Source organism: Flavobacterium algoritolerans (assembly GCF_030010385.1).
In the GTDB taxonomy this organism is placed as follows: Bacteria; Bacteroidota; Bacteroidia; order Flavobacteriales; family Flavobacteriaceae; genus Flavobacterium; species Flavobacterium algoritolerans.
Map to the genome: position 1 here is coordinate 115,344 of NZ_JASCRZ010000004.1, position 57,671 is coordinate 173,014.

47 protein-coding genes and 1 tRNA gene (2 of these 48 cut by a window edge) are annotated in these 57,671 nt (G+C 35.4%); 21 read left to right on the forward strand and 27 right to left on the reverse strand.

Annotated features, from left to right (window positions below; translation table 11 throughout):
* The 5 genes in view from QLS65_RS10265 to QLS65_RS10285 are tightly spaced (at most 47 nt apart) and all read right to left on the reverse strand, a layout consistent with a single transcriptional unit that may run on beyond the window.
* A protein-coding gene (locus tag QLS65_RS10265) for a hemolysin family protein (protein WP_282713151.1) crosses the window boundary here: on the reverse strand, positions 1-116 show its 5' portion. It extends 1,144 nt beyond the left edge of the window; only the first 116 of its 1,260 coding nucleotides appear in the window; it begins with the start codon at positions 114-116; its stop codon lies off the left edge, out of view.
* Between the two features lie 3 nt (positions 117-119).
* Entirely contained in the window at positions 120-314 is a 195-nt protein-coding gene (locus tag QLS65_RS10270) for a hypothetical protein (RefSeq protein ID WP_099713633.1), read from the reverse strand.
* A gap of 11 nt (positions 315-325) precedes the next feature.
* Positions 326-880 carry an LPS export ABC transporter periplasmic protein LptC gene (gene lptC / locus QLS65_RS10275; protein ID WP_282713152.1) on the reverse strand — a complete coding sequence of 185 codons (555 nt, stop codon included), beginning with the start codon at positions 878-880 and terminating at the stop codon, positions 326-328.
* A gap of 47 nt (positions 881-927) precedes the next feature.
* Entirely contained in the window at positions 928-2,178 is a 1,251-nt protein-coding gene (bamG, locus tag QLS65_RS10280) for a BamG family beta-barrel-assembly machinery protein (RefSeq protein ID WP_282717351.1), read from the reverse strand.
* Entirely contained in the window at positions 2,171-2,905 is a 735-nt protein-coding gene (locus tag QLS65_RS10285; protein WP_282717357.1) for a type III pantothenate kinase, read from the reverse strand. Before QLS65_RS10285 ends, bamG begins: the two co-directional genes overlap by 8 nt.
* Before the next feature lie 98 nt (positions 2,906-3,003).
* Here QLS65_RS10285 and QLS65_RS10290 point away from each other — a divergent pair.
* The 8 genes from QLS65_RS10290 to QLS65_RS10325 all read left to right on the forward strand — a co-directional run bounded on the left by QLS65_RS10290 (position 3,004) and on the right by QLS65_RS10325 (position 12,259).
* Positions 3,004-3,076 (forward strand) — tRNA-Phe (locus QLS65_RS10290).
* Positions 3,077-3,377: 301 nt separating this feature from the next.
* A complete protein-coding gene (gene nirB, locus QLS65_RS10295) occupies positions 3,378-5,885 on the forward strand; it encodes a nitrite reductase large subunit NirB (RefSeq protein WP_282717360.1) in 2,508 nt (835 codons plus the stop codon).
* A gap of 118 nt (positions 5,886-6,003) precedes the next feature.
* On the forward strand, positions 6,004-6,381 hold the full coding sequence (gene nirD / locus QLS65_RS10300; protein WP_282717361.1) for a nitrite reductase small subunit NirD: 378 nt from the start codon (positions 6,004-6,006) through the stop codon (positions 6,379-6,381).
* A 29-nt stretch (positions 6,382-6,410) separates the two neighbouring features.
* Positions 6,411-6,998: a DUF4202 domain-containing protein gene (locus QLS65_RS10305; RefSeq protein WP_121340842.1), complete on the forward strand. Its 588-nt coding sequence runs from the start codon at positions 6,411-6,413 to the stop codon at positions 6,996-6,998.
* Positions 6,999-7,010: 12 nt separating this feature from the next.
* Entirely contained in the window at positions 7,011-8,819 is a 1,809-nt protein-coding gene (locus QLS65_RS10310) for a sensor histidine kinase (protein ID WP_282713156.1), read from the forward strand.
* 103 nt (positions 8,820-8,922) lie between these two features.
* Complete coding sequence (locus QLS65_RS10315; RefSeq protein ID WP_282713157.1) at positions 8,923-9,582, forward strand: response regulator; 660 nt, start codon at positions 8,923-8,925, stop codon at positions 9,580-9,582.
* 288 nt (positions 9,583-9,870) lie between these two features.
* Entirely contained in the window at positions 9,871-11,352 is a 1,482-nt protein-coding gene (locus tag QLS65_RS10320) for an MFS transporter (RefSeq protein ID WP_282717365.1), read from the forward strand.
* Positions 11,353-11,680: 328 nt separating this feature from the next.
* Entirely contained in the window at positions 11,681-12,259 is a 579-nt protein-coding gene (locus tag QLS65_RS10325; RefSeq protein ID WP_282717367.1) for a hypothetical protein, read from the forward strand.
* 152 nt (positions 12,260-12,411) lie between these two features.
* On the opposite strand, the gene QLS65_RS10330 is transcribed toward QLS65_RS10325, so the two are convergent.
* The 5 genes from QLS65_RS10330 to QLS65_RS10350 form a co-directional block, all read right to left on the reverse strand.
* Complete coding sequence (locus QLS65_RS10330) at positions 12,412-13,218, reverse strand: ABC transporter ATP-binding protein (RefSeq protein WP_282717369.1); 807 nt, start codon at positions 13,216-13,218, stop codon at positions 12,412-12,414.
* Positions 13,219-13,444: 226 nt separating this feature from the next.
* Positions 13,445-14,332 (reverse strand): nitrate ABC transporter permease, encoded by an 888-nt coding sequence (gene ntrB, locus QLS65_RS10335; RefSeq protein WP_282713161.1) that lies wholly within the window; start codon positions 14,330-14,332, stop codon positions 13,445-13,447.
* Positions 14,333-14,360: 28 nt separating this feature from the next.
* A complete protein-coding gene (locus QLS65_RS10340; protein ID WP_099713647.1) occupies positions 14,361-15,590 on the reverse strand; it encodes a CmpA/NrtA family ABC transporter substrate-binding protein in 1,230 nt (409 codons plus the stop codon).
* Positions 15,591-15,616: 26 nt separating this feature from the next.
* Positions 15,617-17,068: an alginate export family protein gene (locus QLS65_RS10345; RefSeq protein WP_282717372.1), complete on the reverse strand. Its 1,452-nt coding sequence runs from the start codon at positions 17,066-17,068 to the stop codon at positions 15,617-15,619.
* Positions 17,069-17,374: 306 nt separating this feature from the next.
* A complete protein-coding gene (locus QLS65_RS10350) occupies positions 17,375-18,079 on the reverse strand; it encodes a Crp/Fnr family transcriptional regulator (RefSeq protein ID WP_099713648.1) in 705 nt (234 codons plus the stop codon).
* A 180-nt stretch (positions 18,080-18,259) separates the two neighbouring features.
* Between QLS65_RS10350 and QLS65_RS10355 the strand changes: the two genes are divergently transcribed.
* The 3 genes from QLS65_RS10355 to QLS65_RS10365 all read left to right on the forward strand — a co-directional run bounded on the left by QLS65_RS10355 (position 18,260) and on the right by QLS65_RS10365 (position 23,868).
* The gene (locus QLS65_RS10355; RefSeq protein WP_282713164.1) at positions 18,260-21,772 is read left to right on the forward strand and encodes a nitrate reductase; all 3,513 of its coding nucleotides are present in this window, start codon (positions 18,260-18,262) and stop codon (positions 21,770-21,772) included.
* A 76-nt stretch (positions 21,773-21,848) separates the two neighbouring features.
* On the forward strand, positions 21,849-23,288 hold the full coding sequence (locus QLS65_RS10360; protein ID WP_282717375.1) for a rubredoxin: 1,440 nt from the start codon (positions 21,849-21,851) through the stop codon (positions 23,286-23,288).
* A 31-nt stretch (positions 23,289-23,319) separates the two neighbouring features.
* Positions 23,320-23,868 (forward strand): acyl-CoA thioesterase, encoded by a 549-nt coding sequence (locus tag QLS65_RS10365; RefSeq protein WP_282717377.1) that lies wholly within the window; start codon positions 23,320-23,322, stop codon positions 23,866-23,868.
* Positions 23,869-23,985: 117 nt separating this feature from the next.
* On the opposite strand, the gene QLS65_RS10370 is transcribed toward QLS65_RS10365, so the two are convergent.
* From QLS65_RS10370 to QLS65_RS10430, 13 genes are all read right to left on the reverse strand, one after another.
* A complete protein-coding gene (locus QLS65_RS10370) occupies positions 23,986-25,296 on the reverse strand; it encodes a M20/M25/M40 family metallo-hydrolase (RefSeq protein ID WP_282717382.1) in 1,311 nt (436 codons plus the stop codon).
* 352 nt (positions 25,297-25,648) lie between these two features.
* A complete protein-coding gene (locus QLS65_RS10375) occupies positions 25,649-26,215 on the reverse strand; it encodes an REP-associated tyrosine transposase (protein ID WP_282717394.1) in 567 nt (188 codons plus the stop codon).
* Positions 26,216-26,237: 22 nt separating this feature from the next.
* The gene (locus QLS65_RS10380) at positions 26,238-26,540 is read right to left on the reverse strand and encodes a transposase (protein WP_282717396.1); all 303 of its coding nucleotides are present in this window, start codon (positions 26,538-26,540) and stop codon (positions 26,238-26,240) included.
* A gap of 87 nt (positions 26,541-26,627) precedes the next feature.
* Positions 26,628-27,323, reverse strand: coding sequence for a HEPN domain-containing protein (locus QLS65_RS10385; protein WP_282713766.1), 696 nt, complete (start codon positions 27,321-27,323; stop codon positions 26,628-26,630).
* A 1-nt stretch (position 27,324) separates the two neighbouring features.
* Positions 27,325-28,419 carry a DUF262 domain-containing protein gene (locus tag QLS65_RS10390; RefSeq protein WP_282717398.1) on the reverse strand — a complete coding sequence of 365 codons (1,095 nt, stop codon included), beginning with the start codon at positions 28,417-28,419 and terminating at the stop codon, positions 27,325-27,327.
* Between the two features lie 294 nt (positions 28,420-28,713).
* Positions 28,714-29,721, reverse strand: coding sequence for a GTP 3',8-cyclase MoaA (gene moaA, locus QLS65_RS10395; RefSeq protein ID WP_282717400.1), 1,008 nt, complete (start codon positions 29,719-29,721; stop codon positions 28,714-28,716).
* Positions 29,708-30,622 carry a bifunctional molybdenum cofactor biosynthesis protein MoaC/MoaB gene (gene moaCB / locus QLS65_RS10400; RefSeq protein WP_282717405.1) on the reverse strand — a complete coding sequence of 305 codons (915 nt, stop codon included), beginning with the start codon at positions 30,620-30,622 and terminating at the stop codon, positions 29,708-29,710. The genes moaA and moaCB overlap by 14 nt, the downstream gene beginning before the upstream one ends.
* A gap of 195 nt (positions 30,623-30,817) precedes the next feature.
* Positions 30,818-31,255, reverse strand: coding sequence for a molybdenum cofactor biosynthesis protein MoaE (locus tag QLS65_RS10405; RefSeq protein WP_121340827.1), 438 nt, complete (start codon positions 31,253-31,255; stop codon positions 30,818-30,820).
* Between the two features lie 19 nt (positions 31,256-31,274).
* Positions 31,275-32,354 carry a HesA/MoeB/ThiF family protein gene (moeB, locus tag QLS65_RS10410; RefSeq protein WP_282717412.1) on the reverse strand — a complete coding sequence of 360 codons (1,080 nt, stop codon included), beginning with the start codon at positions 32,352-32,354 and terminating at the stop codon, positions 31,275-31,277.
* Between the two features lie 41 nt (positions 32,355-32,395).
* Positions 32,396-32,632, reverse strand: a complete 237-nt coding sequence (locus tag QLS65_RS10415; protein WP_099713660.1) for a MoaD/ThiS family protein — start codon at positions 32,630-32,632, stop codon at positions 32,396-32,398.
* Complete coding sequence (gene cobA, locus QLS65_RS10420) at positions 32,629-33,426, reverse strand: uroporphyrinogen-III C-methyltransferase (RefSeq protein ID WP_282717415.1); 798 nt, start codon at positions 33,424-33,426, stop codon at positions 32,629-32,631. Before cobA ends, QLS65_RS10415 begins: the two co-directional genes overlap by 4 nt.
* Positions 33,423-33,995 carry a molybdenum cofactor guanylyltransferase gene (locus QLS65_RS10425; protein WP_282717417.1) on the reverse strand — a complete coding sequence of 191 codons (573 nt, stop codon included), beginning with the start codon at positions 33,993-33,995 and terminating at the stop codon, positions 33,423-33,425. The genes cobA and QLS65_RS10425 overlap by 4 nt, the downstream gene beginning before the upstream one ends.
* Before the next feature lie 122 nt (positions 33,996-34,117).
* Positions 34,118-35,290 carry a molybdopterin molybdotransferase MoeA gene (locus QLS65_RS10430; protein ID WP_282717420.1) on the reverse strand — a complete coding sequence of 391 codons (1,173 nt, stop codon included), beginning with the start codon at positions 35,288-35,290 and terminating at the stop codon, positions 34,118-34,120.
* 328 nt (positions 35,291-35,618) lie between these two features.
* On the opposite strand from QLS65_RS10430, the gene QLS65_RS10435 reads away from it, so the two are divergent.
* From QLS65_RS10435 to acs, 8 genes are all read left to right on the forward strand, one after another.
* On the forward strand, positions 35,619-36,038 hold the full coding sequence (locus tag QLS65_RS10435) for an IS1/IS1595 family N-terminal zinc-binding domain-containing protein (protein WP_282713175.1): 420 nt from the start codon (positions 35,619-35,621) through the stop codon (positions 36,036-36,038).
* Between the two features lie 102 nt (positions 36,039-36,140).
* Entirely contained in the window at positions 36,141-37,520 is a 1,380-nt protein-coding gene (locus tag QLS65_RS10440; RefSeq protein ID WP_282717427.1) for a porin, read from the forward strand.
* 21 nt (positions 37,521-37,541) lie between these two features.
* On the forward strand, positions 37,542-39,077 hold the full coding sequence (locus tag QLS65_RS10445) for an MFS transporter (protein WP_282717440.1): 1,536 nt from the start codon (positions 37,542-37,544) through the stop codon (positions 39,075-39,077).
* Positions 39,078-39,087: 10 nt separating this feature from the next.
* Positions 39,088-39,312, forward strand: coding sequence for a DUF6814 family protein (locus QLS65_RS10450; protein ID WP_282713178.1), 225 nt, complete (start codon positions 39,088-39,090; stop codon positions 39,310-39,312).
* A 318-nt stretch (positions 39,313-39,630) separates the two neighbouring features.
* On the forward strand, positions 39,631-42,336 hold the full coding sequence (locus QLS65_RS10460) for a sensor histidine kinase (protein ID WP_282717443.1): 2,706 nt from the start codon (positions 39,631-39,633) through the stop codon (positions 42,334-42,336).
* A 3-nt stretch (positions 42,337-42,339) separates the two neighbouring features.
* The gene (locus QLS65_RS10465) at positions 42,340-42,702 is read left to right on the forward strand and encodes a response regulator transcription factor (protein ID WP_282713181.1); all 363 of its coding nucleotides are present in this window, start codon (positions 42,340-42,342) and stop codon (positions 42,700-42,702) included.
* 17 nt (positions 42,703-42,719) lie between these two features.
* Positions 42,720-44,618, forward strand: coding sequence for an acetate--CoA ligase (locus tag QLS65_RS10470; protein WP_282717445.1), 1,899 nt, complete (start codon positions 42,720-42,722; stop codon positions 44,616-44,618).
* 15 nt (positions 44,619-44,633) lie between these two features.
* Positions 44,634-46,541 (forward strand): acetate--CoA ligase, encoded by a 1,908-nt coding sequence (gene acs, locus QLS65_RS10475; RefSeq protein WP_282713183.1) that lies wholly within the window; start codon positions 44,634-44,636, stop codon positions 46,539-46,541.
* Between the two features lie 114 nt (positions 46,542-46,655).
* Here the strand turns inward: acs and QLS65_RS10480 are convergent, their stop codons facing one another.
* The 4 genes from QLS65_RS10480 to QLS65_RS10495 all read right to left on the reverse strand — a co-directional run bounded on the left by QLS65_RS10480 (position 46,656) and on the right by QLS65_RS10495 (position 55,311).
* Positions 46,656-49,544, reverse strand: coding sequence for an alpha-amylase family glycosyl hydrolase (locus QLS65_RS10480; RefSeq protein WP_282717447.1), 2,889 nt, complete (start codon positions 49,542-49,544; stop codon positions 46,656-46,658).
* A 75-nt stretch (positions 49,545-49,619) separates the two neighbouring features.
* Positions 49,620-50,732, reverse strand: coding sequence for a SusE domain-containing protein (locus tag QLS65_RS10485; RefSeq protein ID WP_282717449.1), 1,113 nt, complete (start codon positions 50,730-50,732; stop codon positions 49,620-49,622).
* 23 nt (positions 50,733-50,755) lie between these two features.
* Positions 50,756-52,354 (reverse strand): RagB/SusD family nutrient uptake outer membrane protein, encoded by a 1,599-nt coding sequence (locus tag QLS65_RS10490; protein WP_282717455.1) that lies wholly within the window; start codon positions 52,352-52,354, stop codon positions 50,756-50,758.
* A 17-nt stretch (positions 52,355-52,371) separates the two neighbouring features.
* Positions 52,372-55,311 carry a SusC/RagA family TonB-linked outer membrane protein gene (locus tag QLS65_RS10495; RefSeq protein ID WP_282717461.1) on the reverse strand — a complete coding sequence of 980 codons (2,940 nt, stop codon included), beginning with the start codon at positions 55,309-55,311 and terminating at the stop codon, positions 52,372-52,374.
* A gap of 235 nt (positions 55,312-55,546) precedes the next feature.
* On the opposite strand from QLS65_RS10495, the gene QLS65_RS10500 reads away from it, so the two are divergent.
* The gene (locus QLS65_RS10500) at positions 55,547-56,569 is read left to right on the forward strand and encodes a LacI family DNA-binding transcriptional regulator (protein WP_099713676.1); all 1,023 of its coding nucleotides are present in this window, start codon (positions 55,547-55,549) and stop codon (positions 56,567-56,569) included.
* A gap of 190 nt (positions 56,570-56,759) precedes the next feature.
* Positions 56,760-57,671: the 5' portion of an MFS transporter gene (locus tag QLS65_RS10505; protein ID WP_282717464.1), read on the forward strand. Its footprint extends 609 nt past the window's final position; only the first 912 of its 1,521 coding nucleotides appear in the window; the start codon lies at positions 56,760-56,762; the stop codon falls past the right edge of the window.

The following is a 57,671-nucleotide window of genomic DNA, read 5'->3' on the forward strand; positions in this document are numbered from 1 at the left end:
TTATCTTGTTTTTTTTCAATTTCAAGATAAATTTTATTTGAAGAGACAAAGGCTATCTCCATACCTGAAAAAAAAGCACTTAGTATTAGACACAATATGATAATACTAACTTCCATTAATTAGGATTTTTTGTTTCGGTCATCAAATTTTTTGGCAAATTTTCTCCTGAAGAAAAACATAAAAATAGCCAATCCTGCAATCATAAAACTCAACCAAAACGTTCCTTCGGGATCATTTAATTTAGTGACACCGTCATAAATAAAATAAGCGCCAAAAACTAGATAAACGTATTGTGTGTATTTTAGGTAATTCATAATGTATTGTATTAATCGGCAGATTCTATTTCGCCAGTTATTTTTTGAGAATTAATCACTTTGAAATCTTTGCTAAAATCGATTCCTTGTCCATTTGAAGTTCCTTTTGGATCCGATAATTTAAACTTTCTTTCCGTAAAGAACCATTCGTTTTTTTGATCAAAATACAATTGCTCGGTTTCTAAGGTCTGACCATCTTCGGTGAAAATTTTTACTTTTCCTTGCAAATCAATAATATTTGTGCCTTTATACGAAATAGCATAATTAGACTTGATAAAGGTTTTCTTCGCTTTTTTATCGAATAAAGTAACATCGATTCCTTTTGGAAATTCCGTAAAAGGAAAGTCAACACTGGAGTAATCCAACATTTTAGTACTTACAAGAATTGCCGTAATTCGCCCGGAATCAGTGTATTTCAAATTTACCATATCTGCGTCACTATTTGGGATAAATTCCGAAAAATTAATTTTCTGAATTTCCTTAAAATTACTTTCGCAACCAAAAAACAGTGTCACAGCAAAAACTGTTACAACTGATTTAATATACTTTTTTTTGACTAAAGTCATACGCTGAACTTGGCGAAGAAATTTGGCAATAGTACCAATTCTTGTTTTTAGTTGAATTTTCGTTTTTCAAACCATTTGTCATTAAGTGAAAAACTCACACTTAAGTTTGCATAGTTCTCCTGAACAAGATTTGCTTTTGTAGTTCCTTTTTTTCCTAATTCGAAACCAAAGTTCACATTTGAGAAACTACCCGTTATCGGAAGTCCCAAACCAAAAGTCACACCCATATCATTTATCGATTCAGAGTTGATCACCAATCCTGTTTTTTCATATTTAATACCAGCTCTGTATACAATTCTTTTTGTATAACTAGAAAACGAATTATAATTAGGAATGTAATATCCTCCTAAACTAACGCTTCCATATTTCCCATAACCTACATTAGCTTCATCATTATATTCATTTGCCTGACCTGAAGTTTTACCATAAGAAACATTACCTCCAACAAGCCATTTTCTTGCCTCTCCAATACCTCCGCTTAACGATATTTTACTTGGCATTGTTATACTTGCCTCTGTTTTAACATCATCAAGAGCATCAACAACAGCCAAATCAAAATTTGAATTATAGATTACTGTCGAAATGTTTCTAGTATTTTTAGACGTTAAAGAACTTTCCAAGGAATACGTTAAACTACTAAAAACAGATATTTTTTTATATATTTTGGTTTGATACATCATTCCAAGATTAAAATTCACTCCTGATAAATCTGCTGAATTTAATTCGCGTGTCCCAATAGGAACTCCAGTAATAAACTCAAGACTATTCGTTTCAATTTTTCCAAAATTATAATTCACATCGGCACCAATGTTAAAATTTGGAGCGATTTTATATCCTACACCCAAAAAAGCTTTATTCAAACCACCTGAGCCGTTAAAACGTTTGTTGTTTTCTGTTCCACTTTCTGAAATAGATTCAATTTTATACCCAACTGAAGAATATGGAATCAATCCAAAACCTAATCCAAACTTACCCAAAGGCAAACCAACTGCAAGATAATCCAAAGTAGTTCTTCTGGCATTAGCTGATTCAGTACTGTTTTTTAAAGTTGTAGTCCCGTAAGTCCCTCCTAAAGTAAAAGTTGTCAGTTTAAGATTTGCGTAACTGGCTGGGTTTTGTAAGTTTATGTGAATACTATCCTGTTCAACAGCTACACCTGCCATAGAACGGTTTTCAAGCGTTCCTTTGAACCTTACATCCCCAATTCCGTAAAAAGAATATGGAGAAGATGTTCCTTCTTGAGCAAAAGACACTAATGATAAAAGCAAACAGGCGCTTATTATAATTTTTTTAATCATTTTTGATTTTATATTGAAATGTTTGATTCAAACTTTCCAGAAGAAAATTTGAATTGGCAAATATGGTATTTTTTAATCGTTTAGCCAAAAAATCTGTGTCGCCACCCGTTAAAATTATTATAAAATTTGAATACCTTGCTTTATATTCATCGATAAAACCGTCAATCTCATAGACGAAACCGTTCACCACGCCAGAATGAATCGATTCAGAAGTGGAAGTTCCAATGAAATCTTTTGGACTTTCTAATGATAACAAAGGAAGTTTGGCCGTAAAATTATGTAACGCTTCGTAGCGTAATCGCAATCCTGGCGCAATGGCTCCGCCCAAATAATTATTCTCTTCATCAATAAAATCGTACGTAACACACGTTCCGGCATCAATAACCAACCGATTCTGATTTGGAAACTGAAGCGTTGCTCCTGCTGCAAGAATCATCCGGTCAATTCCCAAAGTTTTAGGAGTCGCATAGCAATTTTGGAACGGAAAAGGATCTTCATGAGACAGGAAATGCACATTGAGCACTACATTATAGACTAAAAAAGACTGTTTTTCGACATCTCCTACAGAGGAAACGACCAAATCAGTTATTTTTTCAAAATTTTTTAAAATATTTTCAATATTTTTTTGAAGTTCTATTTTAGAAAAAACAAAAATTTCAAAAAGGGTAGCACCCTCAAAGACAGCCGCTTTAATTCTGGTATTTCCAACATCGATAACTAAAATCATAATTTGGTTTTTGATGTTGCGAAGGTACGAATTGATTTTTTTTAAAAAATGTTTTGGATAAACTAAAAATCATTCTATATTTGCAGCCGCAATAGCGAGGTACCTTAGCTCAGATGGTAGAGCAATGGACTGAAAATCCATGTGTCCCTGGTTCGATCCCTGGAGGTACCACAAAACCCGAATAGAAATATTCGGGTTTTTTGTTTTTAAGCAATTCCCAACATGACATTTCTTTAAGCTGTCACTCATCTACTTCTCCAATTTATATTCTTTTCCAATAAAATCTAACGCTTTTAAAATTTCTACAAAAGCTGAAACTATACTTATATTCTATTTTTAAAGGAAAAAAATTGGACAAAAACCACCTCTATCCCCTTTTTTAAAATTACTTAGAATAAAAAATTTTAAATTAAGTATTTAAATATAAGTATTAATACTTATATTTGCGTAATAATACTTAATTAATTAGATTATGATTAAAGTAATAGTAGTCGGAAACGGCATGGTAGGTTACAAATTTTGCGAAAAATTCATTGCAAAATCAGGACGTGAAGAATACCAAATCACCGTATTTGGAGAAGAGCCAAGACGCGCATACGACAGAGTTCACCTAAGTGAATACTTTGCAGGAAAAAGCGCTGACGACTTATCATTATCAACATCAAATTGGTATGAAGAGCATAACATTACCCTAAACACCTCCGAATTAATTACTGATATTAACAGAGAGCAAAAAACAATACATACACATCTAGAGAAAACACATACTTACGACTACTTAGTTTTAGCAACGGGTTCAGCCGCTTTTGTGCCACCCATAGAAGGAGTGGACAAAGAGGGTGTTTTTGTGTACAGAACCATTGAAGATCTGGATGCAATTATGGCTTACGCCAAAAAAATAAAACGAAATGGCGCTACCGAAGCTGCCGTTTTGGGTGGTGGATTATTAGGACTTGAAGCCGCGAAAGCAGTATATGATTTAGGACTGAATCCTCATGTAGTCGAATTTGCTCCTCGATTGATGCCAAGACAATTGGACAAAAGCGCCAGTGACATGCTGCAATCAAAAATCGAGGAACTTAATATTAGCATTCACCTTAACAAATCAACACAATATATTGCTGGAGATCATGCTATTACAGGAATGATGTTTGAAGGAGATCATTTACTTAAAGTAGATATGTTAGTAATTTCCGCAGGAATAAAACCACGTGATGAACTGGGAAGAGTTTCAGGGCTGGAAGTGGGCGCACGAGGAGGAATTGTAGTAAACAACCAGATGCAATCTTCGGATCCTTTTATCTATGCGATAGGCGAAGTGGCACTTTACAACCATATGATTTATGGTCTTGTGGCTCCCGGATATGAAATGGCCGATGTTGCCGCTGAACAAATCCTGAAAGGAGCTAAAACAATGAGAGACACCATCGACATGTCGACACAATTAAAATTAATTGGCGTTGAAGTGGCGAGTTTTGGGGATCCATTTATAGAAAATGAAGAAGTTACCGCTATTGTTTACGAAAACAAATTAAGCGGAATTTATAAAAGAATCAACGTTACCAAAGATTCCAAAACCTTATTGGGCGGGATTTTAGTTGGTGATTCCAGTGATTACAATGCATTGTTCCAAATTTACAGCAATGCCATGCCGTTACCTAAAAACCCGGAAGATTTGATTCTTGGTTCGAGAGGTGGAGAAGCATCTTCTTTTGGAAGTGCAATGGATTTACCGGATACTGCCGTAATCTGCTCTTGCGAAAATGTAACCAAAGGCGCTATTTGCTGCTCTATTGTTGATGAAACTTGCGCTACTTTTGGAGATGTTGTCAAACACACTAAAGCAACAACAGGCTGTGGCGGATGCAAACCGATGGTTGTTGACCTAGTAAAAGAAACTCAAAAATCATTAGGAAAAGAAGTCAAAGATGTTATTTGCGAACACTTTGCATACAACAGACAAGAATTATACGACATCGTAAAAATCAATAAATTCACGAACCACGATGAAGTGTTAGGAGTTGTAGGAAAAGGAGATGGATGTGAGGTTTGCAAACCTATTTTATCTTCAATATTTTCCAGTATTTACAATGATACTGCCAATAAACACATCACAGCACAGGATTCTAATGACAGATTCCTCGCGAATATTCAACGTAACGGAACCTACTCTGTAGTACCAAGAATTGCCGGTGGAGAAATTACTGCTGACAAACTTATTGTTATCGGTGAAGTGGCCAAAGAATACAATTTGTACACCAAAATTACCGGAGGGCAACGCATCGATTTATTTGGGGCCCAACTAAATGATTTACCTAAAATTTGGAAAACTCTAATTGACAATGGTTTTGAAAGCGGTCATGCGTATGGAAAATCACTGCGTACTGTAAAAAGCTGTGTGGGTAACGCTTGGTGTCGCTACGGAATGGATGAAAGTGCCGGTTTTGCTATCGAATTAGAAAACAGATACAAAGGACTTCGTTCGCCTCATAAAATAAAAGGTGGTGTTTCTGCTTGTATTCGCGAATGTGCAGAAGCCAGAGGAAAAGATTTCGGATTAATCGCAGTTGAAGGTGGCTGGAACTTATACATCTGCGGTAACGGTGGTGCTAATCCTAAGCATGCCGTATTATTGGCCGAACAAATTGACAGAGAGACCTGCATCAAATACTTAGATCGTTTCTTGATGTTTTACATCCGTACAGCGGGTCCATTAGTGCGAACTTCTACTTGGCTGGAAAAACTGGAAGGCGGATTAGATTATCTAAAAGAAGTAGTTATCGATGACAGCCTGGGAATTGTAGAAGCATTAGAAACAGAAATGCAAGGTTTGGTAGATACTTTCGAATGTGAATGGAAACAAGCCATTGAAGATCCTGAAATGATGAAACGTTTTAGCCATTTCACTAATTCTGACGAAGCCGATGACAACATTGTTTTTGTTCCGTTAAGAGATCAAAAAATGCCTAAATCTTGGTAATCAGTCATTTTAAAATAAAAACAACTACTACATAATACACAACTAATTAACTGTTTTTAGCCTTTGATTCCTCTCCTTTGGAGAGGGCTGGGGTGAGGAAAATTAAAAAATTATTCAAATGGAAAACATTCTAAATCAATACGAAACCGTAAATTTAAACGAAGTGAAAGTATGGTTCAAAGCAGGGAAAACTGCTGATTTTCCCAGCAATGGTGGTGGTTGCATCAAATACAAAAACAAACAAATCGCCATTATAAAATTTGACCGAAGAAACGAATGGTACGCTTGCCAAAACTTATGTCCCCACAAAATGGAAATGGTACTTTCCAGAGGAATGATTGGTTCTGCTGATGATATTCCTAAAATTGCCTGTCCAATGCACAAGAAAACATTCTCTCTTGTAGATGGATCAAATTTAAATGGAAATGATTTAAAAATTGCCACCTATCCGGTAAAAATTGTTGAAAATGAGGTCTTCGTAGGCTTTTTGGAATAATTATGTATCTTTGATTTTTAACTTTTCAAATGACAGCAACTCCATTTCAAAACGCCAGCGCTTGGATTGATGCAGAAAATGCACAAGATCCAAATCACGAAATCTACCAATCTGTTTCTCATCCAAAGGAACTATTGTATTCTAACAGAATGTACGAAAGGCTTATGGATTTTTATCCAAATGCATCCGAAGCTGTTCAGATTGCTTCCAAAGCACAACACATCTGCCGATGGAAAGTAGCCCGGGAATCCTACCCAATGGATCGTGTGGGATATTTGAAATGGCGCGAAGATTTGAAAAAATTTCATGCTAAAACTACGGCTGCAATTTTAGAAAAAGCAGGTTATTCCGAAGAATTTATTGCACGGGTTTCTTTTTTAATCGAAAAAAAATTACTCAAAAAAGACGCTGAAACACAACTACTCGAGGATGTAATTTGTCTTGTATTTCTGGAATATTATTTAGACCCTTTTGTACACAAACACGATAGAGAAAAACTAAAAAATATCATTCTGAAAACTTGGAATAAAATGTCCGAAAAAGGACATCAGGAAGCACTAAAAATCAACTTTAGCACAACAAACTTTCAATTGATAAAAGAGGCTCTTGGATTGTAATTCGATTTCTTTATGAAAAACAAAGCGGCAACATCCATAGATACCATTTCATTCAAAAACTTAAGGCGATTGTATTTATTCGCCTTATTGACGATTGCAATAACGGTACTATTGAGCCAGCTTTTGATACAATACAACCTAAACAGTCAGCGAAGCGATTCGCGAATAATCAACATTTCCGGAAAACAAAGAATGTTGAGCCAGAAATTGACAAAGGAGATTTTGATTCTGAATTTCGTGACGGACACTTCCAAAAGCAAGCAGGAAATCATCCGAATCAATGAAATAATCTCACTTTGGAAATTCAACCATAATGCGTTGGAAAAAGGAAATGACAGCCTTGGTTTCCCAAAAGAAAAAAGCCCCGCACTCACTAAATTATTTGTAGCTATCAAACCCAATTTTGATACTATACTTAATGCTGCAACCCGACTTTTAGAAAACAAAAAATCACATACAAAAGAACAGGAGAATCAAAAATTAGTTCAAACTATTCTTGAAAACGAAAGTATTTTTCTTTCGAAAATGAATGAAATTGTTGGTGAATATGATAAAGAAGCCCTCGAAAAAGTAACGTTGCAAAGCAAAACGGAATATGCAATTTTACTGTTTACTCTCTTGGTTTTGCTATTGGAATTCATTTTTATTTTCAAACCAACCAACAAAAAAGTAGAGACACTTATTTTTAAACTTTTGTTCTCCGAAAAAAAGGCTTTGAAACTCGCCCACGATACCGAAATCATAAGCGAAATAAAAGAAAACTCCGTCAAAGAATTGAAATCACTCAATTATGCGATGGAAAACACCTTGCTCTATTGTCGCGTTTCACCGGATGGAAAACTGATACACATTGGAGAAAAATTCTCTAAACTACTGCAATACAATCCCTTTATTTCTGATAAAACTTTCTCTCAAGTCGTAACTCCAATAGAGAAAGAACAAATCGGTATTGACCGGATTATTGCTGAAAAACAGCGAAGTGGCTGGCAAGGGGAAATCAACATTACCAATAGAAACGGGGAATCGATTTGGCTGGACTTATCAATGGTTCCAGTAACCATAAAAAAAGAAGAATCCGAATTATTGATTATCTGTTTTGATATTACTGAGCGTAAAAAAGCAGAACAGGAAGTCGAGCGATTGAACACTGAAAATGTAACCGATAAAATCAATCAGCAGAAGGTTATTTCGAGTAAAATTGTCGAAAATCAGGAAAATGAACAAAATAGAATTGCACGAGAAATCCACGACGGAATTGGACAAATGCTCACCGGATTAAAATTCAGTTTGGAAAGCATTAATCTGGACGACAAAGAAAAAGCAGCCCAGAAAATTGAATACCTCAAAAAACTGTCTTTGGATATTATAAAAGGTGTTCGCACCGCCACATTCAACTTAATGCCACCGGAATTAAGCGACCACGGAATAAACTCTGCGCTTGCAAAACTTACTCAAGAATTATCAAAACTGACTGGAAAGAATATTCTTTTTTACAACAAAACTAATTTTGATAAACGCCTAGATTCTTTAATTGAAATAAATATTTACAGACTTACGCAGGAGGCCATAAACAATGCAATTAAGTATGCCGATTCTTCTCATATTATCGTACAACTTTCACATAGTAATTCTATTTTGAGCATTACAATAGACGACAACGGAAAAGGTTTTGACATTGAAACGGCAGAAAAGAAGCGAAACAGCGAGTCTGGGATGGGATTGCTTTTTATGAAAGAAAGAATACAATATATTAATGGTCGTGTTTTCTTTAACTCCATTCCCGGTGAAGGAACCCGAATCACCTTCAATATTCCTATATAAAAGATAAATTTTAGAATTTGGACTTTATTTTTAAGAATTACGTATCTTAGCCTACTTTTTAGGTTTTTATACGTAAAAATTAGATTTTAAAATTAAGTAAATTATGAGTAATACTATTCGAGTTGTATTGGCAGATGACCATGTATTTGTGAGAGACGGAATCAAATCATTATTGGAAAACGAAGCAAATATAGAAGTTGTCGGTGAAGCGACCGACGGTCTCGAAGCATTGAAAATAGTAGAAAGCTGCAAACCTGATTTATTAATTTTAGACATTCGTATGCCTAATATGACAGGAATTGAAGTTGTTGAAAAACTACGAAGTCAAAATAATTTGGTAAAAATTGTTATGCTGTCCATGCATGAATCAGAGGAATACGTATTAAAATCAATTAAAGCCGGAGCCGACGGATACTTACTAAAAGGATCCAGTAAAGAAGAATTCCTTAAGGCATTACAGACTATTGCTAATGGTGGAAAGTATTTCAGTGGCGACATTTCATCCATATTAATTGGACAACTGAACAACTCCACTTCTATTCAGGAATCAAAACCAATGCCGGAAGAAGAGCAGTTGATTACCAAAAGAGAACGAGAAATTCTTAAACTTTTATTATCAGGCAAAGGAAACAAAGAAATTGCCGAAGCTTTAGATATCAGCAAAAGAACTGCCGAAGTGCATCGTTTTAATTTGATGAAAAAATTAAAAGTCAAAAATTTAATGGAACTTTCCAATAAAGCTAACGAGTATTCCTTGATATAAATACAATTACAAAAACACTTATTTTTCAAGAATACGTATGCTGTTTTCTTTATTTGTTGTTTAAAACAATCCAAACTCCATATTTAAAAACTATTTCTGAGGCAATCTAAACTGTTTTTAATCCTAAAAAGAATGACTTGTTTGATGATTTTACAATATACAGATTCAATTATAGCTATTTAGAAATAAATGCATCGAATTTTAAAATATTCACATAAATACGTATTTTTACGTATAATTTATTTAAATTAAGTAATAGTACTTATATTTGTAAAAAATATAGGTACGATGAAAACTTCAAACTCTTTATCCCAATCGCATAAAATTTTGTTTTTAAATACACTGGCATTCACAATATGTTTTGCTTGTTGGACTTTAAATGGTGTTTTGGTCACTTTCTTGGTAGACAACGGTATCTTCAAGTGGAGCGTTGTACAAGTGGGATGGCTTCTGGGAATTCCGATTCTTACGGGTTCCATAATGCGATTACCAATTGGTATTTTGACTGATAAATTTGGCGGAAAATACGTTTTCTCCATACTACTCCTTCTCTGCTCTATTCCCTTATTTCTACTGCCATTAGCGGATAGTTTTTTTATGTTTGCCCTTTTAAGCTTTTTGTTTGGTATGGTAGGAACAAGCTTTGCCGTTGGTATTGGCTATACTTCTATTTGGTATCCAAAAGAATGGCAAGGTAGAGCATTGGGGATTTTCGGAATAGGAAATGCAGGAGCCGCCATAACTACTTTTTTGGCACCTTCGTTATTAAATCATTTTTCAATTGAAGACCCGCAAAATGGTTGGAAATTATTGCCTGTTATATATGGTTTTGCTTTAGTCGTTATTGGGATATTTTTCTTGATTTTTGCTAAAAACAAAAAAATAGAGAACCACACCAAAACCGTTTCTCAAATGCTGCAATCCTTAAAAAGTGTGCGTGTTTGGCGATTTGGAGCCTATTACTTCTTGGTTTTTGGGTGTTTCGTTGCCTATTCACAATGGTTGTTGCCTAACTTCATGAATGTATACCAAACGAGTCTTGTCATGGGTGGATTATTCGCCACCATGTTCAGCTTGCCGTCCGGGGTGATTCGCGCTTTTGGAGGCTATTTATCCGATAAATTTGGTGCTCGAAAAGTGATGTATTGGGTATTGGGTTCCTCCGTAATCCTAAGTGCGTTGTTGATGATTCCAAAAATGGATATTACCACAACGGGACCCGGAGTTTTGGCCACCAAAAAAGGAACCATCACAATGATTTCTGATTCGAATGTAAAAATTGGTGATACTGACTTCGCCATTGCTCAAAAGACAATACAACCGCAGCAAAGTTCTATTTTTCCGGTTCGAACATCGTGGCAACAAGTTGTTGTGAGTCAGAATCAAGATGTCAAGAAAAAGGAATTGATTGCTAAAGGAATTACCCACATTCGTTTTGATGCCAATATGTGGGTGTACTTAGTTTTGGTGATTCTGATTGGTATTTCCTGGGGAATTGGCAAAGCTGCCGTTTACAAACACATTCCGGAATATTTCCCGACAGAAGTTGGCGTTGTTGGTGGAATGGTAGGAATGATTGGAGGATTAGGCGGTTTCTTTGGACCAATTATCTTCAGTTATTTATTGACAGCCACTGGAATTTGGTCCAGCTCTTGGATATTCATCCTGTTATTTTCAGCTATTTGTTTGATTTGGATGCACTATACCGTAACGAAAATCATGAATGAAAAACAACCTACGCTATCCCGAGAAATAGAACGTAAAAAATAAAAATATACTTTTTTGAATGGGTTATTTGGGTTAAAGAAATTGTTATTCATACACAAAAACCACCTTTAAAAAAGTTTCCTAAACTTTCGATTCCTCTAGAAAGTTTTTACTTCATACACAGATATAAGACTAATTTTCCTATTACGGTTTTATATCTTGTATAGAAGCTAAAAAAAGTATTCAACCGCAGATTCACAGATTTTATGTTTGTGATTTGCGGTTTTTTGTTTTTAATTTAGATGTATATTTGATTTTAAAAATAATTTTAGTGATGAATTCAAGTTAGTAATAACATGCTTGGAGAACTTAAAAATTTTAATTAAAATTAATGACAAAGACCACACAGACAATTACCAAAATCCATTTTTATATATTAGGGTTTATATTTTTAAATCTGGTTGTGAAATTTTCATTCCATTTAGGCCTAAATAATAACATTCTACTTGCGTCTAAAATAATTCTTTATTTATCAGGTATAATCCTTTTCATTTACAACATTAAACCTTTCAAAAGAATAGCTTTATACTTCTCCTTTTTTATAGCAACTCCAATAATCTTATTGTTTTTTTGGTTATTTGGAGGATTATTTTTTGGTTTATTATCTTCTTTATTATTATTTCCAATTTATCCAATAGAAACTCAATATCAAAAAAACAACATAACTATATATTCTAAATTTCAAGGTTTTTTAGGTAGTTGTTGTACTTATCAAGTAACCGAAAAGCGGTCTTTTATATTTGAAAAATATATTGGCGAAGTAAAACTTGAAGAAGTTAATAACTTAAATAATAGCGAAGTAAAAATTAAAAATAACTATTTCATATACAAACATAAAACTAATCATTATGATTATCAGAAAAATATTGAAATTAAAAAGGATACAATTGAAACGATAATAATAAAGTAGAGACGCACTGCAGTGTGTCTCTACCGTGCATATCTACAATGTGGTTATGTAGTGCGTCTTTACAATGTCCCCTGTTTAAATATATACCCAACAAAAATCCCCGTAACGTTTTAACATTACAGGGATTTTTCACTCAAAAAAATTAAATAAAACTAACTTTTATACACCATTCCCATATCTTCGATGGAGAATTTATCGGTTAAGAGGTGTAATAATTTATCTCTTAGTTCAATATATTCGGGCATTTTTACGATTTCGATTTTGTTTCTGGGTCTTGGCAAATGTACTTCTACAACTTCCCTGATAGTGGAAGCCGGGCCGTTATTTAATACCACAATTCTATCGGATAGGAATAAGGCTTCTTCGATATCGTGCGTAATCATAACGATGGTTTTCTCTCGGTTGTTTAAATTCCATAATTTCAACACTTCCAGTTGCATCGAACCTTTGGTTAAAGCATCCAAAGCGCCAAAGGGTTCATCTAATAACAACACGCCCGGATTGATGGCAAAGGCTCTGGCAATGGCGACTCTTTGTTTCATTCCACCCGATAATTGTCCCGGTAATTTATCTTTATGCTCGTATAAATTAACCATTTTCAGGTTTTTTTCTACGATTTCCAGTTTCTCTTTTTTGGAGCAATCCATAACAGAATCTACCGCTTGAAAAATGTTTTGTTCAACAGTCATCCAAGGCAAAAGCGAATAATTTTGAAAAACGATTCCGCGATCTGGTCCCGGTCCTTTTATTTTTTTATTGTCTAATACTACTGTTCCTCCTGTTGGCGTAAGCATTCCTCCAATCGCATTCATGATGGTTGATTTTCCACAACCGGAATGTCCAATGATGGAGATAATTTCCCCTTTTTTGATGGATAGATTGATATCTCTTACGGCAATATATTTTCCTTTTGGTGTTGGAAACGAAATTTCCAAATCTTTGATTTCTAAATAACTCATGATTTCTTTATTTAATGATTTGAAGATTGGCTCTAAAAATCAATGTTATTTTATAGTGAATTCTTTATGTATCGGGTTTGCGTGAGTGATGGCAGTGGAGCTCTTTTTTGAGCCGATTTTTTCGGCTTAAAAAAAGCGGGAACGTACAGCACGACCCGAAGTTGCGAGGCGACAGACGAAGCAATCTGAAGGGGCACGCCCAAAAGAAGAACTTCCTGATTTTAAACTACGCTTTGTAAGCTACTTTATTTTCGATAAAAGTGAAGATTCTGTCAAAAAGCAATCCTACAATCCCGATGATGATAATGGCCGAAATTACTTTTTCGAGACTTAGCGCATTCCAGCTGTCCCATACAAAAAAGCCGATTCCTGCGCCACCGGACAACATTTCGCCCGCTACAATTACCAACCAAGCAACGCTAATACTCAATCGCAATCCGGTTATGATGTGTGGCAAACTGTACGGAATTAAGATTTTGGTGAGGTATCTCATCTTGGAAAAACCAAAAGCTTTGGCTACATTTTTATGATCTTGTGGAATCGAAGCCACTCCAAAAGAAGTGTTTATCAGCGTGGACCATAATGAGGTGATGAATACGATAAATATGGTAGCCATTCCGGTATCTTTGAAAACGACCAACCCAATTGGAAACCAAGCCAGTGGCGAAACGGGTTTGAGCAATTGTACTATTGGATAAAAAATTTGTTTGCAAATAGTGCTGGCTCCCATTAAAATCCCGATTGGAATAGCGATTAAAGAACCCAACAAAAACCCGGAAAGTACCGTTTTGATAGAGCTGAACAATTGCAATCCAATTCCTTTGTCATTTGGTCCGTAATCATAAAACGGATCGCTTAACATTTCTTTTAAAACGGTCAAAGTAGCCACTGGTCCCGGAAGCGCGTCTTGTGTAAAATAACTCAATAGGCTCCAAAAACCTCCAAAAATCACCAAACCAATTCCGGCAAAAAAGCCTGATTTAGATTTTTCAAGTAGTGCATTTACGGCTAATTTGAGTTTATAATTTTCTGCTGCGACACTTTTTTTGCTTTCTGTCGCCACATTGATGGATGAATCTAATGCATCAATAGTTAGTGTGTTTTTATCAGACATGGTTCTAAAATTTAGTTTAATAATTCATTTATCTTTTTACAACTTTCAAATAAGCCGCAGGATTTGCAGGGTCAAAAACCGTTTTGTCCATTGTAAGTGCAAATGGTTTCATATCGTCATTTGGCACTTTAATTTTCATGCTTGCCGCTACTTCTTTATACAAATCATCCAAAATCAATTTATCAGCAATGGCAGCATAATTTGGCGCTTCTTTCAAATATCCGAATCTAACAAACTGTGCCATCGCCCATATTGCGTGTGATTTACGAGGAAAGTTCACCATTCCGCCTTTGTGAAACAACATATAATCTTTGGCATATACTTGTGTTCCTTGGTTGCAACCCAAATCATAATTTCCCATCAATCTGTTCTCGATTACATCAGCCGGAGCGTTCACGTAAGGTGCTCTACCGATAATCGCCGCTGCTTTTTTACGATTTACAGGATTGTCTAACCAAATGCAGGCTTCCATAACGGCTTTCATTACTTTTACTAAATCGGCTTTGCGTTTGGCACTGAAATCCTTGTTTACCACCAAAGCTTTTTCCGGATGATCTTTCCAAATATCCTGAGAAGCCACTTGTGTAAATCCAATTCCTTGTTTTACCGCAACACCGCCCCAAGGTTCACCTACACAAAATCCATCCATATTACCCACTTTCATGTTGGCAACCATTTGAGGCGGTGGAATTGTAATGATTTTTACTGCTTTTTGATTCAAACCAGCAATTGACATCCAGTTGCGCAACCATAAATCGTGTGTTCCTCCTGGAAATGTCATCGCAAAAGTCACTTCTTTTTCGGCTTTTAATTTGGCCGCAACAACCGGAGTCACTTTATTCATTTGCTTGAATCCCACTTTTCCACAAAAATCTTTTGAAAGCGTAATCGCTTGTCCGTTTACATTCAACATCATTGCAATTTTCATTTCGGAACCTGCTTTTCCACCTACTCCAGTGTATACTGAAAATGGCATCGAATACAAACAATGTGCTCCGTCTAATTCTCCTGTCAGGATTTTGTCACGAACATTCGCCCAAGACGATTCTTTGGTTACCACAACCTCAACACCATATTTCTTGAACAAACCCAATTCTTTTGCCATAACAATTGGCGAGCAATCCGTAAGCGGAATAAATCCTAATCGCACCGGATCATTTTGGGCGGTTATTGTTGTAAAAGCGGAGCTGAATACTACTAAAACCATCAATAGTATTGTTTGGAAAGTCCTTCTTATTTGTTGATTTGATTTTTTCATTTTAAAAAGATTTAAAAGTTATTTTTTTATTTTTTAGCTAAAAAATTAGGTTTAACATTGACCATTACATACGCAAATTGCGGACTTAAATCTGGAGTTGTAACATTTTTAACCGCTGCCGAAGCCATAGAGTTAGTCGCTTTCATGATAGAATAACCTGCTTCAATATTGATCATTTTGGTTAAATTGTATTTCACTAACAAATCCACTTCGGTTCCTAAATAAGAACTTAATTCTCCTCCGGCTCCGTTAGATAATTTATCCGCAGCTTGAAAACCATGAACATCTAAAAAGAGACTCAAATTATCTTTTACATTGTATTTCACTTTGAAGAAATAGTTTAGCAATCCTTGTTTTCCAAAGCCATTCGCCGCATAGAAATAATCCATGCTTCCCCAGAATTTATGTGGTGTTCCGTAAAGTGGATCAAAACGATTATTATCTGACGTCGCCGTTACAGTTTTTGTACCGTCATCACCCGATAAATAATCGATTCCGGGACCTACAAATAATTTTCTTCCCACTTGTAAAGTTGAAGTAATCGAAGCCAGATTGGCACTTATAGAACGACCATCTTTGTCCTTTCCACCTTGATGGTAGAGACTTCCCGTAAGATTCAGTTTTCTTGTAATGGCAGAATTAAAATAAAATCCAGTTGTATTACGGCTCCAAACTCCTTCTCCAAATACTTTAGTAGTTACCGCCGGAGTTCCTGAAGTTACATTAGTGTATTTATTGAAATCATCTTTGAAGAACAGAAAAGACACGTCTCCAAAGAAGAATTTTCGACCTAAATACGCATACTGAAAGGATTTATACATTGTTCCAATTCCGTTTGTACCGGCACCATAAGCAGGATTTGTCCCGTTATAAATGGTGCTTGTGTTTAGTTCTTTATTTTGGTTAAAAGCAGCTCCAACATCAGCAATCCAACCTTTATTTGCAAACTTAAAAACAACAGCATCGTGTCTTCTTCCTTGTTGCAACCAGTCTAAACCGCCCAATACTTTTTGGTCATCATACGAGATTTCCTGGCGTCCAAACTTAACAGATAGATTTTGGATTTTACTAATCGTATCATTCAACATAATCTCTCCCCAAGCTTCATGCAATAAAATTCCGTTATTCGCTTCAGTAGTTGTTCTGTTTATAGTTGAAGCATCTTGACCCCAAACGCGTACGTCTTGCAAAGCCATAAATACTTTAAAACGATACCCTGTATATCCTATATTTAATCGCGCTCTTTGAGAAGTAAACAAACCTGCTTTATCATCTTCTTTCTGCAACGTTCCTTGTCCTGCTCTAAGTTCTGTTCTTTCTCTTACTTGTCCTGTTGCTGTTAATTGCGCTTTGGTTTCGTTATAACTTAAAAATGTTAAAGCAATGCCTAAGAAAATAGATTTCGAAAGAGTTCTACTTGACATTTTTTCTTTGCTTAATCCTTGAATACGTAATGATGTGGTTTTAATCTTTTGCATAATCATCTGTTTTAATTAGTATGAAGCAAATTTACGTAAGTACAAATACTTACGTATAATGTAAAAAACAGCTGTAAATAGCTTTTTAATACCAGAAAAAAAGTAGTTATGTCAGTTTAATTTCTGCCTTTTAGCAGTAAATAGCAGCAAACCCAGCAATCGCTTGAGGTGAGCTGAATTGAATACGTAGAAAAGGAAGTGGAAACTTCTGGGATTTTCTGGAGAGGCATTTTGATAATTGACTTTTAAAGACTTTCGATGTCAATTAAATGGAAAATGGTGGTGGATACAATCTGAAATTGAGCACTAAAGGTATTTGTGCTCTTTTATTTCAGATTTTAATTTGTCTGTGTTGACCAATCCTATTTTCTTACCGATGGTTGTAATAAGGACTTCTTTCTTTAAACTTGAAATCACTCTAATTACTTGCTCATCAGTAGTTCCTGCAAAATCGGCAATTTCTTTTCTGGATAAATCCAAATCGATAACACCGTTCAACTGACCAAATTTTTTATGAATATACAATAAGGTATCAATGACTCTTTCCCTTACGTTCATTTGGGCAATTTTTCGAATATTATTCTCGCTTTTATTCAATTCTTCTGCGTAGAACAACATTAAATCAAAGGTGAATTCGGGAACATTATGAAGTATTTCCAGCATGTCTTCATTACTGAAATTACACAACATCGTATCTTCTAAAGCGTACGCTCCAATGTGGTAGCGCTTGCTCGTACCGAAGCCTCTAAAACCAACTGTATCGCCATCTTTGGTCAAACGCACAATTTGTTCTCTGCCGTGAATGCCTGTTTTGACAGTCTTTACTTTTCCTTTGTAAATAAAATACAAGCCTTGGATTGGCGCTCCTTCAATTATAAATTGTTGCGATTTTTTACAAGTGAAACTTCGATTTTTATCAATGTACTTTTTCATTTGTTCTAAATGAAGATGCTTTTTTATAAAACAATTTTCATTTACGCAACTGGTACAAGTGGCTAATTCTTCTTTCATACGTAGCTAAAATTTAAAAATCGTTTACAAAATGATGGGATGCATTCATTTATTTTAACCAAAAATATAAAATAATATTCATTTAATACGTATTAATACGTAAAAATACTTATTTTTACATTTCAATATCTTAGTTAGCGCTCAAATACAGCCTTTCATTATTAATAAAGAAATTCGATAATGCAAAATTCAGAAATCAAAACTACGTGTTCCTATTGTGGAGTAGGATGCGGAATTATAGTAACCAATGATTCTAAAAATGGAGTATCGGTAACTGGCGACAAAAACCATCCTGTCAATAAAGGAATGTTATGTTCCAAAGGAATGAACCTGCATTATGTAGTCAATGACACTTCTGACCGAATCCTATATCCGGAAATGCGATGGAGCAAATCACATCCTATGGAACGCGTGAGCTGGGATACAGCTTTGGAACGTGCAGCGGCAGTTTTTACCTCCATCATAAAAAAACACGGTCCTGACAGCGTTGGATTTTATATTTCCGGACAATGCCTTACTGAGGAGTATTATTTGGTAAACAAGCTTGTAAAAGGATTTCTGAAAACCAATAATATCGATACCAACTCTCGCTTGTGCATGAGCTCGGCTGTGGTGGGTTACAAAAAAACATTTGGCGAAGATGCAGTTCCAATCGCTTACGACGATATTGAACTCGCCGATACCTTTTTGATAACAGGTGCCAATCCTGCTTGGTGTCACCCAATTCTTTTTAGACGTATCGAACAACACAAAGAAAAGAATCCAAAAGTAAAAATCATTGTAGTTGACCCCCGAAAAACAGACTCGGCCTTAAACGCCGACTTGCATTTACAAATCATTCCGGGGACTGATATTATTTTATACCATGCTTTGGCCAAAAGGCTCATCGAACAAGGATATGCTGACACTGATTTCATCAAAAACCACACTGAAAATTTCAAACTATATAAAGATTTAGTTCTTGCAAGCTCGCTAGAGAAAGCATCAAAACTTTGCGGAATACCCGTAAACGATATCAAATTAGCTGCAGACATCATTGGCAAAGCCAAAGGATTTCTTTCGCTTTGGGCGATGGGACTCAACCAAAGTGCTATTGGCGTAGACAAAAACACCGCTTTACTCAACCTTTCTTTACTCACCGGACAAGTAGGAAAACCGGGCTCTGGGCCTTTTTCATTGACGGGTCAACCTAATGCTATGGGCGGTCGTGAAGTAGGCGGAATGGCAAATTTACTCGCAGTTCATAAAGAATTGAACAATCCTGTTCACCGAAAAGAAGTTGCTGATTTTTGGGGAGTGGAAGACATCTCCGAAAAACCGGGATTAACGGCAACAGAAATGTTTGACGCCTTAGAATCTGGAAAAATGAAGGCGATTTGGGTTATTTGTACCAATCCGTTAGTGAGTTTACCCGATTCCCGACGCGTCGAAAAAGCATTGGCTAATGCAAAATTTGTCGTGGTTCAAGAGATTTCCCATAATGCCGATACCTCAAAATTTGCCGATTTATTATTACCCGCTGCGGGCTGGTTAGAAAAAGAAGGTACGATGACAAATTCGGAAAGACGAATTTCGTATTTACCAAAAGGCATCAATGCTCCGGGAGAAGCACTTCCCGATGTGGAAATCCTGACTCGTTTTGCTAAAAAAATGAATTTTAGCGGGTTTAATTTCAACACCACCGAAGACATTTACAAGGAATATTGCCTGATGACAAAAAACACCAGCATTGACATTTCCTTTTTAAATTATAATCGATTAAAAAACGAAGGTACTTTTCAATGGCCGGTTCCAGATTATGGACATCCCGGAACGCCTCGTTTATTTACCGATAAAAAATTCTATACACCTTCGCAAAAAGCGATTTTTAATCTGCCTACAGCGATTGAAAACACCTCGGAACAACCCAGTAATCAGTTTCCGTTTATTTTAACAACGGGACGCATTAGAGACCAATGGCATACGATGACCAAAACGGGAAAAGTATCCCGATTGATGACGCACATCCCAAGTCCGATGCTGGAAATAAATCCTATTGACGCCTACAAAGCAACCATAAAAAGCGGCGATATTGTAGTAGTGACAAGCAAAAATGGGACTGTTCGCGTAAAAGCAAAAGTATCAGATTCTATTAGGGAAGGCGTACTTTTCTTGCCGATGCACTGGGGAAAACAACTGGAAAATGATTTGAACAGAACCAATAATTTGACCAACACCGTTGTTGATCCAACATCTAAAGAACCTGATTTTAAGTTCACCACCGTTTCTGTTGCCAAATATGTAAAACCTTTTGAGAAAATTGCAGTCGTTGGCGCTGGAGCAGCCGCTTTCCGATTCATTCAGAACTATAGAGAAATCAATACTTCGGATGAAATTATCGTGTTTTCGAATGAAGAAAATCCTTTTTACAACCGCGTTTTATTGCCGGAATATGTAACGGCAGAACTTTCGTGGGAGCAGCTTTTGAAAATTAAAGACGAAGCCCTGAGCAAGCTAAATATCACGATGAAATCAAATGTTTCAATTGATACCATCAACACTAAAGAAAATACAATTCTGGACAGTGACGGCATCGTTCATACTTTTGATTCCTTGATATTGGCAACCGGAAGCCGACCTTTTATTCCTGAAAATGCGCAATTGCATTTACCGGGACGCTTCACCATCAGAAAAAAAGAAGATGCTGACCGATTGAAAAACTATCTGGATGGTACTAATTTACCTCCCGAAGAGCAACATGTTGTTATTGTAGGCGGTGGATTATTAGGATTGGAATTGGCCGCAGCCTTGAAACACAAAAAAGTAAAAATTACGATAATTCAAAGGGCTTCCCGATTAATGGAACGTCAATTAGACCGAATCTCTAGTAAATTACTGGCCGAAGAAGTACAGCTTCGAGACATTCAAATTTATTTTGATAATGAAGTCAGTACGGTATTCGAAACAGAAAATCCGAACGAAATTGAAATTGCCCTGAAAAGTGGTCGAATTATTACTGCCAATGCCATCGTGTACACCATTGGAACCATCCCAAATATAGAATTAGCCAAAGAATCCGGAATTTCCTGCGGGCGTGGCGTAAGAGTAAATCAGTATTTACAATCGTCGAAACCAAATATTTTTGCCATTGGCGAAATAGCCGAATTCAACAATCAGTTATTCGGAATCACCTCAGCGGCTGAAGAACAAGCGGATGTTTTGGCAAATTTTATGGCCGGCGACATCAGCAGTTTTTATAAAGGTTCCGTTTTAATGAACATCCTGAAACTCGAAGACATCAACCTATGCAGCATTGGAGAAATTGAAATTCCAGAGAATGATGATTCTTACGAAGAAATTGTGTTTTCTGATTTGGGAAAAAGATACTATAAAAAATGTATCGTAAAAAACGACTTACTGGTGGGCGCCATTTTGATGGGCGATAAAAATGAGTTTGCCGAATTCAAAACCATGATTGAAAGCAAAATTGAATTATCGGACAAGAGAAATACATTGCTGAGAGGAAGTTCGAATGCGAAACCCGTTTTAGGAAAACTTGTTTGCTCTTGCAGCCAAGTGGGAAGCGGCAATATTGAAGAAGCCATAAAAAGCGGCGTGACTAATTTTACCGAATTATGCAAAACTACCGGCGCCGGACTAGGTTGTGGAAGCTGTAAAACCGAAGTAAAAGAAATTTTAGCAAAAAATAAATAATAGTGGTCAGTGATCGGTGGTCAGTTTACAGTCAGTAACTGAACACTAATTACTGAATACTGAACACTAAATAAACATGGAATTGACAAGACTAATAGTAAAAGGAGGCGTGATTTCACCAGGTGAATTGCGAGAAATTGTAAATATGGGTTTAGAACAAGGACTGGATTCCATCTCCTTTGGTTCTCGGCAAGACATTATATTTCCAAAAGATTTTACGGCGGTAGATAAGGAAAAAGTAGGCAAAAATCTTTTTGTTCATCCCAATGAAAAAAGCGGAAATAACATTGTTTCGTCCTATGTTTCCACCGATATTTTTAGAAACACACCTTGGCTTACGGGAAATAAATTTTTATATATTTTAGAACAATTCAAGCAACATCCCAAGCTAAAAGTTAATATCACCGACCCAAAACAACAGTTGGTTCCTTTGTTTACCGGACACATCAACTTCATTGCTTCGGATCACGAGGATTACTGGTTTCTATACATTCGTTTGCCAAAATGGGACAAAATGGAAATGTATCCCGTACTGATTTACAGCTGGAATATTGCTGAAATATATTATGAAATAGAAAAGAAACTTATTGAAGAACCGGATTCTGTTGAGATGATTTTTCAATTGGTCAGCGATGCTTTGGATACCAATAACAGAACCATAGACAAGCCCTTGAACATTCCTTTTTATCCTTTTCCGTATTACGAAGGAATGAACCGATTAGGAATTGATCAATATTGGCTGGGTTTGTATTGGAGAAATAACCTCTATGATTTAGATTTTCTGAAAGAAATGTGCGATTTGTGTTTTGATTGTAAAATCGGAAAAATATGCATCACGCCTTGGAAATCTTTTATCATAAAAGGGATTCCAAAAGACCGAAAATTAGACTGGGAAAAATTCCTGGGCAAAAAAGGAATTAATGTGCGTCACTCCTTATTGGAACTCAACTGGCATTTACCCGTTGCGATGGAATGGGCTTTGAATCTCAAAACTTTTCTGGTTCGAACGCTGGATCAATTTGACATCAGTACGTACGGACTTACTTTTGGAATATCAGAATACAACCGAGACGGACATTATTTCACTTCGATTGTAGTTGAAAAAAACGAATTACCAAAAGACTTAGAATCCATCAAAATCAGAGACACGTATAATGTTTTGTATGCCAAAAATTTTGACCCAAATACCAAAGAATATATTGTTCATGCCCAAGATGTTGACAAACTGGAATTGCCAACCATTTTGATTGAATTGAGTAGAAAATATTTTGATGAATTAGGAAATCAAATTGCCGAAGTACCTGCAAAAGCAACTAAAAAAGAGACAACAACACAAGACATTCATCAATGTCCGGAGTGCTTGACTTTATACAATTCAGAATACGGCGATGTTATTCAAGGTATTGTAAAAGGAGTTTTATTCAAAGATTTACCCGAGGATTACTGCTGTTCTTTATGTGAATCTCCAAAAATAAACTTTGTCGTATTAGCCGGAGAAAAACTAGGCGCTTTATAAAAAGTCATCTGTAAAATAAATAACACATCAAATGAACACTACTTTCAAAACGGTAGCTTCCTCCCATATTACCATTTCCGAATTAATGCTGCCTTCGCACACTAATTTTAGTGGTAAAATTCATGGAGGTTACATTTTATCCTTACTCGATCAAATTGCTTTTGCCTGCGCTTCAAGATTTTCAGGTAATTATTGCGTAACGGCTTCTGTAGATACCGTGAATTTCTTAAAACCTATTGAAGTCGGCGAATTGGTAACCATGAAAGCCAGCGTAAATTATGTAGGAACGAGTTCTATGATTATTGGCATTCGAGTAGAAGCTGAAAACATTCAAACTGGAGTCGTAAAACATTGTAATTCGTCTTATTTTACGATGGTCTCCAAAGACAAAGAAGGCAAAAACGCTCCTGTTCCCGGATTAATTTTAACCAATCTAAAAGAAGTGAGTCGGTTTCAAAACTGCGTCAAACAAATCGCTTTAAAAAAAGAAAGAGAATATCAGAGAAGCATTGCTACTTTTGGATCTATAGAAACTATTTTGAGTTTAAATCAGTATAATGTGAAGGTGGAATTGCAGTAAATTCCACAAATTATAAAACACAAAAATGGGTAATTATTTCACAATCTGATTGCAAAATAATTACCCATTACTACTATATAGACTTTACATATCAAGAAAGAAAGCCGAAGAACTATGCTACTTTCTACTCAAAGCACTGCTGTCCACTCTTGATGGCGTATCTTTTCCGTTTACGATAGTAGCAGAACTGATGGCAATGGCTTTAATGATTTGTGTCATATTTACCATATCAAGAGTTTCTATTTCATCACTTACTTTGTGATAATTAGGTTCGCTGTCCATTTTAGACGTCGATATCGTATGTGCAGGAACGCCCAGTTTTGCTAGAGTCGCATTATCGGAACGATAGAATAATTGTTGTTCAGGATAAGGATCCGGATAAAACTTAAACGCTGATCCTTGTAAGTTTTTCTGAAGAATTTCTCCCATACTAGATTTTTCAAAACCAGTAATGTAAGCCGAATTTTTACCCCATTTTGATTCCGTTCCTATCATTTCCAAGTTAAACATAGCCATAACTTGATCCGGATTTAATTGTTTCGAAAAATATTGCGCACCGTAACCGCCTATTTCTTCCGCTACAAATGTGGTAAACAATATCGTACGCTCATTGTTATTTAGTTTTTTAAAATACTTAGCCAGCATGATTACGGCTGTAGTTCCAGCAGCATCATCATTGGCACCATTATAAATAGAATCGGTAGCATCGTGCTCCACTCCTTCAGCTGGGGAACCAACACCTAAATGGTCATAATGTCCGGAAAACACAACATATTCATTGGGTTTGCTTTTGCCTTTCAAAACACCCACTACGTTATTTAATGCATTTTTGGTAATCGTATTGGTGCCTTCTATTGAAAATTGAGTCGCTTCAGTAGTGCCAAAAACAAACACCACCGAATTTCCTCCTGGACTAGCAGTCATTTGTGGAATGTGTCGCATATTTTGGATTCGGGGTTTAAAAGAAGCATCCACAAGAACCAAAAGGTTTTTTTCGCTCTGGTAATATTCGTAAAACTTTGGGCCAAATTTATCTCCGGCATTTATTTTCACAACCTGAACATCACTTTTTTCAGTCATAGCAAGTTGCGATTGGTAGGAAAAAGAAACCACATCCGCTTTATCTATTGCTTTACCATCAATCAGCACCTTTAAGGATACATTTTTAGACTCCGTCATAGAAAATTCCTGCTTGAAATCCTTCGCTCCGTTAAAGGTTTGCAGTCCTATTTTCTTAAATTCAGATTCTATATAAGAGGAAGCCTTATCGATACCCGGAGTAAACGCTCTTCGGCCTTGCATATCATCCGCCGAAAGCACTTTCTCTATTTTGGTAACGTCTTTTGTATTGATAATTTTATTGATGTTCTGGGCCTGCAACATACAAGTTGAACAAAGTACAACGGCACTTAAAACAATTTTTTTCATAAAGTATAGCTTTTAATAACAATAGATTCTACAGTAAGAGTGCAGTATTGAAATTGTGTTACAGTAAAACTACTAAAAAGGTTTGGACCTATTTACAATTTGGAGCAGAATGATTGCCTTTTCAAGAACGAAACCTCCTGCTGTCCGCTGTATCTCTCCACTGCGTTACGAGGATGCCGCTACCATCAGGGCTAGGAATTACGAGCTTTTTTCATAATGACATTTTCACAATCTGTTTATTATCAACGCTACCGCACGAATCCTTTCGTGTGGTTCGTAATCATTAAATAGTAAACATTCTAAAAACAACTACCCCGCTACCGCACGAATCCTTTCGTGTGGTTCGTTATCATTAAATAGTAAACATTCTAAAAACAACTACATCATCAACTAACCCTTTTTGACCTGAATAATCAATAGCACTACTGTATACATAATCTTCCGCTTTATAAACTAAGCCTCCTTCTACAGGATTATTGTGTACATAATCTATCTTTTGTTGAATAACTTTATTGCTCCACAACTCTATAGGTTGATTATCATGACGCCAAAATTGATAGTGTTTTACATTTGAACTTTTTTCAGCTTCTTTTTTAAAAAAATCCAATAAGAATTCTTTTCTGCTCTCTCTTGGATTTTCTTGTATACTTTTTACAATTGATTGACTGGTAAACCGTTTTAAATCACCAATCAATAATTCAGGCTTCTGATCCTTTATACTTCTAAAAACTAAATGAACATGATTACTCATAATACACCAAGCATGAATTTCTAATCCTTTGTTTTTTTGACAAAATGCTACACTTTCAAGAAATAAATCCTTGTACTCATTACGAGTAAATACATCTAACCAACCTACCACTGCAAAACTTATAAAGTACAAACCCTCTGGATTATGAAATTTATAATTTCTGCTCATAGTTACTGTTTTAAGATTAAGTTTAGTTATAATTTACACGAACCACACGAAAGGATTCGTGCGGTAGCGGGGTGGTAAACCGTTTTAAATCACCAATCAATAATTCAGGCTTCTGATCCTTTATACTTCTAAAAACTAAATGAACATGATTACTCATAATACACCAAGCATGAATTTCTAATCCTTTATTTTTTTGACAAAATGCTACGCTTTCAAGAAATAAATCTTTGTACTCATTACGAGTAAATACATCTAACCAACCTACCACTGCAAAACTTATAAAGTACAAACCCTCTGGATTATGAAATTTATAATTCCTACTCATAGATTCTGTTTTAAGATTAAGTTTAGTTATAATTTACACGAACCACACGAAAGGATTCGTGCGGTAGCGGGGCTAGCAGGAGTTATTTTATATCCAAAAGTTATTTCCGGATTCTTTTAATATATGTGAATAAATTATTCTGTCAATATTATTAATTATTTCATTGACATTTTTAAAGTGTCTTTCAATGTCAATAAATGTTATTGCAGGCGCACCTTGATGAGCAATTGATTCTCTTAAGCTTAAAAAAGATTCTAATGATGTTTTTAAATCTTTTTTTGATTTCTTGTTTAATTCTTTAATTATATCTGTTATCCCAATTCTTAAATATAAGATTTTTAAGTTTTTTACTGAAGGATATTTATTAGTTCCTATAATATTTGTTGAATGGATTTGCGAATTAAAAGTCATTCCATCATCTAATAAATCATAAAAATTATTTTCAATTGATATGCTTTTTAATAGACTCCTTTCATCAGAACTGTTATAATAGTTTCTGAAATGATGCACTTGTTTATCAAGTAATGCCTTTGTCCTTATATTATTCGGGATATTTGATAGTATTGCACCATTAGTTTTATACTTATAAATTAAATCTTCAATTAGAGTTTTAGTATAATCTTCTATTCTTGCACTTAATAAGAAAATACAAGACTGGTTAATTAATTGTTTATGATCATAATTTAATGGTGAAGAATTATAAGAAACTTTTTTGGCAAGTTTCACCAATTTGTTTGATTCAACTTCAAACTCTTCTCTTGCCTTACTTTTCGAATATGGCATATTAAAATATAGTTTGTAAAAAAGCAGTGTAATCAGATATCCTTTTTTTTACAACACGATTATCCGTTGTTCCTTTTGTAATAGTATTATAAAAATCTTCAGTATTCAATAACTCTAAAACTTTGTCAATTACACCTACTTTATTTACAGCTTCAATTTGTTCTAATGTTGGATCAATATTATTCATTGAGAGCATTTGAGCTTCAAATAATGCAGTGTTTGCTTTTAATCTTTTCTTTGTTTCGTCAAAAGTTTTAAATGTAAAATCACCATACAATAAATGACATTTATTTAAATTTGACTTGAAATTTTCGGACAATATTTCAATTCTGTCTGTAGGCAAAAATCTATTATCTTCAGCATATTTATTTAAAAACACAGTCATTGGTTTCTCGTAATTTTGAAGACGTTCTAATAAAGTAAAATATCTTAAAATTAATTCATCACCTTTCATTCTGTTGTCGTTCGTAGTTGAAGTTAATTTTTTGAAAAGAGAACCTTTGCCTAATTCCTCTATTTCTGTTAAAAATTTACCGCTATATATTCCATGTCTTAATTCTTGAGGATTTAATCTAACAGAACCTGTATTTAGTCTTTCAAAAACATCAAACTTAATTTGAGGATGTGTATCTTTTAAAATAGCAATACATCTAATTGTACGATTAATAATATGTCTTTGAAATCTCGGGTCTAATTCATTAAATGTCAAACCTTCTAATTCAGGATATGTTACTAATCCTGTTAATGGAAATTCATTGTTTAAAAACAAACTGATACTTGTTAATCTTTGGTTTCCATCAATTACTGATAGAGTTTCGTCGTTATTTTGACTTAAATATATAACTGGAATTGGACATTGTATAATTAAAGATTCGATAAGTCTTGATGCTTGAGCTCTATTCCATACATAACCACGTTGAAAATTTGGAATAACAATATGTTTATTGTTTATATATTCAACAATTGTAGAGACTGTAAAATCATAAGTTTCGGTTATCAATTTCCTTTTTTCTGCAGGAATATTTATGACTTCAACCTCAAAATCATCATTGTCTGGAAAAATTCTATTTGCTAATACCGTTGATTTATTGTCCATATTTTCCCTTATTAATTATTTTTATTTTCTACTGCCATATAATGTCTGCCAACTAGCGTATAGGTCTGAAAATCGTCATACATTACTTATTTCAAATGTAACATTTAATTACCGAAAACACTTATAATAACTAATTAAGCATTATTTCTTTTTCAAAAATAATTCCTTCTTAATTGTAAACTTTACGGGAAACCGCATCCACGGTCTTTTTACACAAATGCATTAGCCCTAGTAGCAGTGAAAACCGGGTTGCAACGAATAACAGGAATAGCTCCTAATAATAATAATGAAGTATTAACCGCCAATAGCAATCATGCTACGGTTGTCTTGATTCAAAGCGGGATTATTTACATCCTCGATAGTAGTCATTCCTGCGCGTACTTTCTTTTTGTTTTTAATGGCAAAAGCAATCAGGTCTTCTAACGCTTCGCCATTTCTGAAAGGCGTCAGTAAATCTGTCTCGGAGTTGGAGAACAGACAGTTTTTAATTTTCCCGTTGGCTGTAAGGCGAATTCTGTTGCAACCGTCACAAAAAGGATTGGTTATCGAACTGATAATCCCAAAACTGCCCATGTAGTTTTTTATTTTGAATTCTCTGGCGGTGAAGTTTTTATCGTCTTCTAATTTCTCTACATCCGATTCCAGAAAATGATGTTGCACCTGATCCAGAATCTCCTTTTGAGAAACCATTTTGCTCTTGTCCCACTCGTTTCCTGCAAAAGGCATGAATTCTATAAACCGAATCGAAATGGGTAAAAATTGGGTGAGTTTTATAAAATCAATGATTTCATCGTCATTGAATCCTTTAATCAAAACCACATTGACTTTGATTTTGAAATCATTGTTCAACAACAAGTGCAAATTATCAATTACACTCTGAAACTGGTTTCTAAGCGTAATCGAATGGAATTTTGAAGCCACCAAAGTATCTAAACTCAAGTTGATTTTCTTGACGTTAAATTGCTTTAGAACATCTATATGTTTGTCAATCAGAATTCCGTTTGTAGTGATGGAAATCTCAGTTTTGAGCGACCCCAGTTTGGCGATTATTTCAGGAAAATCTTTTCTTAATAGCGGTTCTCCGCCGGTCAATCTTATTTTGTCAACACCATTATTGACGAATGTTTGGGCGATGGCGTGAATTTCGTCAGCCGTCATCAAGCTCGCTTTTGGACTTAATACAATTCCATCGGCAGGCATGCAATAGGTACAACGCAAATTGCATTTCTCAATTAGAGAAATACGCAAATAGTTGTGTTTACGTCCAAAATCATCCGTTAAAACAGCGTTATTTGGCGTCATGATTATTGCCTTTTAAAATATGAAAAACATGCAGCACATGAGGAAATATAGCATCCATAGATTCTTTTGCGCCATTGGTTGAACCCGGCAAAGCCAGTACCAACGAATTGCCTAAAGTTCCCGCCACGGTTCTGGAAAGCATGGAATACGGCATGCGCTGTTGCCCGTAATTGCGTATGGCTTCCTCGATTCCCGGAATTCTGGTTTCTAATAACGGTTCCAATGCTTGCGGCGTAACATCTCTTGGCGAAAGCCCGGTTCCTCCTGTAAAAATGATCAATTGATTTTCTTTTGCGAAAGCTTTAGTTCGCTCTTGAATCACATCCATTTCATCAGGAATAATTTCGTAATGCGTAGTTTCGACTCCGCTAATTTCCAGTTTTTCGACAATTATTTTACCGGAACGATCTTGTTTATCTCCTGCAAAAATAGAATCGGAACAAACGAAAACCGCTGCTGTAATGGCGGATGGAAATCTATTTTTGAAAGATGATTTTCCGCCTTCTTTATTGATTAATTTTATCGTCGAAATCTCGATGTTTTTGTCAATTGGTTTCAGCATATCATACATCGTAAGCGCCACAATCGAAGCACCGTGCATCGCTTCGACCTCAACTCCGGTTTTGTAAACCGTTTTCACATTGAAAATAATATCAATGCTCAATTCGTTGATTTCATATGCTACCGATGTAAATTCAATTGGAATAGGATGACAATCCGGAATGGATAAATGCGTGTTTTTAACCGCAAATAAACCTGCAGTTTTTGCCATTTCCAGCACGTTCCCTTTTGGCACCAGATTATTCACAACGGCGTCAATAGTTTCTTGCTTGCTGACTATAACTGTTGCTTGAGCTGTTGCGGTGCGGAGCGTACTTATTTTATGTGTGATATCAACCATTTTTTTTAAAATGTTTAAAGTTTAAAGTTTCAGGTTAAATCTGATAACGACTAATTATAGAAACTACGAACTACTTTTTAATTTTTTTGTACTTTAAAATGTTTAAGCCAATCATTAAAGACAATCGCTATCGACAACGGAAATTATGACTTTCGCCTTTAAGACCTTCGACAACGGAAATTATGACTTTTATTACTACAAACTATTTTTCTTCCAGGTAAAAGTACTATTTTCAAATATTTCTTTACCAAAAATAGGCACATCAGTTTTTATCCAATTCACAATCGTTTCCGTAGCTTCATACACTTGCTTTCTTCTCGTTGCCGAAACAAAGACAAACAAACAGATTTCGCCAGCTTTCACTGTACCCAAACTATGATAAATGTGCATGCAAATCAAATCGAATTGCGCGAAAGCTTTCTCTCTAATCACACTGAGTGCTTCGTCTGCCATTTCCTCGTAAGCAGTGTAATCAATTGCTGCTACGGTTTGACTGTCAATCACATCGGCTCTGACTTGACCCAAAAAAATATTGTGTGCTCCAATAGTGGTTTTCGATTGGTGTTTGGCAATCGACTGCCCTATGAATTCCGAAGAAATGGGTCCTTGAATGAAAACAGTTTTCTTACTCATGATTTTATTTTATTTATACTTACAAAGTTTCAAAAACCTTGTAAGCATCTATTTTATCTAATGCTTTAGTGCCACCAGCAATACTTTTGGCATTCGCAAAATTATTATTTCTAAGAATCTCCACTGCCTTTTTACTTCTAATTCCGGATTGGCAAAAAACAAGCAACGTTGCATTCGCTTCCAGTTGATGCAATTCAGATTCTAAACGGTCTAACGGAATTTGAATCCCGTTTTTGATTGTTATTTTTGGGTATTCATCAGCATTTCGAACATCCAGAAAAATAACTTCCGGATGATGTATTTGTTCCAATGCAAGTGCAGCACTAATTTCAATAGTTGCAGTTTCTACTGAGCTATATTTATTTTCGAAAGCTAGTAAATCAATAGTATGCATTACTTTTTTTGAAAACTCAAACTTCTGTTGTTCGTTATTCAACATATTATACACCAATAATTTTCCCGACAACAAATCCCCTATTCCCAAAACCATTTTCAATACTTCATTTGCTTGAAACATGCCGATGATTCCCACCGATATTCCCATAACTCCCGCATCATTACAGTTCTTAACCTCATTGGATTCATCCGGAAATAAACAGCGGTATGTAGGTCCGTTTTCATAATTAAAAACAGAAACCTGCCCTTCAAATTTATAAACAGAGCCGTAAACAAAAGGTCTGTTGGTTACGCCACACGCGTCATTAATCAAATATTTAGTATCCAGATTGTCCGTCGCATCGACTATAATATCATATTGTTCGAATAACAAAATTGCATTTTTCGAATCTAATTTTTCAGTGAATGCATTTATTTTTATCGAAGGATTGAGTTCCAAAGCCATTGCTTTTGCCTCGGAAACTTTACTTTTTCCCACGGAACTACTTTTGTAAATCACTTGGCGTTGCAAGTTGGTCACTTCGATTCTATCATCGTCAATAATACCAATTTCCCCTATTCCGGCTGCAGCCAAATACGGCAATACTGCCACACCCAATCCACCTGCGCCAACAATTAAGACTTTGGCTTGCTGCAGTTTTTGTTGCCCATCAATTCCTACTTCAGGAAGTATAATTTGTCGGTTGTATCGTGCTGTTTCCATAATCTTAGTCTTTTATAATTCCCCTTTAGGGGTTAGGGGTACTATCCTCCGGCAAATGGCGGTAATAAAGCTACAATATCGTTACTTTTTAGAATATAACTGGAAGTATCTTGCATTATTTTTTGATTAATGGCTATGCTAAATGAAAGTAAATCCAATTCGTATTTATATTTCAATACAGACAACAAATCCTTTAAAGGCATATTCGAAAAAGAAAATTCTTCTCCTTGACTTTTTGTTTTCTCGGCTATGGCGCCAAAATATTTAACCGCTATCATGACATTACATTTAAATTTTGAAAAATAAACTCATCTTCTAAATTCTCCTCTTGAAAATAAGCCGTTAATTTTGAAGCATTTCGCACCACTTCACCTATGACAATAATTGCAGGAGAGGAAAGTTGTTGTTCCTCCACTAATTTCGCAATCGAACTTATGGTTCCTACCACTTTTTTCTCCGTGTCTTTTGTTCCGTTTTGAATAATGGCAACGGGTAAATCATCGGTCCTGTTGTTTTGATAAATCGAAATAATTTCGTCCAATTTATTCATACCCATCAATATCACCACCGTTGCTGAGGATTGTGATGCCAAAGCCACGTCTTTCGACAATTTATGATCTGAAGTAGTTCCGGTAATTACCCAAAAACTTTCAGCAATTTTTCGTTGTGTCAAACTGATTCCATTAGATGCAGGAACGCCTAAAGCCGATGAAATTCCGGGAACAATTGCGGTTTCCAAATCAAATTTTTCAGCATATTCAATCTCTTCGCTTCCTCTTCCAAAAACAAATGGATCGCCGCCTTTCAATCGAACAACATGACCAAAACGTTTTGCCATCGACACAATCAATTCATTAATTTGATCCTGACTGTACGCGTGACACCCAAAACGTTTCCCCACAAAAATGATTTCTGCCTGCGTAGCATATTGCAATAACTCTTCATTTACAAGGGCGTCATACAAAACAACATCAGCACTTTCCAGCGCTTTGATTGCTTTTAAAGTAATCAACTCTACATCTCCAGGACCCGCCCCAACGATTGTCAATTTTGGTGTATTTGAATTTTTCATTTTAACTGGGATAAATTGGTATTCAATTCGTTCAACTCGGCAACAGAATTTATATTTTTAAACAAGTGTCTTTTGGCATCCGTAATCGGAATCAATTGATGTTTTACATTTGAAATGAAGCGCATCATTTTCAAATCATTTACATCAATTGCCTCTTTTAAAACAGGTAGTATTCTTTTTGAATATATTCCTATCAAAGGATGAATCCGATTTATATCTTCAAAAACAGAAACATCAAAATTTGTACCATGCTTTTCAATCAACTCCAATAGTATTTCGCTAGAAATCAAAGGAATATCACAACTCAATATCAAATTCATCTCCGTTTCTGAATGAACCAACGCGGTAAATATTCCGCCCAAAGGTCCTTTATCAACTACTATATCTTTTATTTTTTTGTATGCTAAATAATCATAATCGTTTGTATTGGTAATCAATTGAATGTTGCTTGATATTGGCAAAACAGCTTCAATAATATGTTCGACAAAAGGTTTGTTTTGGTACAACACCAATCCTTTCTCCGATTGCATTCGGCTGCTTTTCCCTCCACAAAGAATTGATACTTGCATAAAAAATAATTTAATGATTGAAAGATTTTTTAGATAACGGATTCTAAATTCTTGAATCTTTTAATTTTTCAATCTTCTAATAAAATCAACTTCACACTTCTTACTATGATTGTCATTTGCTATCAATAAAGCGGTATAACCTGTACTTCCTGATCTTTTTCTATATATGCTACTTCATAAGGCAAACAAATTAAAGCATTCGCTGTTGCAAAAGTGTTTAACATTGCTGAACTTTGACTTTCTAATATAGTGACTTTTTCATCGTCATACAACCCTTTCAAGAACAGTGATTTTCCGGATGTATTTTCAAACGGAATCGTAATTTTTCGTTTAATTTTTGGCAAATAAATAGATTCAAAACCCATACTTATTTTTAGCGCCGGATGAACGTAAATATAAAAACCGGTCAATGTTGACGCTGGATTTCCAGGCAATGCAAAAACTATCGTTTTGTCTTTTTTTCCAAAAAACAAAGGTTTTCCCGGTTTCTGATTGATTTTATAAAATAACTCTTCTACTCCATTTGACAAAAGTGCCTCTTTTACAAAATCATAATCCCCATCCGAAATTCCACCAGAAACCAAGACCACATCAAACGCAGAAAGACAGCTTTTCAACACTCTTTTTGTCGCTTTCAGATTATCCTTCACACGGAATATTTCTATTTTCTTAATCCCTATTCCCTGCAAAGCGGATTGCAGCATAATCGAATTACTTTCGTAAATCTTTCCTTGAGCTAATTTTCTTCCGGCTTTCACCAATTCGTTTCCCGTGACTACAATCGCAACTTTTGGTTTGGCATAAACTGTAATTTCCGTGATTCCCAAACAAGCTAAAAAACCAATAGCAGCAGGAGTAATCAAAGTATTCTTTTCTAATACGTGTTCGTTTTCTTTGATTTGCTCGCCTTTGTTTCTGACATTGGCAAAACGAACAGGCATTTTAGTTATTTCAACCGTTTTATTTTTAACCGTAGTATGTTCCTGCATCACAACCGTATCCAAATCATCAGGAACGTAAGCCCCCGTGAATATTCGAATCGCCTGATTTTCCTTTATTTTTTTATTCGAAAAGTCACCCGCCTGCGAAGTGCTTACCACATCCAATTGCTTCAATTCACTATGTATAAAAGCGTAACCGTCCATCGCTGATTGCCTGAAAGGCGGCATATCCATTGGCGAATAAATTGTTTCTGCCAAGATAAAACCAAGTGATTTTGTCACTTTAATTTTTCTGATGGGCATCTTGCAACTATTCTTTGCAATTATCGATAAGGCTTCTTCGACTTGTACCATAACACTTTTTAAAAAATAAGTATAAATACTTATTACAAATATAAGTACTTTTATCTAGTTAGACTGTTTTTTATGAAAAAATTTTACAGCAAAAATTTGATGCTATCGAGTTACTGAATACAAAACAAAAGATGTTATTGCAAACAAAGCGATTTCAAAACACATTTGGGATTCTAAACAATCGCTTTATTTTAAAAAGGGTAAAATTTATCAAACACACACATTTTTTTCAATAAAAATGCGCCTTTAATAAATTTAAAACTATTTTATTATATAATTCTCTTTTACATAGTTGCTAAATTACTATATTTATGCAAAATTTATATATATGGAACTTTTAACGTGTCCGAAATGCCAAAGCAACCACATTATAAAAAGTGGTATAGTCAACAGTAAACAAAGGTATTTATGTAAAAAATGCAATTATTTTTTTACTGTAAATAAAATAGGCAAAAAGATCGATGATTACTATGTAACCAAAGCATTACAGCTCTATCTCGAAGGCTTGAGTTTCCGTGAAATCGAGCGAATTATTGGGGTTTCCCACGTCACGGTAAGCAACTGGGTAAAGACCTTCAACATAAAAAAACCCTCTCACGCCAACTACCACCCTACTTATAAGATTTTTAGCCACTTAGAGCTGATAGAATATCTAAAAAATAAACAATTACTTTCCGGTGCAGGTATGATAATAACGGAACTTGGAGATAAGTTTATGCTTATAAAATGGGAAAGATTCAAAGATTAACTATATACCTTTACACATAAATATATCTAAATTTTTTTTCAGAATAAAATAATAGAATTTGGCACTTTATTAACCAACCATTTAACAACCAAAATTTTATTTATGAAAAAAATATTTTTTATAGCGGCAGTACTCTTATTGTCCCTAAAAGGTTTTTCACAAGGCTCAGTTGATTACGGCAGCGGAATGAAATTCAATTTGAACGAAGATGGTTCAAAATACATGCGATTTATTGCATGGAACCAAATATGGTTTCGTTCTAGCCAAATGAACCCCGGAACAATGATTGGAAATGAAGCGGCAACAACCGGAACCGACATTGGAAACAGACGTTTGCGTTTTCTTGCCTACTCTCAATTATCTAAAAGATACATGATTGTAACGCACTTTGGAATCAATAATCAAACCTTTACTAATGGTGGTGCAGCGGGAACTTCAGGAACTGGAGGATACGGTGCCGGAAAAAAACCAGGCATATTTTTTCACGATGCTTGGAATGAATACGCATTAGTTTTGCCTGAAAAAGACAAAAAATTTAGTTTAACTATAGGTGGAGGATTGCATTATTACATGGGATTATCCAGAGCAACAATGGCATCAACATTGAATTTCCTGACCATAGATGCGCCTATCTTCAACTGGCCATTAATTGAAAATTCAGATCAGTTTGCCAGACAAATGGGTTTATTCGCCAAAGGTAAATATGGCAAATTAGAATACCGTTTGAGCTACAACAAACCTTACGCGACAAACCTAGTTCCTACGAATGTAACTTCAGCGGATAATGCCGTAGCCGTTGACAACAGCGGAAACACAAAATGGTCTAAAGCTGGTTATTTCGAATATCAATTTTTAGATCAAGAAGCTAATTTACTGCCTTATAAAGTAGGCAGTTATTTAGGAACTAAAAAAGTATTCAATATTGGTGCTGGTTTTTACACTGCTCCAGATGCTACCCGAACTTCTGTTAATAGCACTATTAGCAAACACAATATCAATCTTTTTGCAGCAGATGTTTTTCTTGACTTGCCTGTTGGAAAAAAAGAAAACAAAATGGCTGTAACCGGATACAGTGTTTTTTATGATTATGATTTTGGACCTAACTATTTACGCAATGTAGGAATCATGAATATTGGTTCCGTTGATCCTAACTTTACAGGAAACAGAGCATTATCCGGACCTGGAAATGCACAAGCTACTATTGGATCTGGAAATATCTGGTACACACAAGCCGGAATTTTATTACCAAGCAAAGTAGACAAACCTAAAGTTCGTGTACAACCTTTTGGAGCATTTACGTATAAAAGCTTTGACGCTTTAGATAAATCCAGTACTCAATTTGATCTGGGAACCAACTTTTTCTTGGATGGTCAACACGCTAAAATCACTGCACAATATTCAACAAGACCTATTTACACGACTCCATCGAATATCTCAGGATCAAAAGGAGAATTCGTAGTACAACTTCAAATCTATCTATAAACAAATTTAAAAATATAATTTATGAGTACTAAATCAACAAAAGGAATTTGGAAAGTCATTTCCGCATCCTCAATGGGTACAATGATCGAATGGTATGATTTCTACATTTTTGGAAGTTTAGCCGTTGTAATTTCAACAAAATTTTTCCCTTCAGATAATCCTACAGCAGCTTTCTTGTCAACCTTGGCAACATTTGCAGCCGGATTCGTAGTGCGTCCTTTTGGAGCCCTTTTCTTTGGTAGATTAGGAGATTTGATTGGAAGAAAATACACGTTCATGGTTACGTTGTTATTAATGGGTGGAGCCACATTCTTGATTGGTTGTATCCCGAGTTATGAAACTATTGGATTCATGGCGCCTTTATTAGTGTTAATTCTTCGTTTGCTTCAAGGTCTTGCTTTGGGTGGTGAATATGGTGGAGCCGCAACCTATGTGGCTGAGCATGCTCCCGTCGGGCAAAGAGGATACTGGACTTCTTGGATTCAGACTACAGCAACTGTTGGATTATTCATCTCTTTGATGGTAATTCTTGCTACAAGAAATATCTTAACACCAGAACAATTTGACGAATGGGGATGGAGAGTTCCGTTTTGGTTATCCATAGTTATGGTTGGAGTTTCGTATTTGATTCGTAAAAACATGGATGAATCACCTGTTTTCGCCAAAGCGAAAAGCGAAGGAAAAACAAGTACAAATCCATTGAAAGAAAGTTTTGGAAATCGTTACAATATGAAATTTGTATTATTGGCTTTATTTGGAGCTACAATGGGACAAGGTGTTGTTTGGTATACTGGTCAGTTTTATGCAATGAATTTCATGAAAACAGTAATGGCCATTGACTCCTCTCAAGTGGATACTTTATTAGGAGTTGCTTTAATTCTTGGAACCCCATTTTTCGTATTTTTTGGTTGGTTGAGTGATAAAGTAGGTAGGAAATACATTATGATGGGCGGAATGTTATTGGCCATTTTATTATATAGACCAATCTACAAACAAATGTACGAAACCACATCGGTGAAAAACAAAACCGAAATGGTCGAAAAAACTACGGTACTTGCTGAATTGAAAGAAAATAAAAAGCAAACCATGGATTCTATCTATACGACTAACAAAGAGTATGTGGATGGAACTACTTTTCAAGAAATAAGAACCGTACATTTAGAAAACGGAGCAGTAATAGTTGTGGATGGTAAACCAAAAGTAGACACCAAAACCACTATTAAAATTAACTCTAGTGACAATTGGGCTTTGATATTTCTAGTATTTGTACAAGTCCTATTTGTAACGATGGTTTATGGACCTATTGCAGCATTCTTGGTTGAAATGTTCCCGGTAAAAATTAGATATACATCAATGTCATTGCCATATCACGTAGGAAATGGAATTTTTGGAGGGTTACTTCCTGCTATTTCAACCTATTTTGTTACCAATTCAAAAGACTTAGGCCATCCGGAATTTTACCTGGAAGGACTTTGGTATCCAATTGTTATTGCTGCAGTCAGTTTTGTAGTTGGAATGGTTTACATTAAAAATAAAGATAAAAACGCTCACGAATAAAAACACAGCTATGAATCAGATAAAAAGAGTTTTAGGATTAGTTTGGATTGCATTAGCAGTTGCTACGGCCTATTATTGCATTGACATTTTTGGAGGCAAATTGACCTCCGGCAAACAGGAAGATTTAGTTTTCGGAATAATCATATTTTTCATACTACTACCGCTTGTAGTTTTAGGATTGGGAACCTTTGGGTATTATTCCTTAATGGGTGATTATGACGAAAAAAACGACTAATTAAATTCCACAATAGCCAGTCTCTGCATGCATTTGCAGAGATTGGCTATTTTTAAATTAAAAACCCAGATTCAAAAATAGAATCTTTAAAAGCGAAAGTAATACCGCTGAAAAGCAAACTGCATCTTCTTATGAAAAAGAGACACGAACAAAAGTTAGTTATCCTTTCAATGCTAATGCTATTAGCTTTGAACGTGCCACTCTTGCTGTTATTTGACAGTTCAAAACCAATTTTTGGATTCCCAATCATATACATCTATATCTTCTCGGCTTGGCTGTTTTCAATCGCCATATCGTACCTAATTATAAAAAGATATTATGAATAGCATTGGACTCTTATTAATATTGGTGCTTTATTTGTCGATTCTTTTTTACATTGCCTATTGGTCCGAAAAAAGAAGCCATTCTAAATGGACAAATAATCCTTATATCTATTCCTTTTCATTAGCCGTATATTGTACAGCCTGGACCTATTACGGAAGTATTGGTGTTGCTGCAGAATCTGGTTTGAATTATTTACCCATTTATTTAGGCCCCATATTAATTATCCCAACGTGGATGATTATTCTCAAGAAAATTATCCGAATTTCGAGAGTGAATAAAATTTCCAGCATTGCAGATTTTATTTCTTTACGATACGGAAACAGCAGATTTCTGGGAGCATTGGTTACCATAGTTTGTATTTCTGGAATTTTACCCTACATTTCCTTACAACTTAAATCGATATCAGATACCTTTCATATTGTTACAAAAACACAAGCAAGTTCAAATATTTTTACTGATACTACAACCTACGTATGTCTTGCTCTAGCCCTTTTTGCCTCTTACTATGGAACTAAATATGTTGATGCATCTGAGAAAAGAAGAGGCATTGTTACTGCCGTGGCCATGGAATCTATTCTCAAGTTAGTTTTCTTTTTGATCGTGGGGATTTATGTTACCTATTTTGTTTTTGACGGTTTTGATGATATTTATCAAAAAGCGGCTGTCCTCAAGGATTTTGACAAAAAAAATACGATTGGTGGCATTACAAACGGAATCAACTGGTTCTTCCTTTGTATTCTATCCATGTTTGCTATTTTCCTTTTGCCAAGACAATTCCATACGGCGATTGTCGAGAACAATAAAGAAACCCACATTCGAACAGCCATTTGGCTATTTCCGTTGTACTTATTACTTTTCAACCTTTTTGTATTTCCTATTGCTTGGGGCGGCAATATTCTTTTTGAAGGTAAAGGCCATAACTCAGACACGTATTCCTTATTGATACCTCAGCTTTTTGATAATAACGTACTGACTGTTTTAGTGTTTCTCGGTGGGTTCTCGGCAGCCATTTCCATGATTATTGTATCTTCTATCGCTCTCGCTACAATGCTAAGTAACAATTTATTGATTCCGTATGGCTTTATCGGCTCCTTAGAAAATTCGTCGCAAGAAAAAAACAGCAAACGCATCGTAAACAGTCGTAAAATCGGAATTTTTTCTCTAATTATTTTGGCCTATGCCATCTACAGATTATTTATTCTAGACTATTCACTAGTTTCAATAGGCTTAGTAGCATTTGTGGTCATTGCACAATTAGCGCCCTCCTTTTTTGGTGCTATCTTTTGGCGACGAGGCTCAAAAAATGGTGCTGTTACAGGAATCATTCTCGGATTTGCTGTTTGTTTTTATACCTTACTAATTCCATATGCAACCGGAATGACTAATTCAGTTAGTCTTTTTGTTACCGAAGGACCTTGGGGAATTTCCCTCTTAAAGCCATTTCAACTTTTTGGCTTGGATTATTTAGAGCCTATTCCGCATGCTGTTTTTTGGAGCTTATTAATTAACATCATGAGTTATGCCGCAGTATCGGTGAGTTTCAAAGGAAATTACAGAGAACGCAATTATGCCGAAATGTTTGTGGACATTGACAAATACATCACCAATCATGAAAATGCTTTTGTATGGAAAGGAACCGCTTACATATCGGATATTCAAAAAGTGTTGCAGCGATTTCTTGGCGAAGACCGAACAAAACGAGCTTTGACTATCTTCAATTTAAAATACAACATCGATAAAAACATTACGACTGCTGATGCCCGATTTATAAAATTTGCCGAAAATTTATTGACGGGACACATTGGTACGGCTTCCGCCAAAATATTAATATCAAGCGTCGTTAAGGAAGACAAAATCAGTTTGCCCGAAGTGTTGCGAATTTTGGAGGAATCCAAAGAAAACATCATCATCAACAAGAAGTTGACCGATACTTCGAATGAATTAAAAAAAATATCAGAACAATTAAAAAATGCCAATCAGGAACTGGTCAACAAAGACATTCAAAAAGATGAATTTCTAGATACGGTTACCCATGAATTGAGAACGCCAATAACAGCGATTCGTGCCGCAAGCGAGATTCTTCATGACGATGATGACATACCGGAAGAATTGAGAAAGCAGTTTTTACAAAACATCATTTCGGAGTCCGATCGTTTGAATCGTTTGATTGATAAAATTCTGGATTTAGAAAAATTTGAAACCGGAAAACAAAAGATTTATTTATCTAAAAACAACATTACAAAGACCATTAAAAATACGTTAGACTCCCTGAATCAATTAATTAAAAACAAAAATATACGTATCGAATTTGAGGATTCTAGCAAGGTAACAAGAGCTTTTTATGATGAAGAACGAATTGTTCAGGTGATTCATAATTTATTATCGAATGCCATAAAATTTTGTTCTGAAACAGATGGAAAAATAGTGCTTTCGATTCATGAAAACGAAACCAATATAGAAGTCAAAATACACAATAACGGTAAAATCATTAAAGAAGAAGATGCTGAAGCCATTTTTGATAAATTCTATCAATCGAGAAACCAGAATATTAAAAAACCAATAGGAAGCGGCTTAGGCCTAGCCATTTGCAAACAAATTATAGAACACCATAAAGGAAATATTTGGAGTGAAAATAATGTATCTGACGGAGCCACTTTCATCTTTACATTACCCAATTATAATACAACCGAAAATAGTTAAAAAATGAAAAAAATTTTAATTGTAGATGACGAGCCAAATATTGTAATGGCGCTGGAATATACTTTCAAAAAGAACAATTTTGAAGTTTTTATAGCACGTGACGGCCAAGAGGCTTTGGATATTTTAGAAGTACAACTTCCGGATGTAATTATTCTGGATGTAATGATGCCCATGGTTGACGGTTTTGCCACATTGGAACAAATAAAAAAAGACGAACGATTGCAACATTGCAAAGTTATTTTCCTTTCGGCAAAGAACAAAGAAAAAGACATTGAAAAAGGACTTTCATTAGGTGCAAATTTATATGTTGTTAAACCTTTTTCAATCAAAAAATTAATTGAACAAGTACAGGATTTAATTCAATAAGAAACAAATTCAACACCATGAAATACGAAGAAATTTATACCAGAAGCATAAAGCAACCAGAAGCATTTTGGGCAGCTCAAGCTGATGAAATTGAGTGGTACCGGAAACCGGAAACGATTTTATCGAAAGACGAGAACGGCTATCCGGTTTGGTACAAAGATGGCGAATTAAATATTTGTTATCTCGCATTAGACAAACATGTTCAAGATGGTTATGGCGATCAAACCGCATTTATTTATGATTCTCCGGTAACACAAACTATAAAAAAATACACCTATTCAGAAGTAAAAACCGAAGTGGCAAAACTCGCAGGAGGCATGCAATCACTCGGGTTAAAAAAAGGAGATACTGCCATAATTTACATGCCAATGATTCCTCAAACTGCATTTGCTATGTTGGCTTGTGCGAGAATTGGGGTGATTCATTCGGTTGTTTTTGGAGGTTTTGCACCGCATGAATTGGCGATTAGAATCGATGATTGCAAACCCAGAGCTATCATAACGGCATCATCCGGAATAGAGATTGACCGATTAATTGCGTACAAACCTTTAGTAGATGAAGCTATTGAACTTGCTTCTCACCGACCAAAAAAAGTGATTGTTTTCAACAGGAAATTAGGCGCCAGAATTCCGTTTAAGAAGTACGATGTGGATTACGACGCCTTGGTTTACGGCTCCGAAGAAACGCCTTGTATTCCTTTACATTCCAATCATCCGCTGTATATTTTATACACTTCCGGCACTACAGGAAAACCCAAAGGAATCGTAAGAGATACTGGTGGTTATGCCGTGGCATTGAAATTTTCCATGAAATACATCTATAATGTAAACCAAGACGAAACTTTTTGGGCGGCTTCAGATATGGGTTGGGCAGTTGGTCACAGCTACATTCTTTACGGACCGTTATTGAATCGGAACACCACCATAATTTTTGAAGGAAAACCTATCAAAACTCCAGATGCGAGTACGTTTTGGAGAATAATTTCAGAGCATAAAGTGGGCACCATGTTTACGGCTCCAACTGCCATCAGAGCCATCAAGAAAGAAGATCCTGATGGAGAATTCATCAAACAATATGATTTAAGCCATCTTAAAAATCAATTTCTTGCGGGAGAACGTTGTGATAACGCCACATTAGAATGGTACCAACAGCACATTCCAATCCCGGTAATTGACCATTGGTGGCAAACAGAATCAGGCTGGCCAATGATTGCTAATTCTCTTGGAATTGAAAAAATGCCTGTGAAATCGGGTTCCGCAACAAAAGCAGTTTGTGGATATGACATTCGGATTTTTAATGAAAACGGCGAAGAATTAAAAGCGAATGAAGAAGGATTGGTCGTAGTAAAACTACCTTTACCTCCAGGAAATATGTTGGGAATTTGGGAGAACGAAGCCCGTTTTAAAGCCAGTTATTTCAGTAAATTTGACGGATATTATCTATCTGGCGACGGTGGTTACAAAGATGAAGACGGTTATATTTTCATCACCGGAAGAACGGATGATGTTATTAATGTAGCTGGACATCGTTTATCGACAGCGGAAATGGAAGAAGTTGTTGCTTCCCATCAATCCGTTGCTGAATGCGCTGTTATTGGAATTCAGGATGAGTTAAAGGGGCAAATTCCTTTGGCTTTGGTAGTAACCAAATTAGGTACAGAGATTGAGCATTATCAATTGGAACAAGAAACCATTAAACTGGTTCGCCAGCAAATTGGAGCTGTGACTTCTTTACGAAATGTAGTTATTGTACAGCGATTACCAAAAACGCGCTCAGGGAAAATCCTCCGGAAATTAATGCGCAGCATTACAGATGGCGATGAATTCCAGATTCCGTCAACTATTGATGACGAATCGATTGTGGAAGAAATCATTGCAACATTAAAAAAATATAAAATAGGGGTTTATAATTTATAAAATTTATCAATAATCATGAGTTACTATAAAATTAACAATTTAGAAGAATACTTCAAACATTACAAAAAATCAGTTCGTGAACCCAAAAAATTCTGGGACAAAGTGGCATCTGAAAATTTTACTTGGTACCAAGAATGGGATAAAGTTGTAGACTTTAATATGGCTGAAGCCGATATAAAATGGTTTACCAATGCGAAAGTAAACATTGTAAAAAACTGTATCGACAGGCATCTTGCTAAAAAAGGAGACAAAACAGCTATCATTTTTGAACCAAATGATCCAAACGAAGAAGCTTTGCATATTTCGTATAATGAATTGTACGAACGTGTTTGCAAAATGGCAAATGTCTTAAAAGAACAAGGCATACAAAAAGGAGATCGTGTTTGTATTTACTTACCCATGATTCCTGAATTAGCGATTACCACTTTGGCCTGTGCCAGAATTGGAGCTATTCACTCAGTAGTTTTTGCAGGATTTTCTGCTTCGGCAGTAGCTGCAAGAATAAATGACAGCGAATGTAAAATGGTAATCACTTCAGATGGTGGCTATCGCGGAAACAAAACCATCGATTTAAAAAGTATCGTTGATGAAGCTTTATTGAATTGTCCTTGTGTGGAGAACGTTTTAGTTGCTAAAAGAATCAACTCAACTATCAATATGAAAGAAGGTCGTGATCAATGGTTACAACCACTTTTAGACAAAGCTTCCGATAATAATGTAGCCGAAATCATGGATGCTGAAGATCCTTTATTCATCCTTTATACTTCCGGTTCTACCGGAAAACCAAAAGGAATGGTACACACTACGGCGGGTTATATGGTGTATTCCGCCTATACGTTTAAGAATGTTTTTAATTATGAAGACAATGATATTTTTTGGTGTACTGCTGATATTGGTTGGATTACAGGACATTCTTATATTCTTTACGGACCGTTATTGAATGGAGCCACAACTGTAATTTTCGAAGGCGTTCCGTCCTATCCTGATTTCAGTCGTTTTTGGCAAACCATCGAAAAGCATAAAGTTACTCAGTTTTACACGGCACCAACAGCCATTAGAGCTTTGGCAAAAGAAAGCATCGAATACGTGCAACGCTACCAATTAACTTCTTTGAAAGTAATTGGATCTGTAGGAGAACCTATCAACGAGGAAGCTTGGCACTGGTACAACAACCACGTAGGAGATAAAAAATGCCCTGTGGTAGATACATGGTGGCAAACAGAAACCGGAGGAATTATGATTTCGCCAATAGCGTTTGTAACCCCAACAAAACCTACGTATGCTTCGTTACCATTACCAGGAATTCAACCTGTTTTGATGGACGAAAAGCGCAACGAAATTGAAGGCAATCAAGTAACCGGAAGTTTGTGCATTAAATTTCCTTGGCCAGGAATTGCCAGAACCATTTGGGGCGATCACCAGCGTTATAAAGACACCTATTTTTCTACCTTTCCAGGCAAATATTTCACTGGAGACGGTGCATTGCGTGATGAAGTGGGATATTACAGAATTACGGGTCGCGTAGATGATGTTGTTATTGTTTCTGGGCACAATCTGGGCACTGCACCTATTGAAGATGCTATCAATGAGCATCCAGCAGTTGCGGAATCAGCCATTGTAGGTTTCCCTCATGACATCAAAGGGAATGCTTTGTATGGTTTTGTAATTCTAAAAGAAACGGGAGAATATCGCGACAGAGAAAATCTTAGTAAAGAGATTAACCAACACATATCAGACCATATTGGACCGATTGCAAAACTGGATAAAATTCAGTTTGTTTCCGGTTTACCAAAAACACGTTCCGGAAAAATCATGCGCAGAATTTTGCGTAAGATTGCCGAAGGAGACTACTCTAATTTTGGAGATATTTCAACGTTATTGAATCCTGAAATTGTGGAAGAAATCAAAGACGGAAAAATTTAGATTTTAGTTTTAATTGTTGTTAAAAACTGCTTCCTAAACGAAGCAGTTTTTTTATATAAAAAAGACTGTCTTTACAAAGACAGCCTTTCAAACATTTAAAACAAACAAATCGTACTATTCCTTAATGAACTTCAATACCTGAACTCCATTATTCTCATCATACGCTTTTACTATATAAAAACCTTGATTCAAATCACTAATAATATATTGATGTCCTTCGGCTTGATTTGCATCAAACGATTTTACCAATTGTCCCGTTATAGAAAAAATTTGAACTTTGGAAGTTGCAGCATTTAAAGTAAAATAACTCGAAGCCGGATTTGGATACAACAAAACAGTTGGTGTTTTTTCATAATCAACTATTGCCAAAGAGGCCGTTTTGTTTCCATAGATTCGGTATTCACCAGCTGGAATTGTTACTGGGTCATTTACATTAGTGACCGTGATTGTTGTATTGTCCATCAAATTGTACCACTGTCCTGTGTAAGGAAATCCAGTTGCTACATTTTGTGTGGTTACATTAAAATTAGCCAAGATCAAAACATCTTTAAGTTGGCTTGACGCCAAAGTACTATTGGTAATTTTGATATTTGGATACAATGAACTGGTATTCGATATGGTTGCAGTTCCTGAAAAAACAGGCTCTACAGTTTTCATCGTAATCATTTTGGACCAATCGTTATAAATTTTACTTCTATTGGTATCTCCAAGCCAATTATTAACCCATTGTGGCTGTTGTTTGGTATCTAATTTACAATCCCCAGAAGTAGCATCGGACGAAGTATTTACCGTTCCATTATTACAAGCAAAAATAGAATTTTCCCAACCTAGCTCACCAAAATGCCAAATCATCTTTGGTCCAGGAACCAATAAAGAAACGGCTCCAATTGCTGACATTCTAGACAAAGCTACATTTAGTGTTTTTACATTATGGGCAGCATTGGTACTATTCCCGAATTGTAAATTTTTATACATTAATCGTTCTTCATCATGACTTTCGGCATAACCCATCAATCTATTTGTGGTAAAACCTCTGCTCGTACTGTTCATACGAGAAATATTTCCGGCAAACCCCATAGACAATTCATTATATTGACCGGTCATTATTCCCCACATCATAATTCCTTTACTTGGCGTTTCATTAATTCTGTAATTTGCCCAAAGTTGCTCTTCATCATCATTACCCAAGTGCTCAAAAATAGTATAATGTGTTGGGTCTAAACTCCAAGAATAATCAGCATATTTTCGCAATACATCTACTCTATCTTGTTGCTTAACTCCGGTACAAGCTTCTTGACCACCAGCAACATTAGCAGGACAATTTTGAGTAAATCCTTTGGTTAAATCCCAACGAAATCCGTCAATTTTATATTCTTCTACCCATTGTTTAATGACACGCTGTACATAGTTTTGTGTTCTGGGTTGTTGATGATTGAAATCCTCACCCACACTATAACTGTGCATTGCCGTTGTATTAAAATAAGGGTTTTCAGTTGAAGGAGAACCCCAACCATCTCCGTCAGGATCATTCATCCACATACGAAGCATTGGATTTCTTCCAAAAGCATGATTCAATGCTACATCAAGAATTACCGCAATTCCGTTTTGATGGCATAAATCCACAAACTCTTTCAACTTATCAGAAGTTCCGTAGAATTTGTCCAAAGCCATGTGAAAAGAGGTATTATAACCCCAACTTTCATTGCCCTCAAATTCCATTACAGGCATTAACTCAATCGCATTTATTTTCAAATTTTTGAAATAATCAATCTTATTAATTAAGTCTTGATAGGTTCTGTTAGCATCAAAATCACGAACTAACAATTCATATACCACTAAATTTTCTTTAGCTGGTTTCACAAAATTTGTTGTTGCCGCACTCCAAGCATAAGGAGATTTTCCTGTTTGCAAAACAGTAACTTCTCTCTCTTGTCCTACTGGATAAGCAGGCAAATTAGGATAGCTTGCAGCCGGAATACTACCATCATCAAAAGGAGACAACACTAAAGTTGAATAAGGATCGGCTGTTTTCACTAAAGAAGGTGTACCTGCAATAGGTGTAGCATCAACTACCCAATACTGATACGTATAATTTGTTCCTGAAACTAATCCGGTTAATTCTAACCAAAACTTACCAGAAACAGGATCTTTTTTCATGGCATAAGAAGCCGTAGGCTGCCAGCTGTTGAAACTTCCTGCTACATAAACAAAATCTTTGAACGGAGCGTCTAAAACAAGAGTTGCTTTAGTGGCATCAGCAGCATTATAATTGATTCCGTCTAATAAACCTAGCGGCATTGACTCACTAACCGTACCCGGATTAACTACAACACCGAACTTTTTAGTGATAACTGTTGTTCCTTGAGTAACCTGTAGCTCGTAATTTTGGTTCCCTGTAACATTCGTATGATTATAGGAATAACTGGAAGTAGCAGCATTAGTATTTAAATTTGTACCATTTGCTTTCAATACATAACTGGCATTTCCACTAGTATTAGTAGCTGAAATAGTCAAACTCCCACCTGAAGCAATAATTGTGGAACTATTTTCAGCCGGAGCAGTTAGTGTAACTTGGTACGCACCAACTTCAACAAAATTATCTTGCGATTTTTTATCTCCCGTTCCATCCTTAGCTTTAATAAGAAAACCTATTTTTCCTATTCCGTTTCTGTTGTAAAAGGTATTTGGAGTAAAAGTTTTAGTATAGGTATTCGTAACGGAGTTGTAAGTAAATCTATTCGCTTCGTTGGATGAAGTCCATGTACCGTTAGTAGGACAATCAATACTGTTTGCATCATTGATGTCAAAAGACCAAGTCCACATGTATAATGCGTTTCCGGTAACTCCCCAAGTTGCTTCATTTACATTATTCCCATTGATGGTAATGGTAACAGATGTCGTTTCTTCAAAAGTAGCTGGGCTTATGGTATAAGCGATTGCTTGTTGCTGAGCTGTAGCAACAATTGAAAGGAAAAACAATAAAAAAAGTATAGTTTTTTTCATGGTTTATTGTTAATTAAATTAGAAAACAAAAAAAGGGCCATCCCATAGATAGCCCTTTTTTTTTATAGAAATAAATTATTCTTGATTAGGAATCATTAAATAACTACCATCTAAATCATTGAAATAGACTTTGTATTTTGATTTTGCAACTGGCAAATCACCACCGCTTGCTCCATTACTTGGAAATCCAGAAAAAGCAGTATTACCACCCCAATTTACATCCCATGCGTTATTTGCTCTGAATTTAGCTTTTCCATCATTTAATGGTAATAAATCCAATGACCAAACATGTGAGTTAAATGCTGATTGAGTTAATGCTGTTGAAGCATCCCATCCTAGTGGAGTACTATCTCCAATAATACCAACTGTAGAAAAAGTTGCAGCAGCAGATGCATCATAAGCCACTAAAGTATATTTTAATGTTTCAGTATTCATGGTGAAAGAATAATATCCATCAGTTGCAATTGTAAAAGATGCTGGATCTGGATCAGCTTCTGTTGGTCTAGCCACAATAGCATCTCCATCACCTTTACCAAACATTGGTGCCCATTGTCCAGGTGTAGAAATCAATTTAAATGCACCCGCTTTAAAGAATCCAGTGAATTTATATAAATTTGGATTTGTTCCGCTTCTGAATAATGGTTGATTTTTATTGTTATTGTTCCATCCTGAAGCAGTTGCATCACCTACAAAATACCAGTCTGTAAACCCATAAGGAATTAATCCTGTGTAAGCATTAACTAAAATAGTCAATGGAGTTTCAGACATCATTTTTTCAGCTCCTGCAAGGCTTGACATCACTTTAATATCATAAGATCCTAATTGATCTGGTGTACCACCTAATTGAATAACTGCTTGATTTAAAGTTTTTACAGTAACTTCGATTTGAGTGGCACCAGAAGTTCCTCCTAATTCAATTGCTTTTGTAAAATCGCCACCTTTAATATCTATCAAAAGTTTGTATCCTATCTCAACATCGCCGCCATAAGTTGCTTTGGTCCAAACAAAACGCTCCGCAACATCGTCAGCATTTTCTTCAAGTAATATGTATGATTTATCATTTTCAGGCGCAACTAATTCAGGAGTATCAACTCCTTGAATTACTGGTCTATCTTCTACATCTTCAACGCTACAAGACAAGGCAAGTACCGCGAATAAAGCAATTACTGATTTAGTTATATTTTTCATTTTTCTATTTATTTTAAATATTATTAATATCCAGGGTTTTGTTGTAATTTACTGTTTGATGACAATGCAGTAGCAGGAATAGGAAATAAATTTCTAAACGCTTGAGTTGGCGCTCCACCAGCTACATTTCCTTTCCAAGGCCATATATAACTACCGCCTGAAAATTTACCAAAACGAATTAAATCCGTTCTTCTGTGACCTTCCCAGTGTAGTTCTTTTGCTCTTTCGTCAAGAATTAAGTTTGCACCTGCTGCATCAGCAGTAAGAGTAGCTATCGTTGAAGCATTTGCTCTAGTTCTCAAAGCATTCACATAGCCTCTGGCTGTTCCAAGATCACCTACTTTACCAACTACCGCACATTCAGCATACATTAAATAAGCATCTGCTAAACGAAACATTGGAAAATCTGAATCAGAAAAATTACCTGCCTTATCTGAACCAGAAACACCATTAACATCTACGTTTCTAAATTTTTGAATAGCATACCCATCAGTAAATGAACTAATATCAACGATTTCTTTCGTTTGTCCATCCGTATAGAATTGCCCTCTTGTGTCAGTAGTATTACCACTAAACTTATCTACAAATGCCGATGTTGTTCTGACTCCAGCCCAACCACCATTGATTCCAAATTCAGAAGCTTTCATAGTGCCACCAACTGGTGCATGCGTCAAGAAAGTAGTTCCACCATAAGTTTGAGTTTTAAGACCATCAAAAGCAATTGTAAAAATGAATTCGTTTTGAGCTCCATTTCTATCATTGTCAGCAAAAAACAATTGGTTGTAATTAGTATGCAAAGCATAACCTGACCCTATCACTTTAGTAATTAATGGCAATGCTCCTGCGTAGTTATCACTACCAATATATACTTTCGCATTCATATACAATTTAGCTTGTAACATCCAAGCTGCTGCTTGATCTACACGATACGCTTCATTGGTTTTTGCAGCTTTCAATTCAGGTGTAATTGCTGTTAATTCCTCATCAACAAACTTGTATAACTCTGCTCTTGTAGCGTATTCAGGATAGTAAAAATTCGTTGGAGAATTTTCAGTCACCAAAGATCCGCCACCAAACATATCGATTAAGTGCCAATATGTCAATGCTCTTAAGAAACGTGCTTCTGCCCTGTACGTTTTAATTTCTGCTATTAAAGCAGCATCAAGACCTCTAGACGCTAATTTCTCATCTGTAGTTTGTCTTAAAAACTCATTACAGTTTACAATTTGAAAAGAGAAACGAGCAAATGTAGCCGTGATAAAACGGTCTAAAGAAGTCCATGTCTGATTATGAAGATCCTTTATTGTTCCGTCATTCCAACCAATAACAGCCTCGTCTGTAGTTAATTCCTGCATTAACCAATACCCTCTGATATATTGACTTTCTCCTTCATCAATTCCAGAGATATCAGGAGAACCAGCTGCAGTTTGACCTGAAGTAGCAAATCCTGCGTATAACTTAGCCAGATATTGTTTGTACGACTCTGGCGTGCTAAAAAATTCTTCACCTGGAATTGCATTTGCGCTATCCGGGACTTGGTTCAAATCATCTGTACACGATGGGAATAACATCACCAACAGTAACAAAGAAATACCCAATAATTTTATTTGTGTCTTTTTCATTTTTCTTGTTATTTGTATTAGAAATTAACGTTTAAACCTAACGTGAAAGTAATTGGTCGTGGGTATAAATTCCCATCAATACCTCCAGAAATTTCTGGATCTAATCCTTCATATTTAGTAATTACCAAAACATTTTGAGCTGATAATGTCAATTTAACTAATGAAGTTGAATTCTCTTTTTGATTGAAAGTATATCCAACACTTACGTTGTCCAACCTAATAAAAGAAGCATCTTGAATGTAGTAATCAGATTCGAAACGTTTTGTGTCATTTGATCTAAATCCTGTTTCCAAAAGGTTTTCAACACCGTTTGATAAATCTGTATTTCTGATCAAAATGTTATTGAAAGAACCTTTGCTTGAATCTACGTTGTTGTAATTATAGTTACCCCAAGATCCTCTCCAGTTCATTCCCATATCAAAGTTTTTGTAGGTTACACTTGTATTGAAACCGTAAAAAACATCAGCTGCAGGTTTGTGAAAACGGTATTTATCTTGTTGTGTAATCAATCCGTCTTTATTTCTGTCGATATACACACCGTCTAAAGGTTTTCCATCTACACCATACGCTTGCTCATATACATAAAATGAACTTGGCGCATATCCTACTTGGTGATTTTGAATCGTGTTTCCTGTAGCACCTTCATACCCTCCAATATTAATACCCGGAGTATTAGGCTGTGTAGTCGTCAACTTAGTGATTTTAGAATCTTGGAATGTTATATTTCCACCAATTCTCCATTCAAAATCGTCATTACGAACAGGAATAACTTCTGCAGCAATTTCAATTCCCTTATTTTCGATTGTACCTACGTTGTAATTATCATAATTAGAGAATCCAAAGAATGATGGGTTTTGAGTGTACAATAATAAATCTTCAGTAGTTCTTTCGTATAAATCAACACTACCTGTAATTCTATTGTTCACAAATCCAAAATCTAAACCTGCATTTACAGTAGTAGTTTGTTCCCATTTCAAGTTACTGTTATACGGTTGTGGTCTGTATGTAGTATAAAAATCACTTCCAAACTGGTATTGAGCAGCTGTATTAGATGCTAAATACAATGGAATAGATGGGTAACTAAATCCAATATCCTGTTGTCCGGTAATACCCCAACCTCCACGGATTTTTAATGTAGATATAGCAGACACATCTTTCAAAAAGTTTTCTTCATTCAATTTCCAAGCTAAAGCAACAGCAGGGAAATTTGCCCAACGATTAGTTTCTGTAAATCTTGAAGTTCCATCACGTCTGTAAGACAATGTCAATAAATACTTGTCAGCGATAGTAATATTTGTTCTTGCAAAGAAAGATTGCAAGTTAATACGTGATGGAAAAGATGGTGGTGAAGTTGTGTTTTTAGTCTGAAATTCAAAATTTGAAGAATTATAAAACTCTCTAAAATCTTGATACGAATATCCTCCAGTCACATCAAAAACAGTATTAATAGCTTCTACTTTTTTATTGTAATTTAAAAATAAATCCATCAACTTATTCGAACGAGATTGTGTTCTTTCATAGCTATTGTTATATCCAGAACCTGACAAACCATTTAGGTAATTAGCGTCGGTATTACCGAAAGATCTACCACTTAATTCATCATAACCAAAGTTAGCAACCGCTTTCAACTCTGGTAAAAAATGCATTTTATATTCCGTTTGGATGTTTCCAATACTTCTGTATGAAGTACCATAATTGTTTTGTTGTTCAATCAAAGACAATGGATTTCTTCCAGCCAATTGATTGATTTCAGTAGCAGAAGTATACCATTGAAAAAAGGTACCATCAGGATTTCTTACAACCTGAGTTGGGTCAAAACGAATAGCGGATCCAATAGCACCACGATCACTATAATTACTGTTTATAATAGAAGTGTTATTGTTCAATTCGATTTTTAGATGATTGTCCAAGAAATTACCTGTTACACCAACACCTAATGTTGTTCTCTCCATGTTATCTCTTTTCAGGATACCATTTAAATTAGCATAACCTACAGACGCTCTGTATACTATATTATCAGAACCACCACTTAAGGAAATATTATGATCTGTACCGATAGCCGTTCTGTAAATCTCATCTTGCCAATCTGTATCAGCAGCACCCATCAAAGCTATTTGTGCAGCATTACCATTAGCCGTTACGAAATCTCTAAATTGAGTACTTGACAAAGCATCCACTTTATTTGTGATTTCAGATACTTGAAAATTTCCGTTATAATTTACTTGTAAATCCCCTGCCTTTCCTTTTTTGGTAGTAATGATAATTACCCCATTAGAAGCACGAGAACCATAAATTGCAGTCGCCGAAGCATCTTTCAAAACCGAAATAGATTCGATGTTGTTTTGGTTGATTGTAGACAATGGATTTCTACTTCCCTCTACTCCACCAGCAGCAACTGGCACACCGTCAATTACATATAAAGGATCGTTATTTGCAGATAAAGAAGACCCACTTCTAATTCTAATTGTAGCACCTTCACCTGGAGAACCTCCTCCATTGATAATTTGCAAACCAGCAACTTTACCTTGAATCATTTGATCCGCAGAAGTTACAGGTCCTTTATTAAAATCTTTAGTTGTCAATACCGTTACAGCTCCTGTAGCATCTTTCTTCTTAACTGTTCCGTATCCTACTTGGATCACAACTTCTTTTAATTGATTCGCATCTTCTTCTAAAGAAACGTTTAATGATTTTTGGGCAACATAATCCACTACAGTATTTTTATATCCGATATAAGAAAATACTACTTTATCACCTTTCTTAACATTAGATAACAGATATTTACCATCAAAATCAGTAGAAACACCATTAGCGGCACCTTGTACATTTACATTTACCCCCGGAATTGGCTGCCCTGACACTTTATCAAGAACAGTTCCGCCAACAGTATTCTGAGCCAGAATACTAAAAGGGAGTAGCAGTAATAAAATTAACAACTTTTTATAAATTGTTTTCATACTTTTTGTTTAAATTAATTTAATTTTTTGTTGAGTTTTCAACCTTAACTATTACTTCGAATGTTAAATTTATGTAAATTTAGTCACGCTCGACAAGGCCCCTTTTTATTTGACTTACGAAAACGTAATAGTGTTGAAAACTTTCTGATTTACATAAATTTTTATCAGTTTAATTACCATTTATAAAATTTAATTTTATCTTTATTAAGAAATAATTTTTTACCATATCTTCACCATGAAAAGGAAAATAACGCTTAAACAAATTGCAAAAGAATTAGATGTATCCATTTCTACCGTTTCAAAATCTTTGAGAAATAGCCTCGAAATAGGTGAAGAAACCAGACTAAAAGTTCAAGCATTTGCTAAATTTTACCACTACAAGCCAAACAATATTGCACTTAGTTTAAAAAACAGAAAAACCAAAACCATTGGAATCATTATTCCAGAAATAGTTCACCATTTCTTTTCAACAGTTATTAACGGAATCGAACAGGTTGCAAATGAAAACGGATATAGCGTTATCATCTGTCTGTCAGACGATTCCTTTGACAAAGAAGTCTTAAATATGGAAATGCTGGCTAATGGCAGCATTGATGGTTTTATCATGTCGCTTTCAAAAGAAACCCAATTCAGAGGCGATTTCCATCATATTACCGAAGTCATCAATCAAGGAATGCCCGTTGTGATGTTTGACAGAGTTACCAATGATATCCTTTGCGACAAAGTAATTATAGACGATAAATATGCGGCTTATGAAGCCGTTCAAAGCTTGATTGATAAAGGACGAAAAAAAATCGCTCTGGTTACCACCGTTGATTATGTAAGCGTAGGAAAACTAAGAACTGATGGGTACACTAAAGCACTTCTTGATAACGGAATACCTTTTAATGAAGACCTAATCATCAAAATTGAAGACATTGATACCTGCGAAATCACCATTGGAAAACTATTGGAAGATAAAGCTATTGATGCCGTTTTTGCTGTAAATGAACTTTTTGCAGTTACAATAATCAAAACAGCTAATAAAATAGGGCTGAATGTGCCAAATGATTTAGCGGTTATTGCTTTTACAGATGGTATAATTTCCAAATATTCTACACCTACTATTACTACCGTAAGTCAGAGTGGAATAAAAATGGGAAATAAAGCCGCAAAAATGCTAATTGAAAGACTCGAATCTGAAGAAGACGAAGAGGACGAAAACTATAAAACTGAAGTAATTGAAACCCATTTGATAGAAAGAGAATCAACTAATTAATTTTTATTTGTTAGTTTATTCATTACTACAACCTTGTAGTTGAAAATGTTTCCTTTAATTTTTTTATGAGAAACAAATGTTTGAAATATATTTTTATATTTACCCATTCAAAGCTTCAACTTTTACTTCGAAAATAAGATAAGTTTTGATAAGCATAGCGCTTATCGTATTAATTTTTTAAATTACGATAATGGAAAAGCGTAAATTAAGTTTCTGGCAAATTTGGAACATGAGTTTCGGTTTTCTAGGAATACAATTTGGTTTTGCACTGCAAAACGCAAACACTTCAAGAATTTTTGAAACATTAGGTGCAAAGGTTGATGAAATCCCTATTTTATGGATTGCTGCTCCTGTTACCGGTTTAATTATCCAACCTATAATTGGTTATTTTAGCGATAGAACTTGGACCAGATTAGGCCGACGCAGACCTTATTTTCTGATAGGTGCCATTTTATCATCGATAGCTTTGTTCATAATGCCTAATTCGCCTACATTGTGGGTTGCCGCAGGAACATTATGGATGATGGATGCCTCAATCAACATTTCAATGGAACCTTTCCGCGCCTTTGTAGGGGATAATCTACCCGAAAAGCAACGAACTTTAGGTTTTGCCATGCAAAGTTTTTTCATTGGATTGGGTGCCGTTGTCGGTTCCTTACTTCCTTACATTTTCACAAACGTTTTTGGCGTAAGCAATACCGCAGCTGAAGGAATCATCCCAGATTCTGTAAAATGGTCTTTCTATATAGGAGGAATTGTTTTTCTACTGGCTGTACTGTGGACTATTTTTAAATCTACTGAATATTCTCCTGAAGAATTAGAAGCTTTTGAACAAAAAGACAAAGACACTAAAGAAATAGCTCCAATTGAAACTGAGTTCGAAACCAAAGCGAATATCAAAAGACAATTCAATTTAGGATTTGTAATGACTTTGTTAGGAAGCATCATTTCGTTTATTATTTACGAAAACCAACTTACTAAAGAACTCTACATTTTATTTATCGGATTAATTGTGATTGGAATCTTATTCATGGTTACTTCCAGACTTAGGGTTGTCCAAATAAAAAATGGTTTCACGATCATCATGACCGATTTATTGAAC

What these genes read in the sequence shown, in the direction of transcription:
- acs (WP_282713183.1), top strand. Translation starts at nt 44,634, where the DNA reads ATGAGTTACTATAAAATTAACAATTTAGAAGAATACTTCAAACATTAC.
- QLS65_RS10425 (WP_282717417.1), bottom strand. Translation starts at nt 33,995, where the DNA reads ATGCAAGTATCAATTCTTTGTGGAGGGAAAAGCAGCCGAATGCAATCG.
- QLS65_RS10500 (WP_099713676.1), top strand. Translation starts at nt 55,547, where the DNA reads ATGAAAAGGAAAATAACGCTTAAACAAATTGCAAAAGAATTAGATGTA.
- QLS65_RS10450 (WP_282713178.1), top strand. Translation starts at nt 39,088, where the DNA reads ATGAATCAGATAAAAAGAGTTTTAGGATTAGTTTGGATTGCATTAGCA.
- QLS65_RS10345 (WP_282717372.1), bottom strand. Translation starts at nt 17,068, where the DNA reads ATGCAAAAGATTAAAACCACATCATTACGTATTCAAGGATTAAGCAAA.
- QLS65_RS10390 (WP_282717398.1), bottom strand. Translation starts at nt 28,419, where the DNA reads ATGGACAATAAATCAACGGTATTAGCAAATAGAATTTTTCCAGACAAT.
- QLS65_RS10465 (WP_282713181.1), top strand. Translation starts at nt 42,340, where the DNA reads ATGAAAAAAATTTTAATTGTAGATGACGAGCCAAATATTGTAATGGCG.
- QLS65_RS10405 (WP_121340827.1), bottom strand. Translation starts at nt 31,255, where the DNA reads ATGAGTAAGAAAACTGTTTTCATTCAAGGACCCATTTCTTCGGAATTC.
- QLS65_RS10445 (WP_282717440.1), top strand. Translation starts at nt 37,542, where the DNA reads ATGAGTACTAAATCAACAAAAGGAATTTGGAAAGTCATTTCCGCATCC.
- ntrB (WP_282713161.1), bottom strand. Translation starts at nt 14,332, where the DNA reads ATGTCTGATAAAAACACACTAACTATTGATGCATTAGATTCATCCATC.
- QLS65_RS10415 (WP_099713660.1), bottom strand. Translation starts at nt 32,632, where the DNA reads ATGATAGCGGTTAAATATTTTGGCGCCATAGCCGAGAAAACAAAAAGT.
- QLS65_RS10360 (WP_282717375.1), top strand. Translation starts at nt 21,849, where the DNA reads ATGGAATTGACAAGACTAATAGTAAAAGGAGGCGTGATTTCACCAGGT.
- QLS65_RS10460 (WP_282717443.1), top strand. Translation starts at nt 39,631, where the DNA reads ATGAATAGCATTGGACTCTTATTAATATTGGTGCTTTATTTGTCGATT.
- moaCB (WP_282717405.1), bottom strand. Translation starts at nt 30,622, where the DNA reads ATGGTTGATATCACACATAAAATAAGTACGCTCCGCACCGCAACAGCT.
- QLS65_RS10375 (WP_282717394.1), bottom strand. Translation starts at nt 26,215, where the DNA reads ATGAGCAGAAATTATAAATTTCATAATCCAGAGGGTTTGTACTTTATA.
- cobA (WP_282717415.1), bottom strand. Translation starts at nt 33,426, where the DNA reads ATGAAAAATTCAAATACACCAAAATTGACAATCGTTGGGGCGGGTCCT.
- QLS65_RS10435 (WP_282713175.1), top strand. Translation starts at nt 35,619, where the DNA reads ATGGAACTTTTAACGTGTCCGAAATGCCAAAGCAACCACATTATAAAA.
- QLS65_RS10470 (WP_282717445.1), top strand. Translation starts at nt 42,720, where the DNA reads ATGAAATACGAAGAAATTTATACCAGAAGCATAAAGCAACCAGAAGCA.
- QLS65_RS10325 (WP_282717367.1), top strand. Translation starts at nt 11,681, where the DNA reads ATGACAAAGACCACACAGACAATTACCAAAATCCATTTTTATATATTA.
- QLS65_RS10370 (WP_282717382.1), bottom strand. Translation starts at nt 25,296, where the DNA reads ATGAAAAAAATTGTTTTAAGTGCCGTTGTACTTTGTTCAACTTGTATG.
- nirD (WP_282717361.1), top strand. Translation starts at nt 6,004, where the DNA reads ATGGAAAACATTCTAAATCAATACGAAACCGTAAATTTAAACGAAGTG.
- QLS65_RS10495 (WP_282717461.1), bottom strand. Translation starts at nt 55,311, where the DNA reads ATGAAAACAATTTATAAAAAGTTGTTAATTTTATTACTGCTACTCCCT.
- QLS65_RS10320 (WP_282717365.1), top strand. Translation starts at nt 9,871, where the DNA reads ATGAAAACTTCAAACTCTTTATCCCAATCGCATAAAATTTTGTTTTTA.
- QLS65_RS10480 (WP_282717447.1), bottom strand. Translation starts at nt 49,544, where the DNA reads ATGAAAAAAACTATACTTTTTTTATTGTTTTTCCTTTCAATTGTTGCT.
- QLS65_RS10355 (WP_282713164.1), top strand. Translation starts at nt 18,260, where the DNA reads ATGCAAAATTCAGAAATCAAAACTACGTGTTCCTATTGTGGAGTAGGA.
- QLS65_RS10310 (WP_282713156.1), top strand. Translation starts at nt 7,011, where the DNA reads ATGAAAAACAAAGCGGCAACATCCATAGATACCATTTCATTCAAAAAC.
- QLS65_RS10270 (WP_099713633.1), bottom strand. Translation starts at nt 314, where the DNA reads ATGAATTACCTAAAATACACACAATACGTTTATCTAGTTTTTGGCGCT.
- moaA (WP_282717400.1), bottom strand. Translation starts at nt 29,721, where the DNA reads ATGACGCCAAATAACGCTGTTTTAACGGATGATTTTGGACGTAAACAC.
- QLS65_RS10440 (WP_282717427.1), top strand. Translation starts at nt 36,141, where the DNA reads ATGAAAAAAATATTTTTTATAGCGGCAGTACTCTTATTGTCCCTAAAA.
- QLS65_RS10490 (WP_282717455.1), bottom strand. Translation starts at nt 52,354, where the DNA reads ATGAAAAAGACACAAATAAAATTATTGGGTATTTCTTTGTTACTGTTG.
- QLS65_RS10285 (WP_282717357.1), bottom strand. Translation starts at nt 2,905, where the DNA reads ATGATTTTAGTTATCGATGTTGGAAATACCAGAATTAAAGCGGCTGTC.
- QLS65_RS10330 (WP_282717369.1), bottom strand. Translation starts at nt 13,218, where the DNA reads ATGAGTTATTTAGAAATCAAAGATTTGGAAATTTCGTTTCCAACACCA.
- QLS65_RS10430 (WP_282717420.1), bottom strand. Translation starts at nt 35,290, where the DNA reads ATGGTACAAGTCGAAGAAGCCTTATCGATAATTGCAAAGAATAGTTGC.
- QLS65_RS10305 (WP_121340842.1), top strand. Translation starts at nt 6,411, where the DNA reads ATGACAGCAACTCCATTTCAAAACGCCAGCGCTTGGATTGATGCAGAA.
- QLS65_RS10340 (WP_099713647.1), bottom strand. Translation starts at nt 15,590, where the DNA reads ATGAAAAAATCAAATCAACAAATAAGAAGGACTTTCCAAACAATACTA.
- QLS65_RS10365 (WP_282717377.1), top strand. Translation starts at nt 23,320, where the DNA reads ATGAACACTACTTTCAAAACGGTAGCTTCCTCCCATATTACCATTTCC.
- lptC (WP_282713152.1), bottom strand. Translation starts at nt 880, where the DNA reads ATGACTTTAGTCAAAAAAAAGTATATTAAATCAGTTGTAACAGTTTTT.
- moeB (WP_282717412.1), bottom strand. Translation starts at nt 32,354, where the DNA reads ATGGAAACAGCACGATACAACCGACAAATTATACTTCCTGAAGTAGGA.
- QLS65_RS10385 (WP_282713766.1), bottom strand. Translation starts at nt 27,323, where the DNA reads ATGCCATATTCGAAAAGTAAGGCAAGAGAAGAGTTTGAAGTTGAATCA.
- QLS65_RS10315 (WP_282713157.1), top strand. Translation starts at nt 8,923, where the DNA reads ATGAGTAATACTATTCGAGTTGTATTGGCAGATGACCATGTATTTGTG.
- nirB (WP_282717360.1), top strand. Translation starts at nt 3,378, where the DNA reads ATGATTAAAGTAATAGTAGTCGGAAACGGCATGGTAGGTTACAAATTT.
- QLS65_RS10485 (WP_282717449.1), bottom strand. Translation starts at nt 50,732, where the DNA reads ATGAAAAATATAACTAAATCAGTAATTGCTTTATTCGCGGTACTTGCC.
- bamG (WP_282717351.1), bottom strand. Translation starts at nt 2,178, where the DNA reads ATGATTAAAAAAATTATAATAAGCGCCTGTTTGCTTTTATCATTAGTG.
- QLS65_RS10350 (WP_099713648.1), bottom strand. Translation starts at nt 18,079, where the DNA reads ATGAAAGAAGAATTAGCCACTTGTACCAGTTGCGTAAATGAAAATTGT.
- QLS65_RS10380 (WP_282717396.1), bottom strand. Translation starts at nt 26,540, where the DNA reads ATGAGTAGGAATTATAAATTTCATAATCCAGAGGGTTTGTACTTTATA.